Annotated in this window: 49 protein-coding genes, 2 tRNA genes and 1 pseudogene (2 of these 52 running past the window's edge); 37 read left to right on the top strand and 15 right to left on the bottom strand. The window is 69.9% G+C overall.

Annotated features, from left to right (window positions below; all coding sequences use genetic code 11):
- A protein-coding gene (locus tag CYJ26_RS01465) for a DUF3159 domain-containing protein (RefSeq protein WP_024036447.1) crosses the window boundary here: on the top strand, positions 1–616 show its 3' portion. Its footprint begins 98 nt before the window's first position; the window shows 616 of its 714 coding nt (coding positions 99–714); its start codon lies beyond the left edge, outside the window; its stop codon occupies positions 614–616.
- Here CYJ26_RS01465 and CYJ26_RS01460 read toward each other — a convergent pair.
- Both CYJ26_RS01460 and CYJ26_RS01455 read right to left on the bottom strand, forming a co-directional pair.
- Positions 555–1,271: a potassium channel family protein gene (locus CYJ26_RS01460; RefSeq protein ID WP_024036448.1), complete on the bottom strand. Its 717-nt coding sequence runs from the start codon at positions 1,269–1,271 to the stop codon at positions 555–557. The two genes, CYJ26_RS01465 and CYJ26_RS01460, sit on opposite strands and share 62 nt — an antisense overlap.
- 3 nt (positions 1,272–1,274) lie before the next feature.
- Positions 1,275–1,940, bottom strand: a complete 666-nt coding sequence (locus CYJ26_RS01455; protein WP_006549622.1) for a potassium channel family protein — start codon at positions 1,938–1,940, stop codon at positions 1,275–1,277.
- Between the two features lie 59 nt (positions 1,941–1,999).
- Between CYJ26_RS01455 and CYJ26_RS01450 the strand changes: the two genes are divergently transcribed.
- The 3 genes from CYJ26_RS01450 (at position 2,000) to acnA (ending at position 8,297) form a co-directional block, all read left to right on the top strand.
- Positions 2,000–4,087 (top strand): APC family permease, encoded by a 2,088-nt coding sequence (locus tag CYJ26_RS01450; protein ID WP_006549623.1) that lies wholly within the window; start codon positions 2,000–2,002, stop codon positions 4,085–4,087.
- A 1-nt stretch (position 4,088) separates the two neighbouring features.
- Entirely contained in the window at positions 4,089–5,474 is a 1,386-nt protein-coding gene (locus tag CYJ26_RS01445; protein WP_244901987.1) for a class I SAM-dependent RNA methyltransferase, read from the top strand.
- Positions 5,475–5,606: 132 nt separating this feature from the next.
- A complete protein-coding gene (gene acnA / locus CYJ26_RS01440) occupies positions 5,607–8,297 on the top strand; it encodes an aconitate hydratase AcnA (protein WP_006549626.1) in 2,691 nt (896 codons plus the stop codon).
- A 3-nt stretch (positions 8,298–8,300) separates the two neighbouring features.
- Here the strand turns inward: acnA and CYJ26_RS01435 are convergent, their stop codons facing one another.
- Entirely contained in the window at positions 8,301–8,888 is a 588-nt protein-coding gene (locus CYJ26_RS01435) for a YbaK/EbsC family protein (RefSeq protein WP_006549627.1), read from the bottom strand.
- 187 nt (positions 8,889–9,075) lie between these two features.
- Between CYJ26_RS01435 and CYJ26_RS01430 the strand changes: the two genes are divergently transcribed.
- Both CYJ26_RS01430 and CYJ26_RS01425 read left to right on the top strand, forming a co-directional pair.
- A complete protein-coding gene (locus tag CYJ26_RS01430; protein WP_006549628.1) occupies positions 9,076–10,518 on the top strand; it encodes a dihydrolipoyl dehydrogenase family protein in 1,443 nt (480 codons plus the stop codon).
- Between the two features lie 82 nt (positions 10,519–10,600).
- Positions 10,601–11,059, top strand: a complete 459-nt coding sequence (locus CYJ26_RS01425) for a tRNA (cytidine(34)-2'-O)-methyltransferase (protein WP_024036122.1) — start codon at positions 10,601–10,603, stop codon at positions 11,057–11,059.
- Between the two features lie 54 nt (positions 11,060–11,113).
- Here the strand turns inward: CYJ26_RS01425 and CYJ26_RS01420 are convergent, their stop codons facing one another.
- A complete protein-coding gene (locus CYJ26_RS01420; protein ID WP_006549630.1) occupies positions 11,114–11,917 on the bottom strand; it encodes an SDR family oxidoreductase in 804 nt (267 codons plus the stop codon).
- The gene (locus tag CYJ26_RS01415) at positions 11,914–12,489 is read right to left on the bottom strand and encodes a YbhB/YbcL family Raf kinase inhibitor-like protein (protein WP_034237125.1); all 576 of its coding nucleotides are present in this window, start codon (positions 12,487–12,489) and stop codon (positions 11,914–11,916) included. Before CYJ26_RS01415 ends, CYJ26_RS01420 begins: the two co-directional genes overlap by 4 nt.
- 206 nt (positions 12,490–12,695) lie before the next feature.
- Between CYJ26_RS01415 and CYJ26_RS01410 the strand changes: the two genes are divergently transcribed.
- Both CYJ26_RS01410 and CYJ26_RS01405 read left to right on the top strand, forming a co-directional pair.
- The gene (locus CYJ26_RS01410) at positions 12,696–13,541 is read left to right on the top strand and encodes a hypothetical protein (protein ID WP_006549632.1); all 846 of its coding nucleotides are present in this window, start codon (positions 12,696–12,698) and stop codon (positions 13,539–13,541) included.
- Positions 13,538–15,196 (top strand): DNA polymerase Y family protein, encoded by a 1,659-nt coding sequence (locus CYJ26_RS01405; RefSeq protein ID WP_006549633.1) that lies wholly within the window; start codon positions 13,538–13,540, stop codon positions 15,194–15,196. Before CYJ26_RS01410 ends, CYJ26_RS01405 begins: the two co-directional genes overlap by 4 nt.
- Here CYJ26_RS01405 and CYJ26_RS01400 read toward each other — a convergent pair.
- Complete coding sequence (locus tag CYJ26_RS01400; RefSeq protein WP_006549634.1) at positions 15,193–15,951, bottom strand: phosphatase PAP2 family protein; 759 nt, start codon at positions 15,949–15,951, stop codon at positions 15,193–15,195. The two genes, CYJ26_RS01405 and CYJ26_RS01400, sit on opposite strands and share 4 nt — an antisense overlap.
- A gap of 143 nt (positions 15,952–16,094) precedes the next feature.
- Between CYJ26_RS01400 and CYJ26_RS01395 the strand changes: the two genes are divergently transcribed.
- On the top strand, positions 16,095–16,721 hold the full coding sequence (locus tag CYJ26_RS01395) for a thymidine kinase (protein ID WP_006549635.1): 627 nt from the start codon (positions 16,095–16,097) through the stop codon (positions 16,719–16,721).
- On the opposite strand, the gene CYJ26_RS01390 is transcribed toward CYJ26_RS01395, so the two are convergent.
- Positions 16,707–18,188, bottom strand: a complete 1,482-nt coding sequence (locus CYJ26_RS01390; protein WP_006549636.1) for an amino acid permease — start codon at positions 18,186–18,188, stop codon at positions 16,707–16,709. The two genes, CYJ26_RS01395 and CYJ26_RS01390, sit on opposite strands and share 15 nt — an antisense overlap.
- 201 nt (positions 18,189–18,389) lie before the next feature.
- On the opposite strand from CYJ26_RS01390, the gene CYJ26_RS01385 reads away from it, so the two are divergent.
- Positions 18,390–21,722 (top strand): error-prone DNA polymerase, encoded by a 3,333-nt coding sequence (locus tag CYJ26_RS01385; RefSeq protein ID WP_034237127.1) that lies wholly within the window; start codon positions 18,390–18,392, stop codon positions 21,720–21,722.
- 12 nt (positions 21,723–21,734) lie between these two features.
- Here the strand turns inward: CYJ26_RS01385 and CYJ26_RS01380 are convergent, their stop codons facing one another.
- Both CYJ26_RS01380 and CYJ26_RS01375 read right to left on the bottom strand, forming a co-directional pair.
- A complete protein-coding gene (locus tag CYJ26_RS01380; RefSeq protein WP_034237128.1) occupies positions 21,735–23,072 on the bottom strand; it encodes an AI-2E family transporter in 1,338 nt (445 codons plus the stop codon).
- 1 nt (position 23,073) lies between these two features.
- Positions 23,074–23,820 carry an HAD hydrolase-like protein gene (locus tag CYJ26_RS01375; RefSeq protein ID WP_024035656.1) on the bottom strand — a complete coding sequence of 249 codons (747 nt, stop codon included), beginning with the start codon at positions 23,818–23,820 and terminating at the stop codon, positions 23,074–23,076.
- 60 nt (positions 23,821–23,880) lie between these two features.
- Between CYJ26_RS01375 and CYJ26_RS01370 the strand changes: the two genes are divergently transcribed.
- From CYJ26_RS01370 to CYJ26_RS10645, 5 genes are all read left to right on the top strand, one after another.
- The gene (locus CYJ26_RS01370) at positions 23,881–24,759 is read left to right on the top strand and encodes a D-hexose-6-phosphate mutarotase (RefSeq protein WP_006549640.1); all 879 of its coding nucleotides are present in this window, start codon (positions 23,881–23,883) and stop codon (positions 24,757–24,759) included.
- 86 nt (positions 24,760–24,845) lie between these two features.
- Positions 24,846–24,933: transfer RNA gene (locus tag CYJ26_RS01365), tRNA-Leu, on the top strand.
- Positions 24,934–25,326: 393 nt separating this feature from the next.
- Positions 25,327–26,631: an MFS transporter gene (locus CYJ26_RS01360; protein ID WP_101637807.1), complete on the top strand. Its 1,305-nt coding sequence runs from the start codon at positions 25,327–25,329 to the stop codon at positions 26,629–26,631.
- A 23-nt stretch (positions 26,632–26,654) separates the two neighbouring features.
- Positions 26,655–27,827 (top strand): bifunctional GNAT family N-acetyltransferase/nucleoside triphosphate pyrophosphohydrolase family protein, encoded by a 1,173-nt coding sequence (locus CYJ26_RS01355; RefSeq protein WP_101637806.1) that lies wholly within the window; start codon positions 26,655–26,657, stop codon positions 27,825–27,827.
- Positions 27,828–27,961: 134 nt separating this feature from the next.
- Positions 27,962–28,099 carry a hypothetical protein gene (locus tag CYJ26_RS10645; RefSeq protein ID WP_006549643.1) on the top strand — a complete coding sequence of 46 codons (138 nt, stop codon included), beginning with the start codon at positions 27,962–27,964 and terminating at the stop codon, positions 28,097–28,099.
- Between the two features lie 80 nt (positions 28,100–28,179).
- On the opposite strand, the gene CYJ26_RS01350 is transcribed toward CYJ26_RS10645, so the two are convergent.
- Positions 28,180–29,922, bottom strand: coding sequence for a pyruvate dehydrogenase (locus tag CYJ26_RS01350; RefSeq protein ID WP_006549644.1), 1,743 nt, complete (start codon positions 29,920–29,922; stop codon positions 28,180–28,182).
- 149 nt (positions 29,923–30,071) lie between these two features.
- On the opposite strand from CYJ26_RS01350, the gene CYJ26_RS01345 reads away from it, so the two are divergent.
- From CYJ26_RS01345 to CYJ26_RS01335, 3 genes are all read left to right on the top strand, one after another.
- The gene (locus tag CYJ26_RS01345; protein ID WP_006549645.1) at positions 30,072–32,147 is read left to right on the top strand and encodes a M3 family metallopeptidase; all 2,076 of its coding nucleotides are present in this window, start codon (positions 30,072–30,074) and stop codon (positions 32,145–32,147) included.
- Between the two features lie 98 nt (positions 32,148–32,245).
- The gene (locus tag CYJ26_RS01340) at positions 32,246–33,340 is read left to right on the top strand and encodes an NAD(P)/FAD-dependent oxidoreductase (protein WP_006549646.1); all 1,095 of its coding nucleotides are present in this window, start codon (positions 32,246–32,248) and stop codon (positions 33,338–33,340) included.
- A 101-nt stretch (positions 33,341–33,441) separates the two neighbouring features.
- Positions 33,442–33,747, top strand: a complete 306-nt coding sequence (locus CYJ26_RS01335; protein ID WP_006549647.1) for a hypothetical protein — start codon at positions 33,442–33,444, stop codon at positions 33,745–33,747.
- Here CYJ26_RS01335 and CYJ26_RS01330 read toward each other — a convergent pair.
- Together CYJ26_RS01330 and CYJ26_RS01325 are read right to left on the bottom strand one after the other, a co-directional pair.
- The gene (locus CYJ26_RS01330; RefSeq protein ID WP_006549648.1) at positions 33,726–34,733 is read right to left on the bottom strand and encodes an aldo/keto reductase; all 1,008 of its coding nucleotides are present in this window, start codon (positions 34,731–34,733) and stop codon (positions 33,726–33,728) included. The two genes, CYJ26_RS01335 and CYJ26_RS01330, sit on opposite strands and share 22 nt — an antisense overlap.
- A gap of 22 nt (positions 34,734–34,755) precedes the next feature.
- Entirely contained in the window at positions 34,756–35,571 is an 816-nt protein-coding gene (locus CYJ26_RS01325; protein ID WP_006549649.1) for a RecB family exonuclease, read from the bottom strand.
- 233 nt (positions 35,572–35,804) lie between these two features.
- Here CYJ26_RS01325 and CYJ26_RS01320 point away from each other — a divergent pair, with 233 nt between their 5' ends.
- From CYJ26_RS01320 to CYJ26_RS01285, 9 genes are all read left to right on the top strand, one after another.
- Entirely contained in the window at positions 35,805–36,926 is a 1,122-nt protein-coding gene (locus tag CYJ26_RS01320) for a site-2 protease family protein (protein WP_101637805.1), read from the top strand.
- Positions 36,927–36,981: 55 nt separating this feature from the next.
- Positions 36,982–37,110, top strand: coding sequence for a hypothetical protein (locus tag CYJ26_RS11100; RefSeq protein ID WP_276327957.1), 129 nt, complete (start codon positions 36,982–36,984; stop codon positions 37,108–37,110).
- A complete protein-coding gene (locus CYJ26_RS01315; protein WP_244901985.1) occupies positions 37,111–38,208 on the top strand; it encodes an MFS transporter in 1,098 nt (365 codons plus the stop codon).
- Between the two features lie 225 nt (positions 38,209–38,433).
- Positions 38,434–39,459 (top strand): tRNA (adenine-N1)-methyltransferase, encoded by a 1,026-nt coding sequence (locus CYJ26_RS01310; protein ID WP_006549651.1) that lies wholly within the window; start codon positions 38,434–38,436, stop codon positions 39,457–39,459.
- Entirely contained in the window at positions 39,443–41,128 is a 1,686-nt protein-coding gene (gene arc / locus CYJ26_RS01305; RefSeq protein ID WP_101637804.1) for a proteasome ATPase, read from the top strand. The genes CYJ26_RS01310 and arc overlap by 17 nt, the downstream gene beginning before the upstream one ends.
- Positions 41,125–42,870: a proteasome accessory factor PafA2 family protein gene (locus CYJ26_RS01300; RefSeq protein WP_101637803.1), complete on the top strand. Its 1,746-nt coding sequence runs from the start codon at positions 41,125–41,127 to the stop codon at positions 42,868–42,870. The genes arc and CYJ26_RS01300 overlap by 4 nt, the downstream gene beginning before the upstream one ends.
- Positions 42,867–43,049, top strand: coding sequence for a ubiquitin-like protein Pup (locus CYJ26_RS01295; RefSeq protein WP_006549655.1), 183 nt, complete (start codon positions 42,867–42,869; stop codon positions 43,047–43,049). Before CYJ26_RS01300 ends, CYJ26_RS01295 begins: the two co-directional genes overlap by 4 nt.
- Before the next feature lies 1 nt (position 43,050).
- Positions 43,051–44,469 carry a Pup--protein ligase gene (pafA, locus tag CYJ26_RS01290; RefSeq protein ID WP_034237131.1) on the top strand — a complete coding sequence of 473 codons (1,419 nt, stop codon included), beginning with the start codon at positions 43,051–43,053 and terminating at the stop codon, positions 44,467–44,469.
- A gap of 54 nt (positions 44,470–44,523) precedes the next feature.
- Positions 44,524–45,702, top strand: coding sequence for an FKBP-type peptidyl-prolyl cis-trans isomerase (locus CYJ26_RS01285; RefSeq protein ID WP_101637802.1), 1,179 nt, complete (start codon positions 44,524–44,526; stop codon positions 45,700–45,702).
- Here the strand turns inward: CYJ26_RS01285 and CYJ26_RS10920 are convergent.
- The gene (locus CYJ26_RS10920) at positions 45,674–46,294 is read right to left on the bottom strand and encodes a nucleoside/nucleotide kinase family protein (protein WP_101637801.1); all 621 of its coding nucleotides are present in this window, start codon (positions 46,292–46,294) and stop codon (positions 45,674–45,676) included. The two genes, CYJ26_RS01285 and CYJ26_RS10920, sit on opposite strands and share 29 nt — an antisense overlap.
- A 67-nt stretch (positions 46,295–46,361) precedes the next feature.
- Here CYJ26_RS10920 and hisF point away from each other — a divergent pair.
- From hisF to pyk, 5 genes and pseudogenes are all read left to right on the top strand, one after another.
- Positions 46,362–47,129, top strand: a pseudogene (hisF, locus tag CYJ26_RS01275) (imidazole glycerol phosphate synthase subunit HisF); the annotation flags it as partial.
- Positions 47,130–47,522 carry a phosphoribosyl-AMP cyclohydrolase gene (gene hisI, locus CYJ26_RS10915; protein WP_211205898.1) on the top strand — a complete coding sequence of 131 codons (393 nt, stop codon included), beginning with the start codon at positions 47,130–47,132 and terminating at the stop codon, positions 47,520–47,522.
- A gap of 109 nt (positions 47,523–47,631) precedes the next feature.
- Complete coding sequence (locus CYJ26_RS01270) at positions 47,632–48,456, top strand: indole-3-glycerol phosphate synthase TrpC (protein ID WP_006549659.1); 825 nt, start codon at positions 47,632–47,634, stop codon at positions 48,454–48,456.
- Positions 48,457–49,293 carry a prolipoprotein diacylglyceryl transferase gene (gene lgt / locus CYJ26_RS01265; protein ID WP_101637800.1) on the top strand — a complete coding sequence of 279 codons (837 nt, stop codon included), beginning with the start codon at positions 48,457–48,459 and terminating at the stop codon, positions 49,291–49,293.
- 71 nt (positions 49,294–49,364) lie between these two features.
- Positions 49,365–50,795: a pyruvate kinase gene (pyk, locus tag CYJ26_RS01260; protein ID WP_024034728.1), complete on the top strand. Its 1,431-nt coding sequence runs from the start codon at positions 49,365–49,367 to the stop codon at positions 50,793–50,795.
- A gap of 126 nt (positions 50,796–50,921) precedes the next feature.
- Here the strand turns inward: pyk and CYJ26_RS01255 are convergent.
- Positions 50,922–50,995: transfer RNA gene (locus tag CYJ26_RS01255), tRNA-Leu, on the bottom strand.
- A 63-nt stretch (positions 50,996–51,058) separates the two neighbouring features.
- Here CYJ26_RS01255 and CYJ26_RS01250 point away from each other — a divergent pair.
- Positions 51,059–51,658: an ANTAR domain-containing response regulator gene (locus tag CYJ26_RS01250; protein WP_006549662.1), complete on the top strand. Its 600-nt coding sequence runs from the start codon at positions 51,059–51,061 to the stop codon at positions 51,656–51,658.
- Between the two features lie 35 nt (positions 51,659–51,693).
- On the opposite strand, the gene CYJ26_RS01245 is transcribed toward CYJ26_RS01250, so the two are convergent.
- Positions 51,694–52,134 (bottom strand): PaaI family thioesterase, encoded by a 441-nt coding sequence (locus CYJ26_RS01245; RefSeq protein WP_101637799.1) that lies wholly within the window; start codon positions 52,132–52,134, stop codon positions 51,694–51,696.
- 17 nt (positions 52,135–52,151) lie between these two features.
- Between CYJ26_RS01245 and polA the strand changes: the two genes are divergently transcribed.
- The 4 genes from polA to CYJ26_RS01225 form a co-directional block, all read left to right on the top strand.
- The gene (polA, locus tag CYJ26_RS01240; protein ID WP_101637798.1) at positions 52,152–54,941 is read left to right on the top strand and encodes a DNA polymerase I; all 2,790 of its coding nucleotides are present in this window, start codon (positions 52,152–52,154) and stop codon (positions 54,939–54,941) included.
- 256 nt (positions 54,942–55,197) lie between these two features.
- Positions 55,198–56,649, top strand: coding sequence for a 30S ribosomal protein S1 (rpsA, locus tag CYJ26_RS01235; protein WP_006549665.1), 1,452 nt, complete (start codon positions 55,198–55,200; stop codon positions 56,647–56,649).
- Between the two features lie 174 nt (positions 56,650–56,823).
- The gene (locus CYJ26_RS01230) at positions 56,824–57,150 is read left to right on the top strand and encodes a DMT family transporter (protein WP_006549666.1); all 327 of its coding nucleotides are present in this window, start codon (positions 56,824–56,826) and stop codon (positions 57,148–57,150) included.
- A gap of 33 nt (positions 57,151–57,183) precedes the next feature.
- Positions 57,184–57,671, top strand: the beginning of a protein-coding gene (locus tag CYJ26_RS01225) for a M81 family metallopeptidase (RefSeq protein ID WP_101637797.1). Its footprint extends 985 nt past the window's final position; 488 of the gene's 1,473 nt are visible here — the first part of the coding sequence; the start codon lies at positions 57,184–57,186; the stop codon falls past the right edge of the window.

Raw genomic sequence — 57,671 nt, 5'->3', positions numbered from 1 at the left:
CTTCGTCCTGGTCATGGCCCTGCGTCCGAGCGCCCTCGTGGCGGCACTGACTGCCTCCCTGGCGCTCAGCGCCGTCGGCCTGGTGGCCAGGCTCATCCAGCGTGAGCCGCTCACCCAGGTCCTGGGCGGCGCCGTGCTGGCACTCATCAGCGCCGCGTGGGCTTGGCGCAGCGGCGAGGCCCAGAACTTCTACGCCACCGGACTGGTCATCAACGCCGTCTGGCTCGTGGCCTGCACCCTGTCACTGGCGGCGGGCTGGCCGCTGGTCGGGGTACTCATGGGACTGTGGACGAGCGCGGCGCAGCAGAGTCAGGACGCCGGTGACGACGGCGAGGCAGGCAGCTTACCGAGCACCTGGGCCGCCTGGCGTACGCAGGAGTCTCAGGCCGGTGCGCGCCGGCGCTACACGCTGGCCACCGTGGTGCTGGCCGCCATGTTCGCCCTGCGGCTGGGCGTCGAGGTGCCGCTCTACCTGGCTGGCCAGGACGCGCTGGGGGCGCTGGGGGTCGCCCGGTTGGTGGCGGGGGTGCCCCTGTTCGCCCTGACCCTGTGGTTCATCTGGCTGCTGGTGCGGCCTGCTCGTCAGGTTCAGTCTCCTCAACCGGCTGAGGGTTAAAGATCGCCGGGATTTCGGCCAGCGCCGTCTCGCCCTCCTTGGCGGTGAGGAAGAGCAGCTCGTCCCCGCGCTCGAAGCGTTCATCGGCGTCGGGCGTGATGGGCCGGTACTCGCGCAGGATCGCCGCCAGGACCGTGTGAGGCGGCAGCTCGACCTCGCTGACCAGCGTGCCGATCATGGGGGAGTCAGCCGGCAGGGTCAGCTCGTGCATGAAGGCCCCGGACTGGTGGAAGGTGAAGACCGAGACCAGGGAGCCGACGCTCACCGCCTCCTCGACCAGTGCGGTCATGATGCGTGGGGTGGACACGGACACGTCCACGCCCCAGGTCTCGTCGAAGAGCCACTCGTTCTTCGGGTTGTTGACCCGGGCCACGGTGCGCGGCACGCCGTACTCGGTCTTGGCCAGCAGGGAGATGACGAGGTTGGCCTTGTCGTCACCCGTGGCCGCCACGACGACGTCGACGTCACCGGCGCCAGCCTCGGCCAGGGCGTCGACGTCACAGGCATCCGCCAGCTGCCACTCGGCGTCAGGGACCGAGGCGATCCGCATAGCGTCGGGTGAGCGGTCCATGAGGGTCACGTGGTGGCCGTGGCTCATGAGCTCGCGGGCGATGGAACGGCCGACGCTGCCGGCGCCGGCGATGAGGATCTTCATCTCTTAAGCCTCCTGAGGCCACGGGCGGGACAGGGCGCGCTGGATCGAGGACAGGCGCTCGGTCGGGGCCGCAACGTGGATACGGTCATGCTCCTGGAGCAGGGTCTGGGAGGTGGGGACCACGGCCGCTGAGCCCCGGGAGATCCAGGCCACGCGTAGGCCCAGGCGCTCCTCCAGGACGCCGACGGCGGTGCCCACCCAGTCCTCGCACACGTCGGGCTGAGCGAGGGTAACGGTGCCTGAGGGGTCCTCGACCTCCCGGGCCGTGCCCCCGGGCAGCAGACGGCGCATCATCTGGTCCGCGGTCTGCCGCACGGTTGCGACGGTGGGGATGCCCAGCCGCTCGTAGACGTCGGCGCGTCGGGCGTCATAGATCCGGGCGACCACGTGCTCGACGCCGAAGGTCTCGCGGGCCACGCGGGCGGCCACGATATTGGAGTTGTCCCCGTTGGACACGGCGGCGAAGGCATAGGCCTCGTCGATGCCGGCCTGCTCCAGGGCGTCACGGTCGAAGCCCAGGCCCTTGACCTTACGTCCCTGGAACTCGGCGGGAAGACGGCGGAAAGCCTCGGATGACTGGTCGATGACGGCCACGGAGTGGCCCTTGCGGTCCAGCTGGGTCGCCATGGTGGCTCCCACGCGGCCGCACCCCATGATGACGAAGTGCACGGAGGGAACGGTACTCCGACCCTTGGCCCGGCACGAGCTCAGTCGTAGGCTGATGCCTCGTGCGTGACTTCGCTGACCGCCTCAAGCGGCTCCTCGTCGGTCGCCCGGTTCCCAACCAGGCGCTGGGCGAGACTCTCCTTCCTAAGCGGATCGCTCTTCCGGTCTTTGCCTCCGACGCCCTGTCCTCGGTCGGCTACGCCCCGGACGAGGTCCTTGTCACCCTGGCTGTGGCCGGCGTGGCGGCTACCGCCCTGTCGCCGTGGATCGCTCTGGCGGTGGTCGGGGTGCTCGTGGTCGTCGTCGCCTCCTACCGGCAGACCGTGCACGCCTACCCCTCAGGCGGCGGGGACTATGAGGTGGTCTCGACCAACCTGGGCCCGCGGGCCGGGCTGGCGGTGGCCTCGGCGCTGCTGAGCGACTACGTCCTGACCGTGGCTGTCTCGGTGTCCTCGGGCACCGGCTACCTCGTGGCCGCCGTGCCCTGGCTGGCTCCCTACAAGGTCGAGATCGCCGTCGGCGTGGTCACCGTCCTGGCCCTGCTCAACCTGCGTGGCTCACGTGAGTCCGGAGGCGCCTTCGCGATCCCCACCTACCTCTACATGGCGGCGATCGGGGTCATGGCCGTGACGGGCCTGGTCCAGGAGCTCACAGGGTCCCTGGGCCAGGCACCCAGCGCCGGCTACGAGGTCGTCGCGCAGGCGGGATGGGAGCAGGGGCTGTCCGGGCTGGCCGGGGCCTTCCTCATCCTGCGGGCCTTCTCCTCGGGCTGCGCGGCGCTGACGGGGGTGGAGGCGATCTCCAACGGAGTGCCCAGCTTCCAGCGCCCCAAGTCCCGCAACGCGGCCACCACCCTGCTCCTGCTCGGGGGCATCGCGGCGCTGATGCTCATGAGTATCATCCACCTGGCCGGGGCCACCGGGGTAAACATGGCGGAGAACCCGGCTACGGACCTGCTGCGCGAGGGCCAGCCGCTGGGGGAGGGCTACCACCAGGACCCGGTGATCGGCCAGATCGCGGCCACGGTCTTCTCCGGCTTCAGGCCGATGTTCTACCTCGTCACGGCAGTGACTGGTCTCATCCTGGTCCTGGCCGCCAACACCGCCTTCAACGGCTTCCCGGTCCTGGCCAGTGTGCTGGGACGTGACGAGTTCCTGCCGCGCCAGCTCTCCCAGCGCGGTGACCGCCTGGCCTACTCCAACGGCATCATTGTGCTGTGGCTGGGGGCGGTGGCCTTCATCGTGGGCTTCGGGGCAAGCACCAACCGGCTCATCCAGCTCTACATCGTCGGCGTCTTCATCTCCTTCACCCTCTCGCAGATCGGCATGGTGCGGCACTGGACCCGGGAGCTGGCCACAGCCACCGAGCCCCGGGTGCGTGCCCGCATGCGTCGCTCACGCGTGATCAACGCCGTCGGAGTGGCTGGCACCGGACTGGTCCTGCTCATCGTCCTGGCCACCAAGCTCACTCGCGGTGCCTGGATCACCTTGATGATCATGGCCATCCTCTACCTGCTCATGACCGCGATCCGTGGGCACTACGCCCGCGTCGCCTCTGAGCTGGCCGTGACTGACCTGCACGACTCGCGTGTGCTGCCCGCCCACGTCCACGCCGTCGTCCTGGCTTCCCGCCTGCATAAGGCCACCCTGCGCGCGGTCACCTACGCCCAGTCCACCCACCCCACCTCGATCGAGGCGGTGACCGTGGACACCGGTGACGGCGGGGCCGACCGGCTGCTCACGGACTGGGAGAAGGCTGAGCTCACGGTGCCGCTGACCGTCCTGGACTCGCCCTTCCGTGACATCGTCCGCCCGCTGACCGGCTACATCCGTGACGTACGGCGTGAGTCACCGCGCGACCTCGTTGTGGTCTTCCTGCCCGAGTACCTCGTACGCCACTGGTGGGAGCAGGTTCTGCACAACCAGACGGCCCTGCGTATCAAGACAGCGCTGCTGTTCACCCCGGGAGTCGTCGTGGCCTCGGTACCCTGGCAGCTCGGACTGCCTGGGGAGTCCTCGATCCACCACGGCCACCGCGCCACGGTGCCCACGGGGATCCCGGACGCCGACGTCGCCGCGCGGCGCGCCGCGGCCACACGCCTGGCCCCAGCCAGTGACCCGACTCCCAGCCCCCGACGACAGGAGAACTGAGATGGCCACTGCTCGCGAGGAGATGGTGCTGGACGTCGGGGCACCGGCCCACGGCGGCCACTGCGTAGCCCGTCCGGTCGGGCAGCCTGACGGGCACGTCGTCTTCGTGCGTCACGCCCTGCCCGGCGAGACAGTGCGTGCCGTCATGACGCAGAAGACCTCAAAGACCTGGCGCGCGGAGACGGTGGAGGTCCTGGCCGCCTCACCCGATCGCGTGCGCCCGGCCTGGGCGGAGGCCGGGGCCGAGGGAGTCGGTGGCAGGGAGCTGTCCCACGTCGCCCTGCCTGCCCAGCGCACCTGGAAACGGTGGGTGCTGGCCGACTGCCTGCGTCGCATCGGCGGGCCGGAGGTGGCCGAGGCCGTCGCCGCGCTCACCGGGCAGGGGAGCGGGCCAGCGAGCGTGGCCGTGGAGGCCATGCCCAGCGAGCGCGAGGCCGAGGCCAGTGCGGATCAACGCGTGCGCGAGCGGGCCGGTACGGCCACCCGCACCCGCGTGTCCCTAGAGACGACGGCGGACGGGCGGATCGGTATGCACGGCTTCCGCTCCGCCGAGGTCAAGGCCGTCAGCTCCCTGCCGCTGGCCGTGCGCGAGATCCAGGAGCTGGGGCTGATCGAGCGTCGGCGGTGGCGAGACCTGGTGCGTGGTTCCGGCCGCCTGAGCGCGGTGGCTCCCAGTGGCGCAGAGCCGGTGGTGGTGATTGACGGGCAGGTCTACTCCAGCCGTGGCAAGCCTACTGGTCGCAAGCGTGTGGACGAGGTCGTTGACGCCACCGGCTTGCGGCTGGGCGAGCTGCGCTACTGCGTGCACGCTGATGGCTTCTGGCAGGTTCATCGCGACGCTCCAGGTGTCCTGGTGGACCGGGTGGTGCGCGGCGCGCTGACCGGGACGCTGGAGGGCTCGTCCTCCCGCCCTGGCGCCGTGCGGGCCGAAGGGCTCAAGGTCCTGGAGCTGTACTCGGGGGCCGGGCTGTTCACCCTGCCGCTGGCGAGCCTGGGTGGCGAGGTACGTTCCCTGGAGGGCAGCGAGCAGGCGGTGCGTGACGCCAGGAGGAATCTGCACGCCTTCCCGGGTGCTCACCTGTTCGCCGGACGGGTGACGCCGGCCTCGGTGGCTGAGCTGGGCCGGGGCTTCGGCGAGGCGGGAGACCAGGCGGCCGACGTCGTCGTCCTCGACCCGCCACGCAAGGGCGCGGGACGGGCGGTGGTCGAGGCCGTGGCGGACCTGGGTCCTAGGCGTGTGGTGCTCGTGGCCTGTGACCCGGCCGCGGCAGCCCGGGACCTGGGGGCCCTGCTGGCGCGGGGCTACAGCCTGGCCAGCATGTGCGCGCTGGACATGTTCCCCCACACCCACCACTTCGAGACCCTTATCGTCCTTGATCGGGACTGAAGTCCTGGATGCTTGCTTCGCTCATATTCCCACCATGTGACGCGTCGTCGTCTAACGTGAGTCGTGGCCCGAGAGCCGACGGCGCCGCCAGACGCCGCCGTCGGCCTCCTCACCAGCGTGACAGGAGCGACGATGACGAGTCTCGACACCTTCCACTCCCGCTCGACCCTCCAGGTGGACGGGACGAGCTACGAGATCTACCGGCTGGACGCCGTCGAGGGCCTGGAGCGGCTTCCCTACGCCCTCAAGGTCCTGGCCGAGAACGTGCTGCGCACTGAGGACGGCGCCAACGTGACCGCTGACCACGTGCGTGCGCTGGCGCAGTGGGACCCGGCCGCCGAGCCGAGCACCGAGATCCAGTTCACGCCTGCGCGGGTGGTGATGCAGGACTTCACCGGCGTGCCCTGCATCGTGGACCTGGCCACCATGCGTGAGGCCGTGGCCGAGCTGGGTGGGGACCCGAGCGTGATCAACCCGCTGGCCCCGGCCGAGATGGTCATCGACCACTCGGTCCAGATCGACTCCTTCGGCCTGGCGAGCTCGCTGGAGCGCAACAAGGAGCGCGAGTACGAGCGCAACTCCGAGCGCTACCAGTTCCTGCGCTGGGGCCAGGGGGCGCTGTCCAACTTCCGCGTGGTGCCGCCGGGCACGGGGATCGTCCACCAGGTCAACATCGAGTACCTGGCGCGCACGGTCTTCACACGTACCGTGAGCGACCCGCAGGGCCGCCAGGTCCTCCAGGCCTACCCGGACACCTGCGTGGGTACGGACTCCCACACCACCATGGTCAACGGCCTGGGCGTGCTGGGCTGGGGCGTGGGCGGAATCGAGGCCGAGGCCGCCATGCTGGGCCAGCCGGTGTCCATGCTCATCCCGCGCGTGGTCGGCTTCCGTCTGACCGGTGAGATCCCGGCCGGAGCCACGGCTACCGACGTCGTGCTCACCATCACCCAGATGCTGCGCCAGCACGGCGTCGTAGGCAAGTTCGTCGAGTTCTACGGCGAGGGCGTGGCGGCGGTGCCGCTGGCCAACCGCGCCACGATCGGCAACATGAGCCCGGAGTTCGGCTCGACCGCCGCTATCTTCCCCATTGACGAGGTCACCCTGGACTATCTGCGGCTCACGGGCCGTGACGAGTCCCAGGTCCGGCTGGTGGAGGAGTACACCAAGGCCCAGGGCCTGTGGCACGACCCTGCGCGCGAGCCGGTCTACTCCGAGTACCTCGAGCTCGACCTGTCGACCGTGGTGCCCTCGATCGCCGGCCCCAAGCGTCCCCAGGACCGCATCGAGCTGTCCCGGGCCAAGGAGGCCTTCGAGCAGGCACTGCCGACCTACGCCGACGCCCCCCACAAGCCCACGCCGGTGACTCTGGCCGACGGCACTAGCACCGAGCTCGACCACGGGCACGTCGCGATCGCCTCGATCACCTCGTGCACCAACACCTCCAACCCCTCGGTCATGGTGGCGGCCGGCCTGCTGGCGCGCAACGCGGTGGCCAAGGGCCTGCGGAGCAAGCCGTGGGTCAAGACCTCGACGGCGCCGGGCTCCCAGGTGGTCACGGACTACTACGCCAAGGCCGGGCTGTGGCCGGCGCTCAACGAGCTGGGTTTCAACGTGGTGGGCTACGGCTGTGCCACCTGCATCGGCAACTCCGGGCCTCTGCCCGCTGAGGTCTCCCAGGCGGTGCAGGACGCCGATCTCGCCGTGGTCTCGGTGCTCTCGGGCAACCGCAACTTCGAGGGGCGGATCAACCCTGACGTCAAGATGAACTACCTGGCCTCCCCGCCGCTGGTCATCGCTTACGCGCTGGCCGGGACGATGGACTTTGACTTTGCCACCCAGCCGCTTGGCCAGGACGGCGAGGGCCAGGACGTCTTCCTCGCCGACATCTGGCCGGACCCCGCCGAGGTCCAGGCCACCATCGACGCCACGATTGACCGCGAGATGTTCACCTCCGACTACGCCGACGTCTTCGCCGGCGACGAGCGCTGGCGCAGCCTGGACACGCCGGAGGGACAGACCTTCGCCTGGGACGAGGACTCCACCTACGTGCGCAAGGCGCCCTTCTTCGAGGGACTCACGATGGAGCTGACCCCGGTGGAGGACATTGAGGGAGCCCGGGCGCTGGCCAAGCTGGGCGACTCGGTGACCACGGACCACATCTCACCTGCCGGTGCGATCAAGGCCGACTCGCCTGCCGGGCGCTACCTGGCCGCTCACGGGGTCGAGCGCAAGGACTTCAACTCCTACGGCTCGCGCCGCGGCAACCACGAGGTCATGATCCGCGGCACCTTTGCCAACATCCGCCTGCGCAACCAGTTGCTCGACGGCGTTGAGGGCGGCTACACCCGCAACTTCCTCACTGGCGAGCAGGAGTCGATCTTCGACGCCTCCCAGGCCTACCAGGCGGCCGGGATCCCGTTGGTGGTGCTCGGCGGTAAGGAGTATGGCTCAGGCTCCTCGCGTGACTGGGCAGCCAAGGGGACCTCGCTGCTGGGGGTCAAGGCGGTGATCGCTGAGTCTTTCGAGCGTATCCACCGCTCCAACCTCATCGGCATGGGCGTGGTCCCGCTGCAGTACCCGGCTGGCGAGAGCGCCGAGAGCCTCGGGCTGGACGGCAGGGAGACCTTCAGCGTCACGGGGCTCACGGCGCTCAACGACGGCGTGACCCCCAGGACCGTGACGGTCAGGGCAGACAAGGGCGAGGGGGACAGCGTGGAGTTCGACGCCGTCGTGCGTATCGATACCCCCGGTGAGGCGGACTACTTCCGCAACGGCGGCATCTTGCAGTACGTGCTGCGCGGCCTGGCGAGCGGGCGGTAAGCCTCAGCGAGGGGCGATCCCCAGGCCCTGGATGACCTCCGCCGTCTCCAGGGCCGCCAGGAGCGCGCCGGGAACCAGGAGCTTGGAGGCCCTGACGCCTGAGCCGATGAGCACCGTCTGGCGTGCAGCCACCTGAGCGTCCACGAGCAGGCGCCAGGAGGTAGGCAAGCCCACTGGCGTGATGCCGCCGTACTCCATGCCGGAGAGCTCCACCGCCTGCTCCATGGGCAGGAAGGAGGCCTTATGGACGTCCAGCAGCTTCTTGACCACGTGGTTGACATCGGCGAAGTCGCTGGCCCGCACGACGCAGGCGGCCACGCGGCGCTCGCCGGCGCGCTTGCCGGCCACGAGGACGCAGTTGCCGGTAGCGTCAGGATCGAGGCGGAAGTGCTCGTTGAGGGCGTCGGTGTCGCTGAGGGAGGGGTCGATGGCGCACACGCGCGCCTGGTCAGCCAGGTCGGGGTGGGTGTGCTCCAGGGCCTGGAGGGCCTCGGCCACGGGGGAGGCGAGCAGCTCGGGGTGGTCCAGCGCGCGCAGCCAGCCGATCTCCTCTCCTAGGACGAGAGCAGGGTCACGTCGCTCGTTACTCATGAGGATCTCCTTGTCGCGGGCCGTCCCGGTCAGGTAGGCAGGGCGGGCTGGCGGCAGTCTAGGAGCGTCGGTCCGCCCTCCAGGACGGGGGCCAGGGAATGAAACGCATGGCACCATGGTTGGCGCGCACACACGTCAGTCGACCCATCGCGAGCCCTCGCGCTCGCGTGCCAAGGAGGAGTAGGTCATGAGCACGCGCAGTCCTGAGCAGGAGCAGGTACGCACCGAGGAGGTCGACCTGCTCGTGGTGGGAGGCGGGAAGGCCGGTAAGTCCCTGGCCATGGCCCGGGCCAAGGGCGGCGAGAGCGTTGTCATGGTGGAACGGGACAAGATCGGTGGCACGTGCATCAACGTTGCCTGCATCCCCACCAAGACCCTCATCTCCTCGGCGCGGGTGCTTCGCGAGGTCCAGGGCTCGGCGGCCTACGGGGTCAGCCTGCCGGAGAGCGCCGGCGGCGCCGAGGCCCTGGCCCAGGCGCGGGTGAGCCTAGCGGCTCTGCGTGAGCGTAAGGAGGGCATGGTCGGCGGCATGGTCGCTGCCCACCGGGACACGCTCTTCCCCTCCTCCGGTATGGACTTCGTGCTCGGTACGGCCCGTTTCGTGGCGCCGCGCACGGTGGAGATCGAGGTCTCTGACGGCGCCACGCGCCGGGTACGGGGCCGCAGGGTGCTGATCAACACCGGGACCACCCCAGCCGTCCCACTGATCGAGGGCCTGGCTGAGACTCCGTTCTGGACCAGTGAGGATCTGCTGACGTTGCCGGAGCTACCCAGCCACCTGCTGATCGTGGGCGGCGGCGTCATCGGCGTCGAGATGGCCTCCCTCATGGGGCTGCTGGGCGTTCCGGTCACCCTCGTCCACGCTGGCGAGCACATCCTGGACCGTGAGGACGAGGATGTTGCCGCCATGGTGGCCTCGGGGCTGGAGGCGCTGGGGGTGGAGATCCTCACCGGCGCCCGCGTCAAGCGCGTCCAGGGTGGACGGGAGGGCGCACGCGCCGTCGTCGTGCACACGCAGGACGGGCGTGAGGCCACCGGCTCCCACCTGCTCGTGGCGCTGGGACGCCGGCCTGTCACCGACGGCCTGGGGCTGGAGGCTGCCGGGGTCGAGCTGACCGAGCGGGGCTTTGTCAAGGTGGACGACCACCTGCGTACGAGCGCCGAGGGCGTCTATGCCGCCGGCGACGTGGCGGGCACCGCACAGTTCACTCACGCCTCCTGGTCCGACTTCCGCGTCCTTCGTGACCTCTTTGCCGGGAAGGAGGCCTCCACGGCGGGTCGGCTCATCCCTTGGGCGGTCTTCACCACGCCCGAGCTGGGGCACGTGGGGCTCACCGAGGCCGAGGCTCGCCAGGCTGGTCATGAGATCCGGGTGGCCAAGACCCCCACCGCGGCGGTGCCGCGTGCCAAGACCCTGGGGCGTACCGAGGGTTTCTACAAGGTGATCGTGGACGCCACGACTGATGAGATCCTCGGTGCGGCGGTGATCGGCGCCGAGGCCAGCGAGGTCATCACCAGCGTCCAGATGGCGATGCTCGCAGGCCTGCGCTGGCAGCAGCTGCGCGACGCCGTCATCACCCACCCCACGATGAGCGAGGGGCTCAATATCGTCCTGGACTCCCTGGGCTGAGGCCGGGCTCCCAGCCTTCTCAGCTACTGAGCGTGAAGGCGGCGGAGAACACGCACGTGCAGCACGTGGCAGGATGTGCCACGTGCTGCACGTGATCTTCTTTGAGCCCCGTATCCCTGGCAACTCTGGAGCGGCGATCCGCCTGTCTGCCAACACCGGCTCGATGCTGCACCTGGTGGACCCGCTGTTCGACATGGACGACGCCAAGCTGCGCCGCGCCGGCCTGGACTACCACGATCTGGCCAACACGCGGGTGCACGCCAGCTGGCAGGAGTGCCTGGAGCAGGTGCCGGGCCGGATCTTCGCCTTCACCGCCCACACCTCGCAGCTGTACACCGAGGTGGAGTGGCGGGGAGACGACGCGTTGCTGTTCGGTCCCGAGCCCACCGGCCTGCCCGAGGAGATCATGGAGGACCCTCGGGTCAGTGGGCGGGTGCGGATCCCGATGATGGAAGGCAATCGCTCCCTCAACCTGGCCAACTCCGCGGCGGTGGGCCTGTACGAGGCCTGGCGCTGCCTAGGGTTTCCCGGCGGGTGCTGAGTGGTTCTGACTGAGCGTGGCTGAGACGCTGAATCAGGCTGAGACGCTGAGCCTTTAGAGCATGCCGGCGGGGCGGATCGACAGGTCCTCGATGCTGGCGTCCAGCGCAGTGTCCACGGCAAGTCGCACGGCAGCGGCGACCGAGGTGGCCGCCATGTGGTCCTTGGCCCGGTACCTGGCGCCTTTGCTCTTCTGGATCCGCCTCTGCATCGGGGTGTCGACCCGGCCCGGGTAGATCGTGGTGACACGGACCGAGCCGCGCTCCTCCTCACGCAGCGCCTCGGCCAGAGCCGTCAGGCCCTGCTTGGAGGCGCAGTACAGGGCCTGCTCGGGCCATGTGTGCAGTCCGGCACCCGAGTTCATCATGACCACCAGGCCCCGGGCGGCGTGCAGCGCCGGCAGCAGCAGGCTGGTCAGGTGGGCGACGCTGACCAGGTTGAGGTCGAGGACCTGACGCCACCGGGCCGGATCGGCCTGCGCGATGGGGCCGGCGTGCTCGACGCCGGCGCAGTGGACGAGCACGTCCAGGCTCTGAGCGTCCAGCTCGGTGACGGCCTGGGCCAGCGCGGCGTCGTCGGTCAGGTCCACGGCCAGGGTCCGCACCTTGGTGTCGTTCTCCTCAGACAGCACCGTGGCCAGCTCGGTCAGGTCGGCCTGGCTGCGTGCGAGCAGGACGAGGTCGTGGTCACGTGACAGGTCGCGTGCCACGGCCAGGCCGATGCCGGAGGTCGCGCCGGTGACGAGTGCGAGGTGACGGCGCTGGTGGCGGCCGCGCGAGGCACGGGTGGTCTGCGAGGCGGAGCGGGTGGTGGAGCGGGAGGAGGCGGAGGCCTCACTGCGACGTCGGGGTGTGCTCACAGCTCTCCCTCCAGGAAGGTGGCGGCCTGTGGGCTGCCGGCGACGGTGTAGGTGGCGGTCAGGACGGCGCGAGCCAGGCTGTGGTGCGAGACCTGGCAGGCGACGGCGGAGGCCGAGGCCTCGTCATCCAGCCCCAGGGTGTCCACGTCCAGGGCGTGGACGGCGAAGACGTAGCGGTGGGAGCCGTCCCCGGCCGGGGGATAGGGACCGGACCAGGCGTGAGTGCCGGCGTCGTTACGGACGTGGAAGGCGGCGCCGTCGAGCTGGAGGTCAGACTCGCCGGTGCCTTGAGGTAGGCAGGTGACGCTGGCGTCCAGGTCAACGATGGTCCAGTGCCAGAAGCCGGCAGGGCTGGGGGCATCGGGATCGAAGCAGGAGACGACGAAGGAACGGGTGCCCTGCGGTGCGCCGGACCAGTGCAGCTCGGGGGAGATGTTGTCGCCGATCGCGGTCAGGCGCAGGTCCATCTCCTCTCCTTCGCGAAGGTCGTCAGAGGCCAGGGAGAAGCTCGTGACCCTTGGCAGGTGGTCATAAGGGAACGGGGGACGACGACGGCTGAGGTCTGCTGTCACGGGAACCTCCTGGGCGGCTGGAACGGGCGCTGACGACGAGGGCTGGACTCTCGCGCGGGGCAGGTCCAGACCGGACAGGGTCACTGTAGACGGAGGCTGTGACAGAAACCTGAGTGAAGTCTGGGGACGGTTTTTTCTGTCAGTGCTCCGCGCTACTCTTCCTCCAGTCGCGAGTGTACATGTGTTCGAGATGAGAGGAGCGTGAGATGAGCGAAGCCAGCCAGCGCGCGGGGGCGCAGCAGCGTCTGGCACGGGCGCGTGAGGCTTTGCTCCGCGCCGAGCAGCGTGCTGGCGTGAGAGGGACGGGGCACGGGGAGCTGCGTCGCGCCGCGGCCCGAGCCTCGGCGCCGGCTTCCGCCTCCTTGCCAGAGGCTGCCTCGCTCGGTGCCTGGCAGGTGCTGGAGCGTGACCTTGACTCCGGGTGGAGCGGGGTGCTCGCCCTCAGCGGCTCCCTGTGGCTCCTGCTGGCGCTGGCCGCCAGGAGGCAGTCGACGCACGGCTGGTGCGCCGTCGTCGGAGGGCAGGATGTGGGATGGTGTGCTGCTGCCGAGGCGGGCCTGGACCTGGCGCGGACCCTGGTGGTTCCGCTCAGTGGGAGGGACGCGCGCTCGCGTGCCACCCTCCTGCCCGGGGTCGTCGGCGCCCTGGTCGACGGCGTCGAGGTCGTGGTCCTGACCTCCACGGTCGCCTCAGGCCTCAGTCACGGTGTCCGGCGCTCTGTGCAGGCTCGTGCGCGCGAGCGGGGCGTCCTGGTGCTGCTTCAGGAGGCCTGGGACGGTGTACGACGCGTGCAGGCGCGCGTGACGGACTATGACACCGGGGGCGTCCTCCATGTCCTGGGGGAGCAGTCTCCTGGCGTCCAGGAGATGCCCGCAGGGTACCTCGTCGGCCAGGAGTGGCAGGTGCGTGACCCTCGCAGCGGGGCCCTGACGAGCCTTCGTCTTGATGCCCAGGGACTGCGTGTCCTGGAGGAGGAGACGGTGCGCGGGGCCCATGAGCCCGCGGCGCAGCCTCGTCCTGCTCTCACCGTGATCGAGGGAGGGGCGCAGTGAGCCGGGAGGAGGCCTGTGCACGCCTCATCGCCGTGTGGGTGCCGGACTGGCCGGTGGCTGCACTGGGGCTGGAGGCGCAACGCAGCCCGGGGGTGCTGACGGACCCGGCGCTGGTCCCGGTGGCCGTCGTGGGTGGGCACGGGGTCGTGGCGGCCTCGCCCCGAGCGCGGTCGGCAGGAGTGAGGACCGGGATGCGTCTGCGCCGGGCTCGGTCCTTGTGTCCTGAGCTGACGGTGCTTCCTGCCCAGCCGGAGAGGGAAGCCCGCAGCTTCGAGCGCGTGATGCAGGCGCTGTCCACCGTCCTGGCCGATCCCGTCGTCGCCCGGCCCGGGCTCGCCCTGTCTGGGGCGCGTGGGCCTGCGCGATGGCTGGGCAGCGAGGAGGAGGTGGCGGAGTCGCTGGTTGAGGCGGTGGCCCGGGAGACGGGGGTCGAGTGCCTGGTCGGCATCGCTGACTCACTCCTGGCCTGCATCCTGGCGGCTCGGCGCGGTGTGATCGTTCCCGCTGGGCAGACGGCCGAGTTTCTCTCACCCTGGCCAGTCTCCTCAGTCCTGGTGGCGCTGGCGACTCGGCGTGAGCGCGAGCAGATGAAGGACCTGATCGAGACCCTGACCCGCCTGGGGCTTCGCCGTCTTGGTGACCTCGCCCAGGTACCGGAGGCTGATGTTACGGCGCGCTTTGGGCCGATGGGGCAGCGCGCTCACCGCCTGGCTAGCGGCAGGGCCTGGATCCTGCCGCGCAGCAGCCGCCCTGAGACGGACGTTGAGGTTGTTGCCGAGCTGGACCCACCCGTCGCGCGAGCGGACGCCGCGGCCTTTGCCGCGCGTCACCTGGCTGAGGAGCTGGTCGCACAGCTGCTGCGACGGGGCATGGTGGCTGGGCGCCTCCGGGTCGAGGCGGGGTGCGAGGACGGCAGTGACTTGTCCCGTTTCTGGATGCTGGAGTCGGCACCGACCAGTGCTGAGCTGAGGGACCGGGTGCGTTGGCAGCTGGAGGGCTGGCTGGCGGGGCGTGCCGGTCAGCCGCCGGCCAGTGCGCTGGTCCGCCTCAGTCTGACGGCGATGGAGCTCAGTGCTGCCGGCAGCGCGCAGACGGGCCTGTGGGCCGGCCCAGATGAACAGGTACGACGACGCGCCTACCGTGCAGCACAGCGGGTGGAGTCCCTGCTCGGGGCTGGTGAGGTTCGGCTGCCCGTCGTGGTGCCGGGCCGCGACCCGCGCTCGCGAGGGGTGCTGATGACCTGGGGCGAGGAGGTGACCGGTGCAGGGCAGGGAGGTGAGGACCTGACGGGGCCCGCTCGGGAAGGAGCGTGGGAAGGGGCGCTGCCCTCTCCCTCGCCTGCGCTGGTGCCGGCCACACCTGTCCCTGCCCAGCTGCGTGACGCGCAGGGCAAGGAGGTGGAGGTTGATGCCCAGGGTCAGCTCGGCTCTGATCCGCACAGAGTGACGGTGACAGGTCTCCTGGGCGCCGAGGGCGTGGACCTGAGGCAGGGGGTACAGGTACGCGCCTGGGCGGGGCCGTGGCCGGTGGATGAGGGGTGGTGGCGGCAGCAGGGGCCCTCGCGGCGTGCTTACCTCCAGGTGCTGACGGAGCAAGGGCCGGCGCTGCTCCTGGTCCGCGCCGGGCGGTGGTGGGTTGACGGGGTGTACTGCTAGGCGTGCTGACGGGTGCTGAAGCGTCTCCAGCCGAGCACGATCAGCGCGGCCAGGCACAGCCAGGCCACTGCCAGCGACCAGCCGGCCAGGACGTCAGTGAGCCAGTGATAGGCGAGGTAGACGCGTGAGAGCCCCACGGCGCCGGCCGCTCCGATCGCAGCGAGCGCGGCCAGGACCTTCCAGCGCCTGGAAGCGCCTGAGAAGACCACGAAGCCTGCCAGTGTCCCCACCAGGACCGCCGTGTTGAAGGAGTGGCCGGAGGGAAAGGAGAAGGTGGACGCCGGATCTCCCAGCAGCAGGTCGATGGAAGGGCGCTCACGGGCAAAGATGAGCTTGAGCATGACAGTGACCACGGACGAACTGATCATGGCCGCCACGAGCACCGCGGCGTGGCGGAGCCGACCTGCTCGTAGGAAGAGGACAGCGGCCACGAGCGTGATGACTGCCAGGCTCATCGCCCCTCCCAGGTGCGTAGCGACCCAGGCGGCACCGGTCAACCATCCCCGGCGCCAGGCCACCATCCAGCTCGTGACCGAGGGGTCGTAGGCGGACAGGTCATCGCCCTCCATCGCGCCGTCGGCCAGGACCGCGAAGGCGATCAGCGCCGTCAGGGCGCCAAGGCCAAGCGCCGGAGCCAGCCAGCGCGAGCGCTGGGCGGCAGGTCCCTGGACCGGGGAGGCGGTGTGCGCCATCAGCCGGTCCGCACCCGCCGACGGCGTGGTCGAGATGCTCTGAGAAGGTGGCGCAGGCGTCATGGCCCTAGATCTTAAGGACCTTCCTGGAAGGGGTCTGGACGCGTGGTTGACGCCGACCTAGGACGGGAGCGGCACCAGGTAGCATCCCTCCCGGTGCCGAGCGGCACACCTGACAGCGCCCACCAAGACGGACAAGGACACCCATGGCCAAGCTCTACTTCCGCTACGGCGCGATGAACTCGGGCAAGACCACAGGACTGCTCCAGACCGCCTACAACTACGAGGAGCGTGACCAGAAGGTCCTTCTCATTAAGGCCGGTGTTGACATCAAGGGGGATGACACCGTGGTCTCCCGCCTGGGGGTGCGCCGGCGTGTGGACCTGCTCGTCTCGCCCGAGGACGACCTACGCGTCCTGGTGCGCCGCGCGGCCCTGGGGGAGCGGGCCAGCCAGCCTCGGGCCACGGCCCGCGAGGGCGTGGACTGCGTCCTGGTGGACGAGGCCCAGTTCCTCACCCCGCTGCAGGTGGACCAGCTCCTAGAGCTCGTCCTCATCGATGACCTGCCGGTCCTGGCCTACGGCATCCGCACCGACTTCCGCACGGTGAGCTTCCCCGGATCGCGCCGCCTGATGGAGGTGGCCCACTCCCTGGAGGAGCTCAAGACCATCTGCCGCTGCGGGCGCAAGGCCATCTTCAACGCCCGCAAGGTGGGCCAGCGCTTCGTCTTCGACGGTGACCAGATTGCCATCGACGGCGTGGATGTCACCTACGAGTCCCTGTGCGGGAAGTGCTACCTGGAGGCCGGCGGCAGCCTGTCAGCGTCGGCCTAGGTCCGCCGTCGCCGGCTCGACGGCGGGGGCCTTGGTGATGAGCTTGTGACCCCACCACAGGGCGAAGAAGACCGGGATCCCGATATAGGGCAGCAGGATCTCGCTCAGGGAGGCTCCTGAGATCATGGGCTCGTAAGCCTGGCCGGCGATGATCGCCAGGCACGCCACGAGCGCGACCACGGCTCCGGCGGGGAAGAAGCGCGCCCGGTAGGGCAGATCGTCCAGGCTGTGGCCCTGCGCCTTGAAGGCGGCACGGAACTTCCAGTGGCACCAGGAGATCCCAGCCCAGGTGATGAAGCCGGCCAGCGCCGAGACGGTGAGCAGGAACTCGTAGGCGCGTCCGTCGCCCACGAGTGAGGTGATGAAGCCGGCCAGCCCCACCAGGGTGGTGGCCACGAGGGCGTTCATCGGCACCTGGTGGCGAGAGAGCTTCTTGAGGAACTGGGGAGCCTGGCCGTTCTCTGCCAGGGCGAAGAGCATGCGGGTGGAGGCGTACAGGCCCGAGGTCCCGGCAGAAAGTACGGAGGTGAGGATGATGGCGTTCATGATGCTCGCTGCCCCCAGGATTCCGGCCTTGGAGAAGACCAGGGTGAAGGGGCTGACGGCGACGTTGGACTCCGAGGAGGACAGCAGGTTCGGGTCGGTGTAGGGAATGAGGAAGCCGATCACCGCGATGGCGCCGATGTAGAACAGCAGGATGCGCCAGAAGATCGTCCGGATGGCGCGCGGGATCGTGGTCTCAGGGTGCTCGGCCTCTCCCGCCGCGGTGCCGATGAGCTCGGTGCCTTGGAAGGAGTATCCGGCTACGAGCAGGACGATGAGGATGCCCTCCGGCCCTCCCACAAAGGGTGCTGCGCCGTCGGTCCAGGCCGCCGTGCCGGGAGAGTCCCCGATGATGCCGGCGATCATGAGCACGCCCAGCACGAGGAAGACGATGACAGCAGTGACCTTGATCGCCGCGAACCAGAACTCGCCCTCACCGTAGGCGCGTGCGGACAGGGCGTTGAGGACGAAGAGCACGAGCAGGAAGAGCGCTGACCACACAATCGAGGGGGTGTGGGGGAACCAGTACTTCATCACCAGCGCGGCGGCCACGAGCTCGGCGGCCACGGTGATCGCCCAGTTGAACCAGTAGTTCCAGCCGATGGCGAAGCCGAAGGAGGGGGAGACGAAACGGGTGCCGTACTCGCCGAAGGAGCCGGCCACGGGCAGGTAGGCCGCCATCTCGCCCAGGGACTGCATGATGAGCCACACCATGATGCCCACCGTCCCGTAGGCCACCAGTGCCCCGCCCGGGCCGGCCTGGGAGATGGTGGCGCCTGAGGCCACGAACAGCCCGGTCCCGATCGCGCCACCGATCGCGATCATCGTCAGGTGGCGCGATCGCAGGGAGCGACGCAGCCCCTCGCTGGTGGTGGCGTCGGGGGATGCGGGAGCCGCAGGTGTGGAGGCAGGCTGGTTGGACATGGGGGCCTCATGGTTGGGGACAAGATGCCGACGGCGGTGCGGGCACGTGCCGTACGGTGCGGGGACTACCGTAGCGGGCTCGGGCGGCGGCCTCATGCCTGGAGGTGGTGGTGGCGGTGTGGTGTGATGCGCGTTTGCTGCCGGAGGGCGGGGCGCCGAGACGTCGATCATGCTGTCGCACCCTCCCGCTAGTGTGTACAAGTGTTCGAATCCAGCTATGCCGAGCTGCACGCGCACTCGGCCTACTCCTTCCTCGACGGTGCCAACGAGCCCGAGGACCTCGCTGCCGCGGCGGCCGAGCTCGGCCTGACGGCCCTGGCCCTGACGGACCATGACGGGATGCCGGGGATCGTGCGTCACGCCCAGGCTGGGCGTGCCCTCGGCCTGCCGACGGTCCACGGCACCGAGCTGACGATGTCCGACGGCGCCCACCTGCCGGTGCTGGCTCGCAGCCCCGAGGGCTATCGCCACCTGGTCAGCGCTATCTCCCAGCACAATCTGCAGGCGGGACGGCGCCAGGAGCCGGCGCACCGGCTGGAGGACCTTGCCCAGGCGCTGCGGGGTGGGACAGGGATGGCGGCGCCCTCGTCCTGCCTGGTCCTGACCGGGACGGCTCGGGGCCCGCTGCGACGTGCCCTGGGGGACCCCGCTCGTCCCCACACCTGGGACACCCAGGCTGCTGACATCTGCCTGGGCCGGATGGTTGAGCTCCTGGGGGCGGACGGCGTCGCCGTCGAGATCACCCTCAACGGCGGGCCGACTGACGCTGCCCTGACCCGGATGCTGACCCGGCTGGCTGCCTCGCACCGTCTGCCTGTGCTGGCCACCGGTGCCGTGCGCTGCGCCAGGCCTGCCGACTCGCGCCTGGCTGACGTCCTGACCGCCACGCGGCTGGGGACGGACCTGGAGGGGGCGCGTGGTCACCTGCCGGCGATCGGCCGCTGGCTGCGCAGCGGGGCGGAGATGGCGCGTCTGCACCGCCGGGCTCCGCAGGCGGTGGGGGTGACGGCGGAGCTTGCTGCCGACCTCGCCTTTGACCTCGCTCTCGTTGCCCCTGACCTGCCCGCTGCGCAGGTCCCTCCCGGCCACACCCCGGCCAGCTGGTTGCGCGAGCTGACGCGCCAAGGGGCACTGTTGCGTTACGGCACGCGTGAACAGGATCCGCACGCCTGGCAGGTGCTCGACCACGAGCTGGAGGTCATCGAGTCCCTCGGGTTTCCTGGTTACTTCCTCATCGTGCGCTCCATCGTGGAGTTCTGCGAGGAGTCAGGCATCTTGTGCCAGGGGCGCGGGTCGGCGGCGAACTCCGCCGTCTGCTACGCCCTGGGGATCACGGCGGTGGACGCGGTGCGCCACAAGATGCTCTTCGAGCGCTTCCTGTCACCCGGGCGCGCCGGCTACCCGGACATCGACCTTGACATCGAGGCCTGCCGGCGCGAAGAGGTCATCCAGCACGTCTACACCCGCTACGGCCGCCATCGCGCGGCCCAGGTCGCCAACGTCATCTCCTACCGTCCTCGCTCCGCCGTCCGCGACGCCGCCCGTGCCCTGGGCTACCCCGCAGGGCTCCAGGACGCCTGGGCCCGGTCCATCGAGCACGGGTGGTCACGTGAGCAGGACGGACAGGCCCGCGAGGACGCGGTCCCCGAACAGGTGCTCGACGTCGCTGACCGTCTGCTGCGTCTGCCTCGCCATCTCGGGGTCCACTCCGGCGGCATGGTGCTGGCTGCCCAGCCCGTGACCGAGGTGTGCCCGGTGCGCTGGGCGGCGATGGAGGGACGCAGCGTCCTGCAGTGGGACAAGGACGACTGCGCGGCCGCTGGTCTGGTCAAGTTCGACCTGCTGGGGCTGGGGATGCTCACCGCGCTGCGCCTGGCCTTCACAAGCCTGGGGGATCGTGGGGAGAAGGTTCCGGACCTCACCAGCAGGCAGGGGGATGGGATCCTGCGCCCGGCCCAGGTAGGCAGGCCCTGGGGGCTGCACACCCTGCCGGAGGAGGACCCGGCGGTCTACCGGCTGCTGCAGGCGGCGGACACGATCGGGGTCTTCCAGGTGGAGTCACGCGCTCAGATGGCGACCCTGCCACGTCTGCGGCCTCGGGTGTTCTATGACATCGTCGTCGAGGTCGCCCTCATCCGCCCCGGCCCGATCCAGGGAGATGCTGTCAATCCCTACATCCGTCGCAGGCTGGGGCGGGAGGAGCCGGACTATCTCCACGACCTGCTGCGACCGGCGCTGGAGAAGACCCTGGGCGTGCCGCTCTTTCAGGAACAGCTCATGCAGATCGCCGTCGACGCTGCCGGCTTCAGCCCCGTCGAGGCGGACGCGCTGCGTCAGGCTATGGGGGCCAAGCGCTCGGTGGAGCGCATGGAGGCCTTGCACCTGAGGCTGGTGGAGGGGATGAAGGAGCGAGGCATCAGCCAGGGCACGGCGGAGCTCGTCTTTGACAAGCTGCGGGCCTTCGCTGACTTCGGCTTCCCCGAGTCTCACGCCTTCTCCTTCGCCTATCTGGTCTACGCCTCGGCCTGGCTCAAGGTGCGTCGTCCCGAGGACTTCTACGCCGGGGTCCTAGCGGCCCAGCCCATGGGTTTCTGGTCTCCTCAGACCCTGGTGGCGGACGCGCGCCGCCATGGCGTCCAGGTCCTGGCCGCTGACGTGAGCCACTCCGAGGTCCAGGCGAGCGTGGAGACAGTCCGCCCGGGCGCGCCGTCCCAGGCGTGCGTGGGTGGAGCGGGGGAGGAGGCCTCGACGGCGCTGACCCACCTGGACACCCACCGTGACCTCGCCGTGCGTCTGGGACTGGCCCCGATCAAGGGCATAGGACGTGAGCTCGCGGAGAGGATCGTGACAGAGCGCCAGTCTCACGGCGCTTACCGGGACGTGGCGGACCTGGCTCGTCGGGTGCGCCTGGGGCGCAAGCACCTGGAGACCCTGGCCGCTGCCGGGGCACTGGCCTCGCTCGGGGTCAGCAGGCGTCAGGCCCTGTGGTCGGCCGGCGTGCTGGCCGATGAGCACGGTCGGCCGCACCTGGGCCATCGCACCGGTGGTGACCGCACACCGTGGTGCCAGCCCCCGCTGCCGGGCACGGCGGTGGGGTCCCGGGCTCCGGACCTGCCGGAGATGAGTGCCCAGGAGCGTCACGTGGCGGACCTGCGCCTGACGGGGGTGTCGACCGAGACCCACCCGCTGGCCTTCCTGCGCACCGCGCTGGCCGAGGATGGCGTCGTCGAGGTCGTCCGCGTCGGTCAGCAGGGCAACGGGGCACAGGTGCGTGTGGCTGGGGTTGTCACTCACCGTCAGCGTCCGTACACGGCTGCCGGGACCGTCTTCCTCAACATTGAGGACGAGACCGGGCTCCTCAACGTCATCTGCTCGTCCGGCATGTGGAAGCGGTACCGCCACGTGGGTAGGCGGGCTACCGCCGTCGTCGTGTGGGGGGTCGTCGAGAGCGCCGACGGCGTGACGGCCCTGCGTGCTCAGTCGCTCCAGGGCCTGGAGGGGGTGGTCAGTACCGGCAGCCGGGACTGGGCCTGATCGCGTGGCGTGCTAGCCCTCGCGGCCCGGGCTGTAGGAGGGCAGGCTCCCTTCCAGGGGTGCGTCCTTGACATGGAGCTCGGAGTAGACCGACCAGGCCACGCTCACCAGCGGGACCGCGACCACCGCTCCCAGCAGGCCGGCGGAGAAGGTTCCCACCGCCACGGCGATACCGACCACGACCGGGTGGAGGGAGACCTGACGGCCCATGATAAGGGGCTGAAGGATATGCCCCTCGATCTGTCCGATCCCGGCCACGCCCAGGCCGACGACCACCATCGCTACGAAGCCCTTGGAGGCCAGCGCCACGACCATGGCTACGATCATGGCCAGCGGCGCGCCGATCATGGGGATGAAGGCGCCAATGAACACGAGCACCGCCAGCGGGGCTGCCAGCGGCACGCCGACGACCTGGAGGAAGACTCCCGCCATGACGGCGTCAGTCAGCGCCAGGATGACGGTGCCCCGGGCGTAGCCGGCGAAGGTGTACCAGCCTGCTCCCGCCGCACGGTGGACGCGGGAGCGCAGGTGCGCCGGCAGCTCATTGAGGAACCATCGCCACATCCGCCCGCCGGAGGCGAGCAGGAAGATCGAGGTGAAAACAGCCAGGGCCAGGACCACGAAGACGTTGACCACTGTGCCTGCGTTCGACAGCACCTCCCCGGCCAGGCTTGTGGCGTTGGACTCCACGTACCGCTGGCCCTGGTTGACCAGCCCTTGCATCGTCTGGACCACTTCCTGCTGGCTGAAGTGGATGGGCAGGGGGCCGTGCTCGACGAAGTCGAGGATCGTGTTGACGCCGGTGGAGAACTGGGCGGCCAGGGAGCTCCATTGGTCCGTGACCGAGGACACGACGTAGTACACCAACGCGGCCAGGAAGGCTGCCGTCGTGGCCAGGGCGAGGAAGGTCGCGGGGTAGCGGGGCATGACGCGGGCGAAGAAGGTGACCAGGGGGTGCAGGATCGCGGTGACCACCAGGGCGATGAAGACGCCCACGAAGACGGGCACGATACGACTGATCCCCAGGAAGACCAGGGCGACGACCAGGAAGATGCCCAGCCCCAGCCACGAGCCGATCCCTCCTCGCACCAGCCAGCCGGGCAGGCTGGACAAGACCCCGACCGGTGCCGTCTGTCCGCCGGTCTCCTCAGACGTGCCGGCCTCGCGGGCGCCGCGGCGGGCCGGGAAGCTGTCCAGCCCCATGACCTGGGCGCGGTCGGCGGCGCGCCTGGCCTCGGCGCGAGCGATACCCCGGTGGAGAAGCCGCTGTGTCCGCACCATCACGGCGGCCAGACCTGAGCGGCGGCGCCGAGGCTCGCCGTCGTTCGTCACAGACTCGGTGTCAGCCATCTCAGTCCTGTCCCTGCCAGCCGGCAAGCCGGCCCATGAGCCGGCCCACCAGCGTGGTGAGAGCAGCCGGGTCCGGGACAAGCCAGTCCGCCTGAGCCAGCTCCTCGGCGTCACCGTAGCCCCACAGCACGCCCACGCACTCCAGCCCGGCGGCATGAGCGCCGTCGACGTCATGACGCCGGTCTCCCACGTGAATGACGCGGCGGGTGTCAGCCCCCGCCTGCCCAAGGCGCTTCAGCGCCAGGCGGACGACCTCCTCCTTGGATCCGTAGCGGTCAGCGGGATCGGCACCGGCAAAGGCCGTGAAGGACCGATCCAGTCCGGCGTGCTGAAGGATCTCGACGGCGTAGTCCTCGCGCTTGGAGGTGGCCAGGGATACCGGGATCTGCCACGCGGTCAGCTGCTGGAGCAGGCGGGCCACGCCGTCGTAGAGGGGGGCCTGGTGCATGTGGCGCCGGTAGTGCTGGCGGTAGAGGGCGACGGCGCGGGCGTTGTCCTGGCCCGTCAGACCGGCGTGGAGACGGAATCCCTCGGTCAGCGGCGGGCCGATGAAGCTCATGAGTTCCTCGCGGCCGCCTACCGGCAGCCCGAGGTCCGTCAGGGACGCCTCGACCGCGTCCAGGATGACCGGGCCGGAGTCCGTGATCGTGCCGTCCAGATCAAGCAGGACCGCGGTGACGAGCTGGTCCGACTGCGGGCTGGACGGGTCAGGTACCGGGGGCACGGGCGTGGGTGCGTGGAGGTTCACGGCTCAGATCACTGCTCACTGTCGCTGTCGGGACGATCTCCACTCTACTAGCGTTGAGCCATGAGCACTTCGGATGACACCGGCGGGGCCGCGTCCCTGCACCTGCCTCGCACCGCAGCATTGGGTCCCGGACGCGGTGGTCAGCAGCGCCTGCTCGTTGACGCCCCGGCCGGCAGCGGCGAGATCTACCTGCAGGGAGCCACGCTGACCTCCTGGCGCCCGCGCGCAGGCAAGGAGGCGATCTTCACCTCTCGCCAGGCGGTTTTTGACGGCGTGCGTGCCATCCGCGGCGGCGTGCCAATCTGCTCGCCGTGGTTCGGCTCCGGGCCCCAGGGGGATCGGGTGGCCAAGCACGGCTGGGTACGCGCCATGGCCTGGACGCTGCGCAGCGTGGGGGCCACGGCCCAGGCAGGCGTCCGGGCGCTGCTGAGCCTGGAGCACGAGAACCTGGCCTTCCTCTACGAGGTCGTCATCGAGGAGACGCTGCGACTGAGTCTGTCCGTGCGTAACACCGGGCCGGCCCCGCAGGAGGTGGAGGCGGCGCTGCACCACTACCTGGCCGTGGGGGACGTGACGGCCGTGCGTATTGACGGGCTGGACGGGCAGACCTACCTCGATATGGTCCACGGTGGCGCCCACGAGCAGGCCGGGACTCTTCAGCTGTCCGGACCGACTGACCGCATCTATACCGCCGAGCAGCCGCTGGTGGTCACTGACCCGGCCGCGGGTCGCCGGATCGTGGTCAGCGGGGTCGATGCCTCCCATGCCGTGGTCTGGAACCCCTGGAGCCAGGGCTCGAAGGGCTACGTGGACCTGGCCGAGGATGAGTGGCCCACCTTCGTTTGCGTGGAGTCGGCCCTCATCCGTGAGCGCGCCGTCATGCTGGAGCCGGGACAGAGTGTGTCGATGGGCTCGCAGATTCGCGTCGAGCCGCTGTGATGCACCGCACCGGGTGCCGATTTGCTCCCGCCGCGGCCGCCCGTGCTAGATTTCTCTGCGTCGCGCCGAGCGGTCGCGATGACAAAGTCCGAGTGGCGGAATAGGTAGACGCGCTAGCTTGAGGTGCTAGTGCCTTATTAAACGGGCGTGGGGGTTCAAGTCCCCCCTCGGACACCCGCAGTGAAGGCCCCAGCCGGGAAGGCTGGGGCCTTCCTCGTGCTCGGGCCCGGCTGTCTGCCTGGATGGCCCGCCCTGGCCTCGACGCAGACCAGTCTGACCAGGGCTTGAGTCGTGGCGTGGGTTGGGGTTCTGGTGCGTGCTTTGGCGAATGGAACGGGCTCTAGGGGAGCGCTAGGGCACGTACTAATGGCGCGTGCACGCACGCATCGGGGGAGGCACGTACCAATGGGGCCGGGGTCCGGGTGGGGATGTACGCCGCCACGGCGCAAGCGCGCGCCTTGGGGCTTGTGCAACGGTTGGCGGTGGCGAGGCGCTGACCTTTCGGTCAGTTTAGCGCTATATTCTCCGTGTTCCGTTCTGTATCTTCGTCCCCTGAGGTTCTTCCCCATGACGTTAGCTTCTCCGGGCGCCGCAACGTCGCATCCCGGCCGCCCCGCGCATGCTCCGGCCCTTGTCAAGGCCAGGATCGCCGTTTACCTCACCTTCTTTGCCAACGGGTTGGGCTTCTCCAACCTTGTCCCGCGCTATCCCGAGGTGCTGGAGCACCTGGGCATCACCAAGGCGGCTTTTGGCCAGGCCCTCATGTTCAACTCCATCGGTGCTCTGGTGGCTGGACTGGCGGCGTCATGGTTCATCACCCGCTTCACCTCGGCGCGTGTGGCGAGCCTAGGCATGATCGTCCTTGGTCTGGGCCTGCTGGGAGCAGTCTGCTCAGGGTCGTGGATCCTGTTCGCCCTGTGCATGGCCTGGGTCGGCGGCACCGACGCCATTGTCGACGTGGCTCAGAACGCCCATGGTCTGCGGGTCGAGCGCCGCTGGGGCTCGTCGATCATCACCAGCTTCCACGCCGCCTGGAGCCTGGGCGCGGTGGTCGGCGCCACCCTGGGTCAGGCGATGGCCGGGTGGGGGGTGGGGATCCGCCTGCACATGCTGCTCGTGCTGGTTCTCCTCACCGTGGTCTCGATGTCCGCCAGCCGCTGGACCATCAAGGGCCCGGACTCGGATGACCGCGAGACCGTCTCAGCGCCCTCGGCCGGCTCGGCCAGCGCGCCTGCTGAGGTGGACCTGGACGACGCTGGCCTCGTCACGGCTCGCGCCTCGAGACTGGTCACGGTCGTGGTGATCGTCGTGCTGGGGCTCATGTGCGCGGCCGCGATGTTCCCGGAGGACGTGACGGCCAACTGGTCCTCGCTGCTGCTGACCGAGCAGGGAGCGCCTGTCTCGATGCGTGGCATGGGGCTGGTCGCGCTTCAGACGACGATGATCGTCGGACGCCTGCTCGGGGACGCGGTCATTGACCGCCTTGGGGCTCGCGCCGTCATCGGCGGTGGGGGAGTCCTCGTGGCGGCCGGCATGGGGCTGGCGCTGGTGATGGACTCCACGGTGGGCACGATGATCGGCATGGTCGTGGCCGGGGCCGGGTGCGCCGTCGCCGTGCCGGTAGGCTTCGCGGCGGCCGACGACGTCCCGGGGCTGCGCCCTGGGATGGGACTGACGATCGTGTCCTGGCTCGCACGCTGCATCATGCTCGTCTCGCCGCCGGTCGTGGGCTGGTTCGCTGACGCTTTCGGTACCTGGGTGGCACTGGTCTACGGCCTGCTCGGAGGCGCGATCATGGCGGTCAGCTGGCCGGTGCTGCGCAAAGGTCGGCGTTCGGACGCCATCAGCGCCCAGGGAGTGGCGGAGGCCTGAGCCTCGGGCGCTAGGGTGGCACCATGCAGCCCATCGAGATCTCTGTCCCTGCAGCCACCTACCACGGTCGGTCCCTGCTGGCTCTTGTCCTGTCGGTCCCCGCGGCTGCTGACGTCCCGAGGATCACTGAGATCTGCCAGGACTCGGCGCTTCAGCGCTGGACAACTGTCCCCTCGCCCTACACCGAGGCAGACGCGCGCGGCTTTGTCGAGGACGTCGTGGGGCCGGGGTGGGATAGCGGGGAGTCTCCCACGTGGGCCGTCCGCGAGGTCGGGGACGACGGCGCGACCACCCTGGTCGGGATGCTCGGCATCACCTCGTGCGGCGAGGGCTGCGGCGACATCGGCTTCTGGCTCGCGCCCGAAGCTCGTGGGCGTGGGACCCTGCACCGTGCCCTGGAAGCCGTGATCGACCTCGCCCTCGACCCTGACGGCCCGCTAGCCCTGCGCCGCCTGGGCTGGGCCTGCTGGATCGACGACGGGGTACCCAACTGGGCCTCCTGGCGAGCAGTGTGGCGGCTGGGCTTCGTGCGCGAGGGGCTGCGCCGCGCCGCGGCGGTCAAGGGCGGCCGCGTCATGGACGAGTGGGTCGGCGCTCTGCTGGCCGGGGACCCGCGCGAACCTCGGGCGCCCTGGGACGGGCCTGAGCCTGCGTCGTCGGAGCCTACGGGACGGGGTCACGGCAGCGCGCACACCGCGGGAGGCTCGACGCCGCTGGTCGCCCTCGACGGCGTCGGACGACGGGAGGGGGACGATCCCGAGGCGCTGGTGCGACGCTTCCACCACGTCTACGGCCTGCCCGTCCAGGTCGACGGGCCGAGCCTGGACCGCGCCAGCCTGCAGATGCGTATGAGCCTGATTGCCGAGGAGTTCGGGGAGCTGATGGGCGCGGTCTACGGCCCGGCTGCCCGTAGCGAGGTCGAGGCGGGCGTGGCCCGCGCGGTGGCCTGCGATGACGGCACCCGGGACACCGTCGAGACGGCTGACGCCCTGGCGGACCTGGTCTACGTCATCTACGGCATGGCGCTGGAGACCGGGATCGACCTGGCGGCGGTACTCAGCGAGGTGCAGCGCTCGAACATGTCCAAGCTCGGGGCTGATGGCAGGCCGATCTACCGTGAGGACGGCAAGGTCCTCAAGGGTCCTGGGTACTTCAGGCCGGACGTGGCCGGGGTACTTGGCCTGGCGGAGGACTGAGACTGGGAGGGCTGGTATCGGCAGGCCCTGCGCCGAGGAGGAGCGGGGCCAGGGGAGTGACGGTTCTCACCGGGTCGTGACGAGGACCCAGAACCTCAGCTCAGCGCCATCGGGTGCCTCGGCGGCTAACCTCCGTGCTGTCGATCCTAGCCATCGTGCCGGTGGTCTGCGCTCTGCACTTCTTCAGCCAGTACCTGCAGCTGGTCCGTGGCTACTCGACCCTGCGCGCAGGCGTGAGCGAGCTGCCGATGGCGCTGGCAGAAGGACGCTAGCGCCGTCGTCGTCATGTCCTGCGACGCAGTGAGGGCCCTGACACCGCTCGGTGCCAGGGCCCTCACGAGCGAGGCAAGGGTCAGAAGCGCGGGATGTTGCGCATATTCGACGTCGCCATCGAGACCACCTCGCCGGCTCCACGGTTAAGGACGACCTTGCTCATGGCCGTGGCGAAGCCGATGAGCTGCTCACCCTTGATCTCCGGGGGCAGGGAGAGGGCGTTGGGGTCGGTGAGGACCTCCACCAGCGCGGGGCCGTCGAAGGCCAGGGCCTTCTCGAAGGCACCCTTGAGCTTCTTCGGGTCGTCCACGCGCTCGGCGTGGAAGCCGATCGCCTTGGCGACCTCGGCGTAGTTGACGTCGTGGACGTCGGTACCGAAGTCGGGCAGACCGTTGACCAACATCTCCAGCTTGACCATGCCGAGGGTGGAGTTGTTGAAGACCACGACCTTGACCGGCAGGTTGTGCATGCGGGCGGTGACGAGCTCACCCATGAGCATGGACAGGCCGCCGTCACCGGAGACGGAGATGACCTGGCGGTGGGGGTAGGCCACCTGCGCGCCGATGGCGTGGGGCAGGGCGTTTGCCATCGTGCCGTGGAGGAAGGAGCCGATGAGACGGCGGCTGCCCAGCGGGTCGATGTAGCGGGCCGTCCACACGTTGCACATGCCGGTGTCTGCGGTGAAGATCGCGTCCTTGGCAGCCACCTCGTTGAGCAGGTGGGCGGCGAACTCAGGGTGGATGGGCTTGAGCTTCTCCGCCCTGCGCGTGTAGGAGCCCACGGGCGCCTTCATGATCTTGGCGTGGCGCCTGAGCTGGTCCTTGAGGAAGCGGTCGGAGCGCCGTCCCTTCAGCCGCGGCAGGATCGCCTCGATGAAGGGGACGACGTCGGCGTGGACGGCGTAGGACACGTCGGTACGGCGGCCCAGCTTCTCGGCGTGGTTGTCCACCTGGACGGTCAGGGTGGAGGGCAGGAACTGGTCGTAGGGGAAGTCCGTGCCCAGCAGGAGCAGGACGTCGGCGTCCTTCATGCCCTCGGCGGCGGCTCCGTAGCCCAGCAGCCCCGTCATGCCGACGTCGTAGGGGTTGTCGTACTGGATGAAGTCCTTGCCACGCAGGGAGTGGCCGATGGGGGCCTTGAGGGCCTCGGCCAGGGCGATGACCTCGTCATGGGCGCCCTTGACTCCGGCGCCGGCGAAGATGGCGACCTTGCTGGCCTTGTTGAGCAGGGCAGCCACCTCCTCCACGTCCACCGGGTTGGGGGCCAGGACCGCGCGACGCGCCGGGGCGTAGACGGGGGTCGGCGCCACGGCCTTCTCATCAGAGATGTCACCGGGCAGGGAGACCACGGCCACGCCCTCCATCGCCACGGCGTGGCGGATGGCGGCGTTGACCACGCGCGGGGCCTGCTTGGGGGAGGAGATGAGCTCGGAGTAGACCGAGCACTCGGTGAACAGGCGGTCCGGATGGGTCTCCTGGAAGTAGGACTGACCGATCTGGACGCTGGGGATGTGGGAGGCGATGGCGAGCACCGGAGCGCCTGAGCGCTGAGCGTCGTACAGGCCATTGATGAGGTGGAGGTTGCCCGGTCCGCATGAGCCCGCGCACACCGCCAGCTTGCCGGTCAGTTGGGCCTCGGCAGCGGCCGCCAGGGCTGCAGCCTCCTCGTGACGCACGTGGACCCAGTCGATCCCGCCCTTGGCGGAGCCGCCGGTCTTGCGCACGGCGTCGACAACGGGGTTGAGGGAGTCTCCAACGATGCCGTAGATCCGGTGGACGCCGGCATCCACGAGCTGGGCGACGAGCTGTTCGGCAACGTTCATACGTGGCCCTCCTGTGGTCGAGGTCTGGTGGGACAAGCGCTCCCACCTGCGCAGCTGTGCCACCAGGCTAGGACCAGACGGGACGAACGGCCTATGAAAAGACGTCCATTGTGAAGAAAGAGACGCCGTCGACATGGCACGATGGGGCCATGAGTGAGACCAGCCTCCCACAGCTGCCCGAGTCCAACCCCTTCGCCGCGCCCTGGACCCTGGACCTGGGACTGCCTGACTTCGTCGCTGTGCGCACGCAGGACATTGAGCCTGCAATCCGTGCGGGGATGGCTCACCAGAGGGCCGAGTGGGAGGCCGTGGCCACCGATCCCGATGAGCCGACCGTGGCCAACACCGTGGCCGCCCTGGAGCTGTCCGGTGACCTGCTGGAGCGGGCGCTGAGAGTCCTGTACGCGCTCACCTCAGCCACCGATTCGCCCGAGCTCGACAAGCTGGAGGAGCGCCTGGCACCCGAACTGGCGGCCCACAGCGACGCCTATGACCTCGACCCCCGTCTCTACCGGCGTTTCAAGGCCCTGGACGAGCTGGTCAGTGACGCCCGGGCGGCTGGGCGCACCCCGGTGGATCCGGCCGGGGAGGAGATTGACGAGGAGACCGCCCGCTACATCCGCCTGGCCGTCGAGGCTTTTGAACGCGACGGCGTGGCCCTGACCGGCGCCGAGGCCGAGCGTCTGCGCGAGATCAACGCGGAGCTGACCTCCCTGAGCACCCGGGTGGGTACCCTCATCGCCAAGGCGATGCACGAGGCCGGGGTCGCCAACTACACCGCGACTCCCGAGCTGGCGGGCCTGGACAGTCACGCTGAGCGCGTGGCGCTGCTGGACAAGGCCATGAGCCGTGGGCTGTCAGGGGAGACGGACACGCGCGCGCTCATCCTGCGCGAGGTGGCCCTGCGCGCTGAGAGGGCGCAGTTGCTGGGCTTCGAGCACCACGCCGCCATCATCGCGGCGGAGTCTGCCGCCGGGACCACGCAGGCGGTGAGCGACATGCTTGCACGGCTCGTCCCGCCGGCCATGGCCAACGCCCGCCGGGACGCCGATGTCTACGCCGCACGTATGGCCGCCGATCCTGCGACGGTGCCAGGGGAGGGCTTCGGTCCGGCTGACTGGCCTCGCTACGAGGAGGCCGAGCGCAAGGAGCGCTTCGGAGTCGACGACGCCGTCCTCGCCCCTTACCTCGAGCTGGGCAATGTGGTGGAAAACGGTGTCTTCTACGCCGCCAACCGTCTGTACGGCATCACCTTCCACGAGCGGGCAGACCTCGCGGCGCATATGTATGACCCGGATATGCGCGTGTGGGAGGTCCGTGATCCCGCGGCCCTGAGCGAGGCCGAGCGGGAGGCAGGCGCCGAGGCCCCGGTGCTCGGCCTGTTCGTGGCCGATTACTACGCCCGTACCGGCAAGCAAGGTGGGGCTTGGATGGACAGCCTGGTCGACCAGGGGCACCTGACCGGTAACAAGCCCGTGGTCATCAACTGCCTCAACCTCACCAAGCCGGACAGCGGCCCCACGCTGCTGACCTGGGACAACGTCATCACCGCTTTCCACGAGTTCGGCCATGCCCTGCACGGTCTGTTCGCGGATACTCGGTGGCCGGGGGCCTCGGGGACCAACGTGCCTCGCGACGTCGTGGAGTTCCCCAGCCAGGTCAACGAGTCCTGGGCCCTGCACCCGCAGGTCCTGGCCTCCTACGCCCGCCATGTCGACACCGGCGAAGCGATGCCTGCCGGGCTCGTCGAGCAGCTGCGCAGCCAGGGATCCTTCGGCCAGGGCTACGCCACCACCGAGTACCTGGGGGCGGCCCTGCTGGACCAGGCCTGGCACACGCTTGCCCCCGAGCAGGTGCCGACCGACCCCGAGGCGGTGGAGGGCTTCGAGCACGAGGCGCTGGCCGCCGTCGGTATCGATGACGCCCTCGTGCCGCCGCGCTACCGCACCACCTACTTCAACCACGTCTTCGCCGGTGGCTACTCCGCGGCCTACTACGCCTACATCTGGAGCGAGGTCATGGACGCCGACACCACCCAGTGGTTCCGCACCGACGGCGAGGGCGCGCGCGACGGCGACCTGGGCCTGAACCGCGAGGCCGGTGAGCGCTTCCGCCGTGAGTTCCTCTCCCGCGGTGACTCGCGCGACCCGCTGGTGTCCTTCCAGGCCTACCGCGGTCGGGCCCCGCGCCTGGAGCCCCTGCTGGAGCGCCGAGGACTGGCCTGAGACAGGTCTGAGACGTAGGTCCCATCGCGGGGCAGATGTGCACGCCGGGACCGTGACGATAGTCTGCCCTCACCACCCGAACGGAAGAAGAGGACTCCATGGTTCGCGTCACCATCGTCGGCGGCGGATACGGCGGTATCACCATCGCTAAGGCACTCGACGACGTCGCTGAGGTCACGCTCGTCGAGCAGAAGGACACCTTCGTCAACCACGCTGCCGCCCTGCGCGCAGCCGTGGACCGCGAGTGGGCCGAGAAGATCTTCATGCCCTACGACCACCTCCTGACCCGCGGACGCGTGGTTCACGGCACGGCGCTGGCCGTCAAGGGCACGACGGTCCAGGTCTCGGGCGGCCAGGAGATCGAGGCTGATCACCTCGTGCTGGCCACGGGCACGGCCTACCCCTTCCCGGCCAAGCACATGGAGTCCTCCTCGGTCATCGCCAAGGCCCGGATCGAGCGCGGGCACGCCGGCCTGGAGCAGGCCAAGACCGTGCTGGTCGCAGGAGCCGGGGACGTGGGGATCGAGCTGGTCGGTGAGATCACCTCGGCCTTCCCGCACGTCCAGGTCATCCTCCTGGAAGAGGGCGAGCAGATCCTGCCGAACAAGGACTACAAGCCCGAGCTTCGCGCTGCCATTGCCTTCCAGCTGGAGCAGCGTGGGGTCGAGGTCATCACGGGTGAGCGCCTGGTCTCCCTGCCCCCGGTGGACCCGGGCGTGCTCTCGCCCTTCCGCGTGGTCACCACCGGCGGGCGGCGCCTGGAGGCGGATATGTGGTTCCGTGCCTACGGGGCGAGCGCGGCCACGGGCTTCCTCGGTGACGACTACGAGGAGATCCGTCACTACGACGGCACGATCCGCGTCGACGACCACCTGCGCGTGGTCGACCACCCCGGTGTGTGGGCGATTGGTGACATCACCGACGTGCGCGAGACCAAGCGGGCCGACGCCGCTCGCGCCCACGCTGCGGTGGTGGCCGCCAACATCCGCTCGGTGATCGCGGGCGAGGCGCCGACGGCGGTCTACCAGCCCCAGCCTGAGCTGGTCGTCCTGCCGCTGGGCCCCGACGGCGGAGCTTCCCAGATCCTGCGCGACGGCGTGCGCGTGGTCGTGGGTCCGGAGGAGACCGCCCGGATCAAGGGTGAGGACCTCTTCCTCGGCTTTGTGCGCGAGCAGCTGGGTCTGGAGGACTGAGCGGCTGCCGCACTGGCACGACTGCCTGATTCGTCTCACGCGCCCGCGTCCGGACTCCTCGTCTGGACGCGGGCGCGGTACGTACCGGTATCCTGGGCCACATGACGAACGACCCGCGGTCCGCGCTCAACCGACTCATCGCTGCCTTCGAGGCGCACCTGGACGCGGCCGCCACCGGGGACGAGTACTCGCCCGCTGTGGTCGTTGCCGAGAATGCCCTCCAGGACGCCTTCTTCACCTACGACGACGCCCTGTTTACCGCCACCGGCATCGAACTGCCCTTCGACATCGTCGACGCTGAGTCTGACGACGAGGAGGGCGACGACGATGACGATGACTACGACGAGGACTACGAGGACGGCGACGACTACGACGAGGATGACGACTACGCCGACGACGAGGACTGACCGGGCCGCATGAGGCGCTCGGGATAGCCCAGGGCCGGCGCCGTCACCTCATCGAGCACGTGACGGATCTGCACCGGAAGGGTGAGGTCCTCAGCCGCCAGCGCCCCCTGGAGCTGGGCAGGCGTACGCGCGCCCACGATGGTCGAGGCGATGCCGGCGGCGTCGCGCGCCCATGCCAGGGCCACCTCGACTGGTCGACGGTCCAGGCCCGCTGCGGCCGTGGCCACCGCCTCGACGACGCCTTCATGACGAGGATCGAGGTAGGGCGCCACGTAGGAGCGTAGGTGCGGGGAGGCCGCGCGCGAGTCCGCTGGGGTCGTGGACCGGTACTTGCCGGTGAGTACCCCGCGTCCCAGGGGCGCGTAGCCGATGACGCCGAGACCCAGCGCCTGGGCGGCCGGCAGGAGCTCGCGCTCGATCCCGCGGCACAGCAGGGAGTGCTCCATCTCGGCTCCCGCCAGCCCCGGACCGCCGTGCTCGCGCAGCAGGTCAGCGGCGTGGACGGTGGCCCAGGCGGGGTGGTTGGACACGCCCACGTAGCGGGTCCGCCCCGAGGCCACCGCGGTGCGCAGAGCGTGCGCCGTCTCCTCCAGCGGGGTCGTGGGGTCGGGGACCTGGACCAGCCACAGGTCCAGGTGGTCGGTGCCCAGCCGCTTGAGGCTGGCGTCCAAAGTGTCTAGCAGCGTGCCGCGAGAGGCGTCCGTGACTGAGCCACGGCTCCCGGTGCGCCAGGTCCGCACGCCTGCCTTGGAGACCAGGACCAGGTCGGTGCGCTCGACGTGGCCGGACAGCAGCGTGCCGATGACCTCCTCGCTCAGCCCCTGGCAGTAGGAGGCGGCGGTGTCCACCAGCGTGCCTCCGGCGTCGAGGAAGACGTCGAGCTGCTCCTTGGCCTCGAGCTCGTCGGTGTCGCGGCCCCAGGTCATCGTTCCCAGCCCGACCGAGGAGACCCGGAGGCCGGTCCCGCCTAGTCTGCGATGCTCCATGACTCCACCCTAGGGGCGGGGTCTAGGCTGCTGGCCCACGGCGCGCCGTCAGGAGCTGGGCCAGGCCGGTCTCGGGCAGCGGGGGAGTCTCGCCCCCAAAGAGCGGGCAGGCGGCCTGGAAGGCGCACCAGTCGCACAGGCGTGAGCGTCGAGGCGCGAACCGGCCCTGGGTCGCACAGTCCTCGACCTCGTCCCATAGGTGCTCCAGTCGCGTCTCCATGCCCTCCAGCTCAGCCAGGACCGGGTCGTGGGTCAGGATGCGGCCGTCCTTGAGATAGACCAGCTGGAGCCTGCGCGGCGCCTGGCCACGCAGACGCCACAGCACCAGCCCGTAGAAGCGCATCTGGAACAGCGCGTCGTGCTGGAAGCGTGGAGCAGGTGACTTACCGGTCTTGTAGTCCACCACGCGCATCGCGCCGTCAGCGGCCACGTCGAGGCGGTCGACGAAGCCGCGCAGCAGCAGACCGGAACGGGTCTCGGTCTGGACGAAGAGCTCGCGCTCGGACGGCTCCAGGCGAGTGGGGTTCTCCATCTGGAAATAGGTGCGCAGCAGCGCGCGGGCCTCCTCCAGCCACGGCGCGACATCCTGGGGTGAGTCGAACAGGTCCATGACCACGGGGTTCTTTTCCCGGTGCGCCTCCCACTGCCCGGGCAGCATGCCGACGGCGGCCTCAAGGGTGCGTTCAGGGGCAGGCAGGTCGTACAGGCGCTCCAGCACGGCGTGGACGAGCGTGCCCTTGTGGGTGGCCAGGGACCCCGGCTCAGGCAGACGGTCGACGGTACGCAGCCGGAACATGAGCGGGCACTGCATGAAGTCCTTGGCCCTGGAGGGGGACAAGGCCGCTCGACGACTGCGGCCGGCCGGAGCGTGGGCCCCTGGGCCTGTTGGCCGAGGCGAAGCGGGGGCGGAGGGTGTCTGGCTCACGTGGGTGAACCTACCTCCCCGCGCCGGCGGGCGCCGGCAGGACCCTGAGGCTGTCCACAGCCTCGCACCGCCCGCGGTGTTCGCCCTGCGCTGTGGAGACCGAGCGGCCGTGGGAGGCGGCGGACGGTGAGATTAGGCTCTCCAGCATGTCTTCTACCTCGACCCGTGCCAGTGGACCGGGCCTGGTCCTGGGCCGCATCGGCGGAGCCCCCGTCGTCATCGCCCCGTCCTCGGTGCTGCTGGGGGCACTGATCGCGGCGACCTGGTTTCCTGCCGTGAATCGATCGATGAACGGCTACACGCTCCTGCAGGTGCTGGGCGTGGTGTTAGCGGCCGTGCTTGGTGTGGTAGTCAGCGTCTTCCTCCACGAGCTGGCCCACGGCCTGAGCGGTACGGCGCTGGGGCGCTGGCCCACTCGCTACGAGCTCTACCTGTGGGGCGGACGCACGAGCTTTCGCCCCCTCAGCGCCCAGGAAGGCTGGAGACCATGGAAGGACGTGGTGACCTCCCTGTCCGGCCCCGCCGTCAACCTGGCTTTGTGGTTGGTGGGACGGTGGCTGGAGACGAGCGTGTGGATGCCCTATCCGCTCTACATCCTCGTGTGGGCCCTGACCTGGGTCAACCTTGCCCTGGCAGTCTTCAACGTCCTGCCGGCGCTTCCGCTGGACGGTGGGCACGCGCTGGCGGCCCTCATCGAGCAGGTGACCGGCAAGGCCCGCACGGGCCAGCGCGTGGCGGCCTGGGGCGGGCTCCTCGTCGTGGCTGGCATCACCTGGATGTGGCTGCTTCGGCCCCTGCTGCTCCTGGGGCGGCGGCCAGACGGCTTCTCCCTGATCCTGGCCCTCATGGTGGCCTGGCCGTTGGCGCAGACCAGCTGGACCCTGCTCGGGCTCGGGCGTGGGTCGCACGCCCCGGCAGGGCTGGACCTGCGCACGCTGGCGCGAGCGGCGCGGGTCGTGCCCGCCACCGCTCCGCTGGCCCAGGTGCGCCAGGTGCTGGGGCAGGGCGTGGGCGTCGTCGTCGTTGTTGACGGTTCGCAGCTCCTGGGCACGATCGACGCTGTCGGGCTGGCCGAGCTCGGCGGGGTGGAGGAGTCCGTGGCACAGGCTGGCGCCGTGTGCACCGTGCTCCCGCCGGCGGCCGTGACCGGTGAGCTCACCGGTCCGGAGGCCGCCCAGGCGCTGGCCAGGGCCCGGCAGGTCTCGCGCTGGCTTCTGCTGGTCGAGGCCGGCTCACTACGTGGGGCGGTGCCCACGGGCGCGCGCTGAGCCGCGTGGCGTGCGGCACGCGGGAAGGTCGCGCCGCCGCAGGCACAATGGCGAGGTGACACCTGCCTCCTACCAGCCCTCGCCCTCCCGAGCGGCGATCCCCCTTGGCCTGGTCCTTGCCCTGGCTGTCCAGAACGCGGTCCCGCCCTTCGCCACGGACATGTACAGCCCTGCCTTCCCATAGGTGGCCAGAGACCTGTCCACGAGCGCGGGCAGCGTGGGGCTGACGCTGACGGTCTTCTTCATCGGCATGGCGCTGGGACAGGTGGCCGGCGGCGCGGTCTCGGACCAGCGCGGACGCCGGCTTCCCATGGTGGTGGGTGGCCTGGTGTGCGCCCTGGCTCCCAACATCGGCGTGCTCATGGCAGGACGGCTGCTGCAGGGGCTGGGCGGCGGCGCGGCCGCGGTCGTAGGTCACGCGGTGCTGGTGGACCTGGCCCACGGCAGTCAGCTGGCCTCGGTCATGTCCGTGCTCATGGCACTGGGCGCGCTGGCTCCCATGATCGCCCCGGTAGCCGGTGGGGCGGTGCTGTCGGTAGGTACCTGGCGCATGGTCTTCTGGTTCCTCGTGGGCTTCGGCCTGTTCATGACGATGATGGCCTTCTTCTTCGTCCCGGAGTCTCTGCCGCCCGAGCGCCGTCAGAGCGGGGGACTGCGCCGCCTGGCGCGTGGCGTCGGCGAGCTGGTGACCCACCGTGCTTACCTCGGCTACATGCTGACCTCAGCCTTCTCCGGCTTTGCGATGTTCGCCTACATCTCGTCCTCGTCCTTCGTCCTGCAGGAGATCAACGGGCTGAGCCCCATGACCTTCTCCGTCTTCTTCGCCTGCACTGCGGGCTCGCAGATGCTTCTGAGTGTGCTCAACGCCCGACTCGTGCGCCATGCCAGCCCCCGGCGCCTGATCGGGCTGAGACTGAGCATCTCGGCTCTTGGAGTAGCGGTGGTCACCCTGTCCGTGCTGGTGCTCGAGGTGGCCTTGGTGCCACTGTGCGTCGGGTTCCTGCTGGTCATGAGCGCCCAGGCCTTTGTCTTCGGCAACTCCTCGGCGATGGCGCTGGGAATGGTGCCGGGGCTGGCGGGCGTGGCCAGCGCCTTCCTCGGCGTGGCCCAGGCCGTGGCCAACGGCACCTCAGCCCCTCTGGCAAGCTCGGGCGGGGGCCAGAGCGCGGTCCCGATGGTCATCGTCATGCTGGTGGGGATCGTGGGGGCCTGGACGGCCTACCTGGTGGTGGGCCGTGCCGGGCACGAGACTCACCACCTGCCCCAGCCGAGGCAGCGCTAAGGACGCAGGAAGAGGGCGGCCGCGGACCGCCACCGGGCGGCAGCCTGGGCGTCACTAGACTGTGCGGCGATGACTCACACTGACCCCAGCGCCCAGGGCGCTCACCCCCTGCCTGACTACGACCCCTCGCGCGACACCCCGGTGCCGGCGCCCGCGGCCGGCGCGGCACGCACGTCCGGGGCCGCTGGGCAACCCGGCCAGGCCGCCCCGAAGCTCCCGCCGCGGATGGAGACCCAGGAGGTCCTGGGCCAGGCGGGCCGGCGCGGTCCCTTCCACTACGGCGAGCGGGTGCAAGTCACTGACGTCAAGGGGGCCAAGCACACCTTCCAGCTGCATCCTCAGGGCTACTTCCAGTCCGGCCGCGGGTCCTTCCACCACCGTGACGTCGTGGGCCTGGACGAGGGCACGGTGCTGGTGACCGACTCTGGGCATGAGCTGCTCCTGCTGCGGCCCCTGCTGGCCGATTACGTTCTGTCCATGCCCCGCGGCGCCCAGGTGGTCTACGCCAAGGACTCCGGTCAGGTCGTCGCGCTGGGAGACATCTTCCCCGGTGCCCGTGTCCTGGAGGCGGGTGTGGGCTCCGGGGCACTGACGATGAACCTGCTCTCGGCAATCGGCGAGAGCGGCCACCTGCTGTCGGTCGAGCGCCGCCACGACTTCGCCCAGATCGCCGCCTCGAACGTCGACTCCTGGTTCGGGCGCCACCACCCGGCCTGGCAGCTGCGCTGCGGCGACCTGTCCGAGGTCACGGCAGCCCATGTGGCTGATGACTCGATCGACCGCGTCGTGCTCGACATGCTCGCCCCCTGGGAGAACGTGGCGGAGGTCGCGCGGGTGCTGGTGCCCGGGGGCGTCTTCCTGGCCTACGTGGCCACCACCACCCAGCTCTCACGCACGGTTGAGGCCCTGCGGCACTGCGGACTGTTCACCGAGCCGGAGTCCTGGGAGTCCATGGTGCGCACCTGGAACGTGGACGGGCTGTCCGTGCGCCCTGACCACACCATGGTCGCCCACACCGGGTTCCTGCTCACCGCCAGGCGCCTGGCGGCCGGCTCACGCCCGCTGACCCGCAAGCGGCCGCCGGCACGCGGCGCCTATGACGAGGGCGGCTACTGGCTTCCCGAGGACGTGAAGGAACGCACCTCCACCGACCGCAAGGTCCGCCGGGTCCTGCGCGACTGCCTGGCCAAGCAGCCGGCGGACTCCACGCCTGTGCTCAGCGACGAGGAGTGCGGTGGTGAGCGTGCCTGAGACCCCGGTCGTAGGTGAGAACCTGACGCCCTCGCCGTCCTTCGCCTCCCACCAGCTGCGCGAGGCGCGCGCCCAGGCCGTCAGCCTGGCGGAGAAGAACGAGCGGCTGGCTGCCGCCCTGTCCCACGCCCGTGACCAGATCGCCGAGCTCGGCGCTCAGCTGGACGTGGTCACCCTGCCTCCGGTGACGCTGGCGCTGCTGACCGGCGTGGAGCAGGACCCAGGTGGTCGCCGCAGCGAGGTTGAGGTCGCCATGGCAGGCAGGCCTATGCGCCTGGGCCTGCACCCGAGCCTGGATCCGCAGGACCTGACGGTCGGCCAGCTCGTGGCGGTCAGCGACCAGATGCTCGTCGTCGACGCCCTGGGGGCTCCCGACACCGGTGAGGCCGTCACGCTCGAGGAGGTCCTCGACTCCCACCGCGCGCTGGTGACCACGGGATCAGGTGCCACGCGGGTCCTGCGGCTGGCAGGCGGGCTGGATGCCGGCACGCTAACGCCGGGGGACACCCTGGCGGCTGATCTGCGTGCCGACGTGGCGACGGCGCTGATCGAACGCACCAGCGTCGAGGAGCTCGTCATCACCGAGACCCCGGACGTGTCCTGGCAGGACATCGGAGGCCTGGGGCCGCAGATCGAGGAGATCCGCGACGCCCTGGAGCTGCCCTTCGCCCATCCTGAGCTCTACCGCTCCTACCACCTGCGCGCGCCCAAGGGCCTGCTCCTGTACGGCCCACCAGGGTGCGGCAAGACCCTCATCGCCAAGGCCGTAGCCACCTCGCTGGCCTCCTCGGCAGGAGGGCAGGACGCTCCTGGCGGGGCCGGCAAGAGCGCGGCCTTCCTCAATATCAAGGGCCCTGAGCTGCTGAGCAAGTTCGTCGGGGAGACCGAGCGCCAGATCCGAGCGATCTTCGAGCAGGCCCGCAAGGTCGCCGCGGAGGACCGCCCCGTGGTCATCTTCTTCGATGAGATGGAGGCCCTGTTCCGCACCCGCGGCACGGGCGTGTCCTCGGACGTGGAGACCATGATCGTGCCGCAGGTCCTGGCCGAGATCGACGGCGTGGAGTCCCTGCGCAACGTCGTCATCATCGGTGCCTCCAACCGTGAGGACATGATCGACCCGGCGATCCTGCGGCCCGGGCGCCTGGACGTCAAGATCCGCATCGACCGTCCGGACCAGGCCGGTGCCCGTGAGATCCTGGCCAAGCACCTGCGCAGCGACCTGCCCCTGGACCCCGGGGAGCTTGCTGCGCACGACGGCGACCGGGAGGCCACGGCGGCCGCGATGCGCCAGGAGGTCGTCGCCGCCATCTACGCACGCACACAGGCCAACGCCGTGCTCGTGGTCACCTTCGCCTCGGGACGCCAAGAGACCCTGTACCTCGGCGACCTGGTCAGCGGTGCGATGCTCGCCGCCGTCGTCGCCCGGGCCAAGACCGCGGCGATCAAGGACGAGCTGGCCGGAGGACCCGGAGGGCTGTCGACGCCGCGCCTGCTGGCCGCGGTGGAGGCCGAGGCCCGTCAGAACGAGGAGATCACCGCAGCCACCAACCCCGAGGGGTGGGCGCGCGTGGTCGGCCACCGCGGCGAGACGATCCTGAGCGTCACGCGGCTGGGCGCTGCGCAGGACGAGGCCAGCGGGCCGTCGGGAGCCAAGGAGGCACACGCATGAGGACGCAGGATCCGGTGATCCGCCCGGTGGGTCTGGAGACGGAGTACGGCGTCCTCCAGCCGGGCAACCCCTACGCCAACCCGGTGGCCATGGCCTCCAACCTTGTGGCGGCCTACGGTGCCGTCTCCCGCCCAGGGTTGGAGGCCGACGGCGCCCCGGCGGCCGCGGTGCGGTGGGACTACGAGGGGGAGGACCCCCTGGCTGACCTGCGCGGGGGTCGCCTGGAGCGCGCCGCCGCCCACCCCTCCATGCTCACCGACGACCCTGGGCACCTGGCCCCTTCGGGCCAGGACGACCCGCAGGCCGAGCACGCCGAGGACCTGCCGCCAGCGCCCTGGGGCAACCGGCCCAGGCCCAGTGCGGCCGAGGAGGCCCTGCCTCGGGCGACCACGACTGTGCTGGCCAACGGCGCGCGGCTCTATGTCGACCACGCCCACCCCGAGTACTCCTCGCCGGAGGTCCTCACCCCCCATGACGCCGTCGTGTGGGACAGGGCAGGCGAGGTCGTGGCCCGGGAGGCGATGGCGGCCCTGGCAGCCGGAGCCGGCGGCGTGGTGGCTGACGAGGTGGTGCTGTACAAGAACAACGTCGACGGCAAGGGTGCGGCCTATGGCTCCCACGAGAACTACCTCGTGGACCGGGCCCTGCCCTTCGACACCCTGGCCGGCGCGCTCATCCCCTTCCTCGTCACCCGCCCGGTCTTCGCCGGCGCCGGAAGGGTGGGGCTGGGCCAGCGCTCCCAGCGTGCGGGCTTCCAGATGAGCCAGCGAGCGGACTACGTCGAGAACGACATCGGCCTGCAGACAACCTTTAACCGCCCCATCGTCAACACACGTGACGAGCCGCACGCAGACTCCAGCCGCTGGCGCCGTCTCCACGTGATCAACGGCGACGCCAACCGCTTCGACACCCCGATCTACCTCAAGGTCGCCAGCACCAGCCTGCTGCTGTGGTACCTGGAGCGCGCGCACGAGCGCGGCGAGGGCCTGGGACAGATCGAGGCACTGGTGCTGACGGCGGACCCGGTGGAGGAGCACTGGGCGACCTCCCGCGACGTCACCCTGCGCCACCGCCTGGCCACCGCGGGCGGTCCACGCACGGCCCTGGAGATCCAGCGTGGCTACCTGGCCGCGATTCGCCAGGCCCTGGTTGCTGACGGCTTGGACGGTGAGCACGCCCCCGCCACTGCGAGCGCGGTGGCGCTGTGGGACGAGGTGCTCACAGCGCTGGAGGACTACGCCAATGCGCTGGGTAGCGAGGGCGAGGGCGAGGCGACCACGCGGGCGGCCCGGGACGTGGAGTGGGTGGCCAAGCTCCAGCTGTGCCAGGGCCTGCGCCGTCGCTCGGGCTCGGGCTGGGACGACCCACGGCTGGCTGCCCTGGACATTCAGTGGGCGGACCTGCGCGCGGGTGCGGGTCTGGCCGAGCGTGTGGTAGCCGCCGGCCGTGCCCGGCGCCTGGCTAGCCCTGAGGAGGTGGAGGCCGCAGCCTGGAACGCGCCCGACGGCACTCGCGCAGCCGTGCGCGGCGCGGCCGTGGCCCAGGTCCCGCAGGTGGTGGGAGCGTCCTGGACCAGCCTGGTTCTGGACCTGCCTGGCCGCCAGGAGCTGGCACGCCTCAGCCTGCCCGGCGACGTCGTCATGGCCCCCGCACAGGCTCGCGAGCTGATCGAGCTGTTGCGGGCCACGGTCTCGGACTCGATTGGGAGGCTTGACGCATCGGAGGGACAATCACGCCCATGAGCGAGAGCCAGCAGATCCGACCCACCGGTGGCAACGACGAGGACCTGACCGAGGCGGCCGGCTCGTCCGGGCAGACTCAGGTCAGCGGCGTCGACGACATCCTGGATGAGATCGACTCCGTCCTGGAGACCAACGCCGCTGCCTTCGTCCAGGGATTCGTCCAGAAGGGCGGACAGTGAGGTGAGCGCGCCGGCCAGGCGTGTCATCGGCGTCGAGACGGAGTACGGCATCACCTGTGCCTCCAGCGCGGGCGGCCCACCGCCCCTGGACGCCGACCACGCTGCACGGCTCCTCTTTGAGCCGGTCGTGGCCCGGGGACGGTCCTCGAACGTCTTTACCCGGGGCGGCGCGCGCCTCTACCTCGACGTCGGCTCCCACCCGGAGTTCGCGACCGCCGAGTGCGACCGTCTGGAGGACCTGCTGGCCCAGGACCGCGCCGGGGAGCTGACGATGGCGGACCTGGCCGAGCAGGCCAACGCCCGTCTGGCCCAGCAGGGGGTTCCCGGACGCATCCACCTGCTGAAGAACAACCTGGACGCCGAGGGCACCGGCTTCGGCTGCCACGAGAACTACCTCGTGCGCCGTCGTGGGGACTTCTGGAATGACGCCCGCACGCTGGTGCCCTACCTGGTCACGCGCCAGATCCTCGTGGGCGCCGGGCACGTGATGACCGGGCCCCAGGGCGAGGCGGTCTTCGTCTTCTCCCAGCGCGCCGACCAGATGGAGGACGCGGTCTCCTCGGCGACCACGCGTTCACGTCCGCTCATCAACACCCGTGACGAGCCGCATGCCGACGCCGAGCGGTACCGGCGCATGCACGTCATCGTTGGTGACTCCAACATTGCCCAGGGCTCGACCCTGCTCAAGGTCGGTGCCATGGACCTGCTCCTGGACTACCTGGAGGAGGGCGGGGACCTCAGCGACCTCCAGCTGGCCCGTCCCATGCGTGACATCCGTACCGTCTGCCACGACCTTGGCGGGAGCACGCCCCTGGAGCTGGCGGACGGGCGCACGATCACCGCTGTCGACCTGCAGGCCGAGCACCTTCGGCGGGTCGTCTCGCACACCGCGCACATGGACCTCAGCCCTCTCCAGCGTGAGGTCCTGGACCTGTGGGAGCGCGGCGTGGAGGCGGTGCGTGCGGGGCGGCCGCAGGACGTGGCAACCGAGCTGGACTGGGCGGCGAAGTACCAGCTGCTCACCCGCTACGCCGAGCGCGCGGGCACGGGCCTGGACGATCCCCGCGTGGCACGCCTGGCTCTTGCCTACCACGACGTCACGACGGCGGGCCTGCGCGCTCGCCTGGAGGCTAGCGGCCTGCTGCGTCGGTGGGTGGGGGAGGAGGCCTGCCGCCAGGCGGTCACGGTCCCTCCGGCCACGACCCGGGCCCACCTGCGTGGCACCGCGATCGGCCGTGCCCAGGACCTGCGCCGGGACCTGACGGCGGACTGGGTGGGTCTCAAGCTGGACGACGGCCGGACCCCGGCGATCGCCCTGCGCGACCCCTTCGCCTGCCGTGACGAGCGCGTGGACGCTCTCCTGGCCGCGATGGAGGAAGGTGCCCAGGGCTGGGACCACACGCTGGCCCAGGGCGTGTGAGCGTTGCTGTGGGGAGCCTGTGACGCTGGTGGCGTCTGACATACTGGACCGACCATGACACCTGAGGATGACACGCAGCCGATGACCCGCCGGTGCCGACGCGAGCTCGAGCGCGCGCGCGAGGCGGCACGCTCAGGCCAGGTCAGCCAGGCCAGCGCGAGCGAGCCAGCCGCGGTGACCGGTGCGCAGCGTGCCATCGGCGCGACGCTGGGGCGGCCACGTCCTCGGGGACGGGCGGCCGTGGCCCTGGCCGTCGTGGCTGCCCTGGCCGTCGTCGTCGTGCCCCTGGTCCTCTTCCTCGGCGGGGCCGGCCCCTCCTCCTCACCTGCGGCCACCGCCGTGCCTGCCGTCACGGTGAGCGGCGACGCGCCGCTGGAGGAGGTCATGGAGGTCGCCGGCCGGACAGGAGCGGTTCCGGTGGTCTCGCTCAAGGGGCACCTCAGCGCCCCCAGCCGGGTCCTCACCGACGTGCTGGTCGAGGGCAGTGGCCGTCAGGTGGCCTCGGGGGATGGCATCCTGCTGTCGGTAGCCACCTTCTCGGGCTCCAACGGCACGAACACCACAGGTACCCAGTCAGGCACGCGGCTGTACCGAGGACTGGCTGACGAGCAGTCACTGGGCCAGGCCCTGGCCCAGGCCGTCACGGGCGCCCGCGAGGGCTCGCGCCTGGTCCTGCGGGCCCCGGTTGACACGGAGCAGGGTACGCACGCCGAGATCACGGTGGTCGACGTCCTGCCGACCACCGCCAGTGGTACCCCGGTGGAGACCGTACCGGCCGACGTCCCGCAGGCCACGCTGGGCCAGGACGGCTCGATGACGGTTGACCTGGCTGGCCAGGCGGCGCCCACGCACGGTTCGACGACCGTCCTGGTCCAGGGGCAGGGTCAGCAGGTGCGCAGCACCGACCGCCTCATTGCGCGCTACACGGTGGTCTCCTGGGCTGACGGCTCGGTGACCTCGAGCAGCTACGGATGGACGACGCCGCCCGGCGTGCTCGATATGACCGATACCCTGTCCGGGCTCGCTCAGCGCCTGGCGGACGTGCAGGTCGGCTCACGCGTCGTGGTCTGCCTGCCTGCCGACCAGGCCAGGGGAGACGCGGCGATCGCGGTCGTGGTGGACCTGCTAGCGATCGCCGATGACTCCTCACTCGCCGCCTCGCAGGCGCCGGCCTCGGCTGGGCCGAGCGAGGGCGTCGTCCACGTCACTCCCTCCGTGCCGCCGAGCCGGTAGGGCCGGTCAGGACGACGGCGGGGCCCCACCTGAGCCGGTCAGCCTGCCAGACCCGGGCGACCTGACGCTCCTGGGCCTCCCAGGCCGCCACGTCCCAGCTGTAGGGGTCGCGGGCGGCCACGCGGGCGTGACGCAGGTGGGCGGGAGCCTGGAGGAGGACCCGGATGACCGTGAGACCAGGCAGGTCCTGGGCGGCGGCCGCCAGGGCGCCGCAGCCCTCCAGGACGAGGGCGCTGGCCGCAGGCAGGACCACCTCGCGCACGGGGCCTGGTGCCATCGCCTCCCAGTCCCAGCTCCTGGCCCGGGCACGGCCCGAGGCCGCCAGCTCGCGCAGGGCCTGGGCCGCCAGGTCCACGCCCTGGGCCAGCCCGTCCCAGCCAGGGACGAGGTCCTCGACCGCGAGCACGCCGGTGCGCCAACCCCGCCGCGTCAGCTCGGTGGTCAGGCTCGCGGCGAGCGTCGACTTGCCCGAGCCGGTCATCCCGTCGACGACCAGCACGACGCGTGGGCCCTCGGCCGGGCCGAGACCGTCACGGCTGCGCAGGTCCGGCAGGAGGGTGGCCAGGTCACGAGGCAGCGCTGGGGCGGACACCCCAGCAGGCTACCGCGCTCCTCGCGTAGGCTGGCGGTCGTTGCCCACCCAGCTGTCAGGAGTGCCCATGAGTGTTGCCGTCCGTGTCATCCCCTGCCTGGACGTCAAGAACGGACGAGTCGTCAAGGGCGTCAACTTCCAGGGACTGCGCGATGCCGGTGACCCGGTGGAGCTGGCCCGTCGCTACGACCAGCAGGGCGCCGACGAGATCACCTTCCTTGACGTCTCGGCCTCCTCGGAGGGCCGGGCCACGATGCTTGACGTCGTGTCCGCCACGGCCGAGCAGGTCTTCGTGCCCCTGACCGTGGGAGGTGGGGTGCGCAGCGTCGAGGACGTCGACACCCTCCTGCGCGCGGGCGCGGACAAGGTCGGCATCAACACTGCGGCGATCGCGCGCCCGGAGCTGCTCAGCGAGGTCGCCGAACGCTTTGGCAACCAGGTCGTGGTCCTGTCCGTAGACGCACGGCGCTGCCCACCAGGGGTGAGCACGGCGTCGGGCTACGAGGTGACGACCCACGGCGGCACCCGCTCGACGGGGATCGACGCCGTGGAGTGGGCACGGCGGGCGGCCGAGCTGGGAGCGGGGGAGATCCTGCTCAACTCCATGGACGCCGACGGCGTGACCGCAGGCTTCGACCTGGCCATGCTCGACGACGTGCGCGCCCAGGTCACGGTGCCGCTGATCGCCTCGGGAGGGGCGGGACGGGCTCAGGACTTCGCCGCTGCGGCGGACCACGGGGCCGACGCCGTCCTGGCGGCCAGCGTCTTCCACTACGGCACGCTCACGATCAGCCAGGCCAAGCAGGCGCTGCGCAAGGCCGGCCACCCCGTGCGCCTGGCCACGCCCGCGCACCCTGAGCTTGACCCCGCCGTCGCCGCGCGGCTCAAGCGCGACGCCGCAGGGCTGGTGGCCGCCATCATCCAGGAGGCTGAGACCGGGCAGGTCCTCATGCTGGGGTGGATGAATGACGAGGCCCTGCGCCGCACCCTGACTGAAGGGCGGGTCACCTTCTGGTCGCGCAGCCGGCAGGAGTACTGGCGCAAGGGGGACACCTCCGGCCACGCCCAGTACGTGCGCTCGGTGGCCCTCGACTGTGACGGGGACGCGCTGCTCGTCCAGGTCGACCAGGTCGGGGCAGCCTGCCACACCGGTGCCCGCTCCTGCTTCGAGGCCGGGGGAGACCTGGGCGCCGTCGTCGGGCACCGTGACGAGCCGCGCGAGGTGTGAGCGGCGGCACGGCGGATTTGCCTCAGCCCTCCCCACCGAGGACGATGGCCACACACTGTGGCGGTGCCAGCACACCAGCTGGCGTCCCTGACCGGACAGGAGGTGAGTGATGATCGCGTTCGAGGAGCTCATCGAGGCGGCACGTCACGCCGTGGCGCGCCGCGAGCAGGAGCGTGCCCTGGAGAGCCTGCGTGAGATGGTGCGCACCGCTCCCGCCTCCAAGGACGCCCTGGCCGCGCTGCGTGCCGAGGGCCGGGCGGTCTCCGTCATCGCCGAGGTCAAGCGCGCCACCGCCACCTTCGCCGACCTCAGCGGCGTGGGTGACGTCGCCGTGCTGGCTCGCTTCTACGAGGCGGGAGGGGCCGCGTGCGTCTCGGTGGTCACCGAGCCGGTCTACTCCAACGGGGACCTGCGCGACCTGGACGCTGTGCGCGGGGCCGTGGACGTGCCGGTCCTAGTCAATGACCTCATCGTCACCCCCTATCAGGTCCATGAGGCGCGTGCTCACGGTGCGGACCTGCTCAAGCTGGACGCCCGGCTGGACCCCCTCATCCTGGAGTCCCTCATCGAGCGCACCGCCTCGCTGGGCATGCTCGCCGTCGTCGAGGCCCATTCCAGGCGCGAGGCCATCACCGCGGTGGAGAACGGGGCGCGTTGCGTGGCCGTGGACGCCCGGGACCCTGACACCCTCGAGGTCGACCCGAGCAGGTTCGAGCAGGTGGCCGAGGTGCTGCCTACTTCCGTGCTGCGCGTGGCTGAGGGCGGGGTCAGCGGCGCCCGCGACGTCATGGACTACGCCCGCGCCGGTGCGGACGTGGTGCTCGTGGGCGAGGCCCTCATCCGCTCGGCCGACCCGCAGCAGTTCGTGGCCCAGCTGGTCGCCGCCGGCTCCCACCCCTCCTTGTTGACCGCCATCCATCGAGAGGCTCTGTGAGTGCTACCTGTTTCGATCCCCAGCCCGTCCCAGAGCGTGTGGTACCTCGGTCCTTTTCCCCTGCGCGCCTACGCCTTGTGCATCCTGACCGGCGTCTTCATCGCCGTGTGGTGGACCGGGCGGCGCTACCAGCGCCTGGGCGGGCACCCCGACACCACCTTGGACGTGGCGATGATCAGCGTGCCGGTGGGCATCGTGGGAGCCAGGATCTACCACGTCATCACCTCACCTGACGCCTACTTCGGCCCCCGCGGGAACCTCGCGCTGATCCCCCAGATCTGGCATGGCGGGCTGGGGATCTGGGGCGGTATCGCCGCCGGGGTCGCCTCGGGTGCGTGGCTGCTGCACCATCGTGGGCTGCGACTGTCCCCTTTCGCTGACGCCGTCGCGCCGACTCTGCTGGTGGCCCAGGCAGTAGGGCGGCTAGGCAACTGGTTCAACCAGGAGCTCTTCGGCGGTCCGACCACGCTGCCCTGGGGCCTGCAGATCGACGACGCCCACCTGCCAGCGGGCTACGCCTCGGGGACGCTGTTCCACCCGACCTTCCTGTACGAGGCGCTGTGGAACCTGGCCGGGGCCGCCTTCCTGGTGTGGCTGGGGCGCCGGCTGCGCCAGCGCCGGGGGGCCACGGGTGGGCGTCTGGTCTGGGCCTACCTCATGGTCTACACCGCAGGACGGGTGTGGATTGAGTACCTGCGAGTGGACGAGGCCCAGGTCATTGCGGGACTGCGCCTGAACGTGTGGACCTCTGTGCTCGTCTTCGTGGCGGGACTGGTCGGCTACGTCCTCGTCTCACGACGTCACCTCGATGACGCGATCGATACCGCAGCCCCGTGACGATGGTCCCAAGCCGGTGGAACCACCGTGGCGGTGGGCTATCGCCGGCAAACTCACGTAGGATGTGAGCCATGCGTAGAGCCAAGATCGTATGCACCCTCGGACCAGCGACAGACTCTCCGGAGCAGGTGCAGGCGCTCGTCGACGCAGGCATGAACGTGGCCCGTATCAACCGTTCCCACGGTCGGGCCGAGGACCAGGAGGAGGTCATCGCGCGGGTGCGTGCCGCGGCTGAGGCCTCCGGCCGTCCCGTCGCCGTCCTCGTCGACCTGCAGGGACCGAAGATCCGGCTGGGGACCTTCGTCAATGACCAGAAGGTCATGCTGAACAAGGGTGACGAGTTCACCATCACCACCGAGGACGTGCTGGGCACCGTCAAGCGCGCCTCGACCACCTTCAAGGGACTGCCCGGGGACTGCCGTCCTGGCGACCGACTGCTCATCGATGACGGCAACGTCGCGGTGCGGGTCGTGGCCGTCACGGACACGGACGTCGTCACCAAGGTCGAGGTTCCCGGTTACGTCTCCAACCACAAGGGGCTCAACCTGCCCGGCGTGGCGGTCTCCGTGCCGGCGCTGAGCGAGAAGGACCGTGAGGACCTGCGCTGGGGCCTGCGGATCGGGGCCGACCTCATCGCCCTGTCCTTCGTGCGCAGCGCGGAGGACATCAAGGACGTCCACCAGATCATGGACGAGGAGGGGATCCACGTTCCCGTCATCGCCAAGATCGAGAAGCCGCAGGCGGTGGAGAACCTCTTCGATATCGTCTCAGCCTTCGACGGCATCATGGTGGCCCGTGGTGACCTGGGCGTGGAGATGCCGCTGGAGGCCGTGCCGCTGGTGCAGAAGCGCGCTATCGAGCTGGCTCGTCGCCAGGCCAAGCCGGTCATCGTCGCCACCCAGGTGCTGGAGTCGATGATCCAGAACCCCCGGCCCACGCGTGCTGAGGCCTCGGACTGCGCCAACGCCATTCTCGACGGCGCAGACGCCGTCATGCTCTCCGGCGAGACCTCCGTGGGGGCCTACCCGATCGAGGCGGTGCGGACCATGGCCCGCATCATCGAGAACGTCGAGGAGAACGGCGGCGAGCGCATCGCGCCGCTGGGTTCCTACCCCCAGACCCGTGGTGGCGCGATGACCCGCGCGGCCGCGGACATGGGAGAGCAGCTGGACGCCACCTACCTGGTGACCTTCACCCAGTCCGGTGACACAGCGCGCCGTCTGTCCCGGCTGCGCTCGCCCATCCCGCTGCTGGCCTTCACGCCGCTGCGCACGACTCGCAACCAGCTGGCGGTGTCCTGGGGCGTGACCACCTACGAGGTTCCCTCGGTGCATCACACCGATGAGATGGTGGCGCAGGTGGACGAGCTGCTGCAGGCCAAGCACCTGGCCAGCCCCGGTGACGAGGTCATCATCGTGGCCGGTATGCCGCCGGGCACGCCGGGCTCGACCAACTCCATCCGTGTCCACACGGTAGGCGAGACGGTCGACTACATGGCCTGATCGGCCTGACCGCTGACGGGCCGCCAGGCCTGCCAAAACGTCAACGGGTGCGGCCGAGTGAAGAGACCTGTTCTTTCACTCGGCCGCACCCGTACACGTGGGGCCAGGGGCGCGGAGCACAATCAGTACCTCCGGTGGGACTCGAACCCACAACGCTCCGATTTTGAGTCGGATGCCTCTACCAATTGGGCTACGGAGGCGCCAGCGCTGCCAGACACGACACCATCGCGCGACAACGACGGTGACCATACTACAATCACCGCGTGACTACTGAGCCCAGCACCAAACGTCGTGTCCTTGTCGCCGAGGACGAGACCCTGATCCGCCTTGACATCGTCGAGACCCTGACGGAAGCCGGCTACGAGGTCGTAGCCGAGGCTGCCGACGGCGAGCAGGCCGTTGCCCTGGCAGACGAGTTCGAGCCGGACCTGTGCGTCATGGACGTCAAGATGCCCGTGATGGACGGCATCACGGCTGCCGAGAAGATTCTGGACAACCACTCCGTCGCCGTCGTCATGCTCACGGCCTTCTCCCAGACCGAGCTGGTCGAGCGTGCCAGCGCGGCCGGCGCCATGGCCTATGTGGTCAAGCCCTTCACCCCGGCTGACCTCGTTCCCGCCCTGGAGATCGCGGCCTCGCGTCACGAGGAGATCCAGTCTCTGGAAAACGAGATCAGCGACCTGCAGGAGCGTTTCGAGACGCGCAAGCGCGTGGACCGCGCCAAGGGCCTGCTCATGGAGAAGATGGGGCTGAGCGAGCCGGAGGCCTTCCGGTGGCTGCAGAAGACCTCGATGAACCGTCGCCTGACCATGCGTGAGGTGGCCGACGCCGTCATCGAGCAGGTCGGCGCCGCCAAGGAGTAGCCAGGCCGGTCCGGCCGCCAGTCTCAGGCGGGTGCCTAACCGACCGAGGTAAACAGGCTGCGCAAGGTGCCGCGCGCGGCCAGGCGGCCGGCGTCGTCGCTCACCGTGACCTCGTAGACCGCCGTACGCCGTCCGATGTGGACGGGGGTAGCCACGGCGGTGACGAGACCGTGACGTACCGGACGCAGGTGGCTGACCTGGAGCTCAGCCCCCACCGGGACCGTGCCCTGGGGAGCGGCCTGACGAGCGGCCACCGAGGCCGCGGTCTCGATCAGGGCCGCACTGGCCCCGCCGTGGAGGATGCCGATCACCTGGAGCGCGCCGTCCACCGGCATCCTGACCACCGTGCGCTCAGCGCTGCGCTCAGTGACCTCCATGGCCAGGGTGGACATGAGGGTCCCGCGCTCGGCCTGCTCAAGGCTGGGCGAGTCCAGCGGGGTCGAGGCGGGCGGGCGTGCAGACTCGGTCGGGCTCATACCCGTAGGCTGGCACGGTGAGCACCACCTCGACTACTCCTGACCAGCCCGGTACTGACCACGCGCCTGCTACGAGTGGGCGGCTGCTGCTCATTGACGGGCACTCGATGGCCTTCCGTGCCTTCTTCGCCCTGCCGGTGGACTCCTTCACGACCTCGACCGGCCAGGCGACCAACGCGGTGCACGGCTTTACCTCCATGTTCCTGTCACTGATCGAGCAGGAGGCCCCCACCCACGTCGCCGTGGCCTTCGACCTGCCTGGTGGGACCTTCCGCACGCAGGAGTACGCCGAGTACAAGGGCACGCGTGAGCAGACCCCCCAGCCGTTTATCGGGCAGATCGAGCTCATTGAGGAGGTCCTGGCCGCCCTCGGGGTGCGGTCGGTGACGGCGCCTGGATTCGAGGCCGACGACATCCTGGCCACCCTGGCCGCCCAGGCCCAGGACGAAGACATGGAGGTCCTCATCTGCTCTGGCGACCGTGACTCCTTCCAGACGGTCACGCAGCGCTGCACGGTGCTCTACCCGATCAAGGGAGTCTCGACCCTGCGCCGGATGACGCCGCAGGAGGTGACCGAGCGTTATGGTGTCCCGCCCGAGCGCTACCCGCACCTGGCAGCCCTGGTGGGCGAGACGAGTGACAACCTGCCGGGCGTGCCCGGGGTCGGGCCCAAGACCGCGGCCAAGTGGATCAACCTGTATGACGGCCTGGAGGGCGTCATCGCCCACGCTGAACAGATCAAGGGCAAGGCCGGGCAGAATCTGCGCGACCACCTCGACGACGTCATCCGCAACCGCCGTCTCAACCGGCTGCGCACTGACCTGGACCTGGGGATCGACCCTGTCGCGGACCTGCGGATGCCGCTGGCCGACCGCAGCGCCGTGGCTCGGGTCATGGAGAGCCTGGAGTTCCGTACGCTCCACCAGCGTGCGCTGCGTGTGCTCAGCTTCTCCGACACCGCCGATCACGCTGAGGAGGTCACCGGTGAGGGCTCCCCGCGGCAGGTGCTGGAGGACCTGGAGGTCTTCACGCTCGGCCGGGAGGTCGCCCCGGGGCAGGTTGAGGGCTGGATCCACCGTCACCTGGGTGACGCAGGCGTGACCATCGGTGTCGACGTCGTGGGCACCCTGGCACCAGGGCGCGGGGACGCCCAGGTGGTGGCGGTCTCCGACGGCGCACGGTCGCTGGTAGTGGACATGACCCTCCTCCTGACCCAGGACGAGGAGGCGCTTGACCAGCTGCTGTCCGATCCTGATCACCCCAAGGTGGTGGCCGACGCCAAGGGGAGCTGGCACGCGCTGCGGGGCCGCGGCATCGGTCTGGACGGCGTGGTGGCCGACCCCGCCCTGGCTGCCTACCTGTGCCGCCCGGAGCAGCGTAGCTACGACGTCGCCACGCTGGCTGAGCGTTGGCTCGGCCTGGACCTGGAGTCCCTGGCCCAGGCCGAGCCGCAGACGGCCTTCGACCTGGAGTCACTGGCCGACGGAACGCCTCCGAGGACCCTGCTGGCCTCGGCGCGCCGCGCGGCCTGCCTGCTGCCGCTCCAGGAGGTCCTTGGCGAGCAGATGGCCCAGCGCGGGGCGGTCACGCTCTACACCGAGCTCGAGATGCCCGTGGCGGCCTGCCTGGCGCAGATGGAGGACGCCGGTATCGCCGTGGACGACTCGGTGCTGGCGGCACGCGAGGTGGAGCTGGACGCCCGGGTCACGCACGCCGCCGAGGCCGCTTTCGCCGCCGCCGGCCACGAGCTCAACCTCTCCAGCCCCAAGCAGCTCCAGGCGGTCATCTTCGACGAGCTGAAGATGCCCAAGACTCGCCGGACCAAGCGGGGCTACACCACTGACGCCGAGGCACTGGCCGCCTTGTACGCCAAGACCGGGCACCCTTTCCTGGAGCATCTGCTGGAGCACCGCGACGCCATCAAGCTGCGTCAGACCGTGGAGGGCCTGCGCAAGGCGGTGCTTGCCGACGGACGCATCCACACCACCTTCCAGCAGACCGTGGCTGCCACGGGGCGGCTGTCCTCCACCGATCCCAACCTGCAGAACATCCCTGCTCGTACCGAGGAGGGGATGCGGATCCGCGAGGCCTTCACGGTGGGCCAGGGGCAGGAGTGCCTGCTGACGGCGGACTACTCCCAGATCGAGATGCGCATCATGGCGCATCTGTCCGGCGACCAGGCGCTGATCGACGCCTTCCGCTCGGGGGAGGACCTGCACCGTTACGTAGCCGCGATGGTGCACGGGATCGACGTCGCTGACGTCACCGCCGAGCAGCGCAGCCACGTCAAGGCCATGAGCTACGGCCTGGCCTACGGACTGTCCACCTACGGACTGGCTCGCCAGCTGGGGATCGACAACGCGGAGGCCTCGGCGCTGCGCGACGCCTACTTCGCCCGTTTCGGCGCGGTGCATGACTACCTGGAGTCCGTGGTTGCTCAGGCCCGCCGTGACGGGTGGACCCAGACCATGTTCGGACGCCGACGCTACCTGCCTGACCTCACCAGTGACAACCGCCAGCGCCGTGAGATGGCTGAGAGGGCGGCACTCAACGCCCCGATCCAGGGCAGCGCGGCCGATATCGTCAAGAAGGCGATGATCGACGTCGCCGACGCCCTGGCCGAGTCCGCGCTGGCCTCGCGTGTGCTGCTCCAGATCCATGACGAGCTCCTCCTGGAGATCGCCCCGGGTGAGGCCGAGGCGGTCGAGGAGCTGGTACGCGCACGGATGTCCGGTGCGGCACAGCTGTCCGTGCCGCTGGACGTGTCCGTGGGGCGCGGAGCGACCTGGCGGGCCGCTGCTCACTGAGCGCGGCAGGCCGATGTCTGCATGGCGACGGCGTACAGCTGCCAAACGTGAGCGATTCCACGTGGTCTGCACGCAGTTGGGGGAGGGTCCCAGGGGGTGCATCCTGGGAGCGTCCTGGTAGAGTCACGCGGGTGCGCCCCAGGGCCTCTGTCAGAGGACCAACCGCACCGTGGGCCAGTCCGGGCTGGTTCGCGCAAGGGGGACGCATGGTTTCTGCTGACCCGACCCACCAGTCCGTATTCGGAGCACCTACTCAATGACCACAACCACGCCCAGCCCCGCCCCGGTCGCCGTCAACGACATCGGCTCGACCGAGGAGATCCTCGCCGCCGTCGACGAGACCATGAAGTACTTCGATGACGGCGACATCGTCGAGGGCACTGTCGTCAAGGTCGACCGCGACGAGGTCCTCCTTGACATCGGCTACAAGACCGAGGGCGTCATCCTCGCTCGTGAGCTGTCCATCAAGCACGACGTCGACCCCGACGAGATCGTCTCCGTCGGGGACGAGATCGAGGCTCTTGTCCTTCAGAAGGAGGACAAGGAAGGCCGCCTGCTCCTGAGCAAGAAGCGCGCTCAGTACGAGCGCGCCTGGGGCACGATCGAGCGCGTCAAGGAGGAGGACGGCGTCGTCACCGGCACCGTCATCGAGGTCGTCAAGGGCGGCCTCATCCTCGACATCGGCCTGCGCGGCTTCCTGCCCGCCTCGCTGGTGGAGATGCGTCGTGTCCGCGACCTGCAGCCCTACGTCGGCCGCGAGCTCGAGGCCAAGATCATCGAGCTGGACAAGAACCGCAACAACGTGGTCCTGTCCCGCCGCGCCTGGCTGGAGCAGACCCAGTCCGAGGTTCGCACCAACTTCCTCCAGACCCTGCAGAAGGGTCAGGTCCGCACTGGTGTGGTCTCCTCGATCGTCAACTTCGGTGCCTTCGTGGACCTGGGCGGCGTCGACGGTCTCGTCCACGTCTCCGAGCTGTCCTGGAAGCACATCGACCACCCCTCCGAGGTCGTCGAGGTCGGTCAGGAGGTCACCGTCGAGGTCCTCGACGTCGACTTCGACCGCGAGCGTGTCTCCCTGTCGCTCAAGGCGACCCAGGAGGACCCGTGGCAGGCCTTCGCCCGCACCCACGCCATCGGCCAGGTCGTGCCCGGCAAGGTCACCAAGCTCGTTCCTTTCGGTGCCTTCGTGCGCGTGGAGGACGGCATCGAGGGTCTGGTCCACATCTCCGAGCTGGCCCAGCGCCACGTCGAGGTGCCCGAGCAGGTCGTCAAGGTCGGCGAGGAGGTCTTCGTCAAGGTCATCGACATCGACCTGGAGCGTCGCCGCATCTCCCTGTCGCTCAAGCAGGCCAACGAGGGCGTCGACCCCAACTCCGAGGACTTCGACCCCTCGCTGTACGGTATGGCTGCCGAGTACGACGAGAACGGCAACTACAAGTACCCCGAGGGCTTCGACCCGGAGACCAACGAGTGGCTCGAGGGTTACGACGCCCAGCGCGAGGCCTGGGAGGCCGAGTACGCGGCTGCCCACGCTCGCTGGGAGGCCCACAAGGCTCAGGTCGCCAAGGCTCTGGAGGAGGAGACCGAGGCTGGCGAGACCGCCGCTGCTGGCTCCGCCTCCTACTCCTCGGCTCCGGCCGAGTCCACCGGCACCCTGGCCTCCGACGAGGCCCTGGCTGCCCTGCGCGAGAAGCTGACCGGCAACTGAGCCCGGTAGCTGACCACGCCGCCTGAGCGGCCCGGCATATCGCCTGAGATCTGGCCCCGTCCACTGCCAAGTGGACGGGGCCAGATCTCAGGCTACGGTCGTGCCCGCGCCGGGACGACCCGGCGACGCGGACGCACACGGGGACGGCCCCAGCACTATCGAGAGGGGCCGGTCATGTCCTGGATCGTCCTCATTGCCTCCGGCATCTTCGAAGCGGTCTGGGCGACTGCCATGAGTCGCTCGGAGGGCTTCACGAAGCTTCTTCCCACGCTGGTCTTTGCCGTGAGCTGCCTGGTGTCCATGGGCGGCCTGGCCTATGCGCTGCGTGAGATCCCGGTGGGCACCGGCTACGCCGTGTGGACGGCGATCGGGGCGGCAACCACCATCACCTGGGCCATGGTCACCGGCGCTGAGTCGACGTCGGTGGTCAAGGTGCTGCTTCTGGCCGGCCTCATGGCTTGCGTCATCGGTCTTAAACTCGTCTCCGACGCTGAGCACTAGGAAGGTGCTCGCGGCACCGAGCGAGGAGACCACATGGGGCACAGTCGCCCACGCATCGCGATCTGCGGACTGCACATTGAGTCCTCTACCTTTACCCCCTACACCTCGGGAGAGAAGGACTTCGTGGTGCGGCGAGGCCAGCAGCTCCTTGAGCGTTACAGCTGGAAGGACGAGCCGTGGGCGCAGGCAGTGGACTGGGTGCCTGTGCTGCACGCCGGGGCACTGCCCGGGGGCGTGGTCGAGCGCAGGGCCTATGAGGCCTGGCGCGAGGAGATCGAGCAGGGCCTGCGCCAGGCCCACCAGAGCGAGCCCCTGGACGGCGTCTTCTTCGACATCCACGGCGCGGCGAGCGTGGAGGGCGAGGACGACGCCGAGGGCGACCTGGTCACGGCGGTGCGCCGCGCCGTGGGCCCAGGGCCGATGATCTCAGCATCCATGGACCTGCACGGCAACGTTTCCGACACGCTCTTTGACGGCTGCGACCTCATGACCTGCTACCGCATGGCACCCCACGAGGACGC

This window comes from Actinomyces urogenitalis, assembly GCF_002861525.1.
Lineage (GTDB): Bacteria > Actinomycetota > Actinomycetes > Actinomycetales > Actinomycetaceae > Actinomyces > Actinomyces urogenitalis.
Note: the sequence above shows the minus strand (reverse complement) of the source record. Positions and strands in the feature narration are given on the sequence as shown.

Bases quoted from the DNA above. Each gene is read 5' to 3' on its own strand.
- CYJ26_RS01400 (WP_006549634.1), bottom strand. From the start codon at position 15,951: ATGACGCCTGCGCCACCTTCTCAGAGCATCTCGACCACGCCGTCGGCG.
- CYJ26_RS01285 (WP_101637802.1), top strand. From the start codon at position 44,524: ATGACACCTGAGGATGACACGCAGCCGATGACCCGCCGGTGCCGACGC.
- CYJ26_RS01360 (WP_101637807.1), top strand. From the start codon at position 25,327: ATGACGTTAGCTTCTCCGGGCGCCGCAACGTCGCATCCCGGCCGCCCC.
- CYJ26_RS01350 (WP_006549644.1), bottom strand. From the start codon at position 29,922: ATGAACGTTGCCGAACAGCTCGTCGCCCAGCTCGTGGATGCCGGCGTC.
- CYJ26_RS01300 (WP_101637803.1), top strand. From the start codon at position 41,125: ATGAGGACGCAGGATCCGGTGATCCGCCCGGTGGGTCTGGAGACGGAG.
- CYJ26_RS01330 (WP_006549648.1), bottom strand. From the start codon at position 34,733: ATGGAGCATCGCAGACTAGGCGGGACCGGCCTCCGGGTCTCCTCGGTC.
- acnA (WP_006549626.1), top strand. From the start codon at position 5,607: ATGACGAGTCTCGACACCTTCCACTCCCGCTCGACCCTCCAGGTGGAC.
- CYJ26_RS01355 (WP_101637806.1), top strand. From the start codon at position 26,655: ATGCAGCCCATCGAGATCTCTGTCCCTGCAGCCACCTACCACGGTCGG.
- CYJ26_RS01310 (WP_006549651.1), top strand. From the start codon at position 38,434: ATGGAGACCCAGGAGGTCCTGGGCCAGGCGGGCCGGCGCGGTCCCTTC.
- CYJ26_RS01335 (WP_006549647.1), top strand. From the start codon at position 33,442: ATGACGAACGACCCGCGGTCCGCGCTCAACCGACTCATCGCTGCCTTC.
- CYJ26_RS01230 (WP_006549666.1), top strand. From the start codon at position 56,824: ATGTCCTGGATCGTCCTCATTGCCTCCGGCATCTTCGAAGCGGTCTGG.
- CYJ26_RS01345 (WP_006549645.1), top strand. From the start codon at position 30,072: ATGAGTGAGACCAGCCTCCCACAGCTGCCCGAGTCCAACCCCTTCGCC.
- pyk (WP_024034728.1), top strand. From the start codon at position 49,365: ATGCGTAGAGCCAAGATCGTATGCACCCTCGGACCAGCGACAGACTCT.
- CYJ26_RS01380 (WP_034237128.1), bottom strand. From the start codon at position 23,072: ATGGCTGACACCGAGTCTGTGACGAACGACGGCGAGCCTCGGCGCCGC.
- CYJ26_RS01410 (WP_006549632.1), top strand. From the start codon at position 12,696: ATGAGCGAAGCCAGCCAGCGCGCGGGGGCGCAGCAGCGTCTGGCACGG.
- rpsA (WP_006549665.1), top strand. From the start codon at position 55,198: ATGACCACAACCACGCCCAGCCCCGCCCCGGTCGCCGTCAACGACATC.
- CYJ26_RS01340 (WP_006549646.1), top strand. From the start codon at position 32,246: ATGGTTCGCGTCACCATCGTCGGCGGCGGATACGGCGGTATCACCATC.
- CYJ26_RS01390 (WP_006549636.1), bottom strand. From the start codon at position 18,188: ATGTCCAACCAGCCTGCCTCCACACCTGCGGCTCCCGCATCCCCCGAC.
- CYJ26_RS01320 (WP_101637805.1), top strand. From the start codon at position 35,805: ATGTCTTCTACCTCGACCCGTGCCAGTGGACCGGGCCTGGTCCTGGGC.
- CYJ26_RS01435 (WP_006549627.1), bottom strand. From the start codon at position 8,888: ATGAGTAACGAGCGACGTGACCCTGCTCTCGTCCTAGGAGAGGAGATC.
- CYJ26_RS01445 (WP_244901987.1), top strand. From the start codon at position 4,089: ATGGCCACTGCTCGCGAGGAGATGGTGCTGGACGTCGGGGCACCGGCC.
- CYJ26_RS01430 (WP_006549628.1), top strand. From the start codon at position 9,076: ATGAGCACGCGCAGTCCTGAGCAGGAGCAGGTACGCACCGAGGAGGTC.
- CYJ26_RS01245 (WP_101637799.1), bottom strand. From the start codon at position 52,134: ATGAGCCCGACCGAGTCTGCACGCCCGCCCGCCTCGACCCCGCTGGAC.
- CYJ26_RS01270 (WP_006549659.1), top strand. From the start codon at position 47,632: ATGATCGCGTTCGAGGAGCTCATCGAGGCGGCACGTCACGCCGTGGCG.
- CYJ26_RS01370 (WP_006549640.1), top strand. From the start codon at position 23,881: ATGAGCACTTCGGATGACACCGGCGGGGCCGCGTCCCTGCACCTGCCT.
- CYJ26_RS01295 (WP_006549655.1), top strand. From the start codon at position 42,867: ATGAGCGAGAGCCAGCAGATCCGACCCACCGGTGGCAACGACGAGGAC.
- CYJ26_RS01395 (WP_006549635.1), top strand. From the start codon at position 16,095: ATGGCCAAGCTCTACTTCCGCTACGGCGCGATGAACTCGGGCAAGACC.
- CYJ26_RS01460 (WP_024036448.1), bottom strand. From the start codon at position 1,271: ATGAAGATCCTCATCGCCGGCGCCGGCAGCGTCGGCCGTTCCATCGCC.